Here is a 57671-nt window from a genome sequence, read left to right as displayed (position 1 = left end):
AAATATATATGAATTTTCGGCTAAATTTCTATAGAATTTTTACAAACGCGATTCATGAATCATCAATTCATATTATGTCTGCTGATTTCTGTGAAAGCCCATACTATGTAACATTACTCATATTATTAAATACTAATTTTTTCAATATGACTCACAGCTAGATCATTCATGAGTAAATTTTTAGAAAAAACTCCGTACATACAAAAAAGCCACAAGGTGTTAACCTTGTGGCCATTGGAGCTGATAATAGGATTCGAACCTACGACCTACTCATTACGAATGAGCCGCTCTACCAACTGAGCTATACCAGCATGTGTATAATAACATCCTACTCCTATTGCAGTAAGATGTCAAATACACCTATTTTACGCCTTTTACAGATACGAGTTCACCTGTGAAAGCATCTACATGTACCTCAATTTCTTGATGATTCGCGGCACCAAATTCTACATCATATACAAAACGACCTTTTTCATTTTTTACGGACCAGCTATTGAGGCTTGTTGCTTGGCCTTTTGTTTGAGCAAAGGCAAAGTTTACAACTGCGTCTGGTGTTAAGATACGAGTTGGATCAAAGGCTTTTTTCTCTAAAGAAACCTTATAAGCACCATCTTTTGTTTCACCAATTTGATTTGTATTGTAGTTGTATTTCAACTCATATTTACCTGTTGAATCAAAACCTTCAACTTCATACTTAATTTGACCATCTTCACCATCAAACGCGATTTCTGTAATCGCTGCTTTAGGATGTTGTTGAATGAAAGCATTAAGCAATGTATTAGCACCTACAATGGCTGCATGATTAGCATCAACGACTGCTACTGTTGGTTGTACCGGTACAATACTAGCCGCATCAACAACTGGTGCATTTACCCCAAATGCCGCTACTAGCGCTAATGCAATACCGCCTTTTACGAACATAGATTTCATAAGTTCCTCCTACATAATAAGATTAGTAAATATTCCATATATTAATATTATACACAATAATTAGGACTTTCACGAACAAAATCATAACCTAAATAACACCCACAAATAGATAGCATATGTTACAATCTAATTATCAAAACAGTAGTTAATAATATATACAAGTGAGTACTATGATTTCTTTATATCCAACCTTTTACCATATATTTCAATGCAAAGCCAATCAATGTCATCATACATGTTGCCAAAAATGGACCATCGATGTCGATGAGGAGACGGCTAAACTATATCAAACGTTGCCTACACCATTAGGCGAAGATCTACGGAAATTTATGACCGTCGATGATGAAGGCTATTATTTTATGTTTAGTGACAAACAACCTACCTGTCCGTTGCTACGAGAAGATGGCTTGTGCCGCGTTGTCCTAGAGCTAGGCGAAGATAGTTTATGTGATACGTGTCATATGCATCCTAGATTCTATAAATACATCAAAGACCTCGAGTTGTGTGGCGTAGGTCTATCCTGCGAAGAATCGGTAGAAAAGTTACTAGCTACCGAAGGCGACCAATTGCAATTCACCATTGAAGATGATGATGGCGAGTTTACCGCAGACGATCGTCCCGTACTAGAAAATATCTTTGACCTTTTAGCATTAGGTATCAATCCTGCTATATGTCAATTTACACCAAATCACTCCATCCGATACTGCCAAGAGTTAATCAACTTATATAAAGAAACGGAACCTATCGATGAAGAGTGGACAAAACAACTAGCTCATTTAGAAGATATGCTATCATCAACAACGGCAATGAATACGACGGATTTGCTCAACCTTGATGCCCAAGAAACGGCCGCACTCAACAAGGTGTATCAATACATCTTATACCGCCAAATTGATATGCTCGCGGAGTACTCGTTAGAAAGTCTTGTACGATATGCCTTTGATGCTACATTATTCATCGCATTATTGACACATCAATTCGGAAATCTGCCAGAGCAAATTAGACGCTGGTCTGAACAAATTGAATATGACGAAGACAATGTATCTTACCTATTCGATGCCTATGAAAATAGCAACCACGACCAATAATGCGTAGTGGCTATATAACAGACCAAAAGACCCATTCCACAAACGGAATGGGTCTTTTTAGAATAGTAGTATGCCTAAAAATTTCATGCCTATCCAGACGATATAAGCACCGCAAATGACGAGAAGCCCTTCAAAGGCATTACCCGAAACAGCGGCCCCTACAATACGTCCTACCACAGTAATTAAGGACATGGTAAGAAGTAAGCAAATAATCGTAAGGAATACGCCCAATAACAACACAAGAACGACAGGAGCTTTAGCCAAAGCAAAAAGTACGCCTAAGCTTAACATATAAATGCCAATGACCACCTGCGCATAGGCAATGCAGTGGAATACGCCCGTTAAAATAGTCATCGTATAACAATGACGGGCACGCCATAGTGCATAACCACTGATGAGTATAGCCATAACTAAGGCTTTCACAATCAGCAATAACCATCTGCTCACATCCCAAAGAGGTGTAGTCGTGCTCAACTTTTGTAATAATCCATTGAGTTCAATGACGTTAACCATAGGAAGTTGTTCAAGCTTCATAAATGTAGCGGGATTCATGATGAAATTTTTCATAGCCTCCGCATACACCGAATCACCTATAGCGGTAAATTGGTAACATATAACGGCGAGCACAATCATCACGATTAATTGAGTTATGCTAGTACGTTGACGATATATGCGCACGCCATCCGTATCGATAGGCCCTACTAATCGATCAAAGAATTCAATCATATGTCCTCTTAATACTTATTAATACAACACAATACCAAGTATGCATCAATGCACACAGACAGTGCGTTTTTCATGAAACGCTCATTTATTATAACATAAAAGCAAGGTATACTCTATACCTTGCTTTTAATTTTATTATATTTTTATGTTATAAATAGTTTAACTTTACTCATAAAAAGTTATTGCAAACTTCCCAAGATTTTAGTCAAATTAGAATCCATTCTTTCAAGATACGTTTTATCGTCTTCCTTGCTTTCGATAGTATAAATAGTTTCTACCTTAGCGCCTACTTCTTGAGCTAATGTTTTGGATACTTCAGGGCTAGCCATTTCTTCTGCAAAGATAGTAGTAATCTTGTTTTCTTTACAATATTCGATAAGTTTAGCCAATTGTGCCGCGTTTGGTTCACCTTCTGCAAACACATCTTCTACGCTATTTTGTTCTAGACCAAAGTCACGGCATAGATATGCAAAGGCTGCATGACCTGTTACAAAATTCTTGTGTGGTGCTTTTGCAAATTGGCCTTCGTATTTTTGAATCATCGCATCTAATTTTGCCACATAATCATTGTAGTTCTTTTCGTAGTAATCCTTATTAGCAGGATCTACCTTTACCAATGCGTCCTTAATATTTTTAACTTCGATTTTTGCATTTTTTAAAGATAACCATGCATGAGGATCTTCGGCGCCATGCTCTTTAATTTCGTCAGGATCTGTATTTTTAATAGCCTCTATACCATCAGAAGCTTTCACAGATACGAGTTTATCATTTTTAGCCGCATCAATCGCTTGTTGTGCCCAAGGTTCCATGCCTAAACCATTGTAAACAAATACTTGAGCCGTTGCCAATTGTTTCATATTTTCTGGTTTTAATTCAAAGTCATGTGGTTCTGTACCATCTGGAATAATCGTAGATACCTCTACCTTATCGCCACCGATGGCCTTCGCAAATTCAGACATAGCATTAAAACTTGTTACCACTTGGATTTTCTTACCTGCTTGTTCCTTTGGCACATCATTACCACAGCCTGCAAATAAAGCAGCCATCAATACGCCGACTACTAACAATACCAGTTTCTTGACCATAGTTGGCCTCCTTTTTTCTGAAATCCTGAGTGCTCATGCTATTATAGTATATATACTATTCTTTAGTTGCAGTTGCGACTCAGTTGCATTTGTAATATAGTTATAGTATAAACGTAGTAATAATTTTGTCAATCAGAAAAGTGGTTTTTATGTTATCAATTCAACATCTTTATTTTTCATACCAAGGTCAACCGCCCTATGTGCTAAATGATTTAAACTTAGAGGTGCATAGCGGCGATTATATTTCCATCGTAGGCGACAATGGTTCTGGTAAAAGCACCCTCTTGCGCCTCATTCTAGGTTTTCTAACGCCTGTAAAAGGTTCCATCACATGCAACACGAACAATATTCGTTATGTATCACAAAAGAATGATTTCTCCCATGCTGGATTTCCTATTACAGTCCACGAAATTCTAGATTCCTATCGCAAGCTATTGAACATCAAAGATAAGCATGAAGTGAATCGCGTTCTTGAGCTCACACATATGACAGAGTTTAAAGACCGCCTCATCAGCAAATTATCCGGCGGTCAAGCACAGCGCGTTTCTATCGCACGGGCCCTTATCGGTAGCCCAGATCTCATCATTCTCGATGAACCATCAACGGGCATCGACCGCAAGAGCCAAGAAGGTATTTATGCCCTCTTGTGCACACTAAATCAGGAACACCATATTACCATTATTTCTGTAGAGCATAATTTGGAAATGGCTCTTGCAAATTCGACAAATATCTATCACATTGCAAATGGTCAAGGTCATCTCTGTTCCCCTGAACAATATGCTAGCGAAATCATGCATAACACGGGACACAATCCTGTAGCCCATGAAAACTGTTCCTGCTTTACAGACGTGACGGCTCAGGCTGATGATACAACAACTAAGGAGGTGCGCCATGTTTAATTATGATTTCATGCAAAATGCCTTCTTCGTAGCAGTCTGCATATCTCTATTATGCCCATGCATCGGTATATTTATGGTACTACGCCGGTCCAGTATGATTGGCGACACCATGAGCCACGCATCCCTCGCCGGAATTACCCTCGGTTTATTGACCAATACGAACCCTATATTAGGGGCTTTCATATTCACCGCTATCTGCGGCGCTCTTATCGAGTTCTTGCGAAAATACTTTTCTCATCATCTTGATTTAATTCTTACCATCATCTTATCTCTCAGCATCGGTACAGCCATTACCCTCATCAGTTCGGGCAAGCTGAAAGCTAACGCTAACGTGTTCTTCTTCGGTAGCATCTTAACCGTAAATACTACAGATATGATTAGCATTGCAGTACTCACCATATTATCTGTGTTAACCTTGTATTTCCTCTACAACTCACTGCTCTACATCGCCTACGATGAAGAGGCAGCACGAGTAGCGGGTGTAAAAGTGGATTTGATTAACTATGTATTTGCTATCTTAATGGCGGCAGCCGTATCCATTTCCATCAAAATCGTCGGCGTTCTCGTATTAAGTGCCATGATCGCCTTACCGGTAGCCTCTGCATTACAATTGGAAAAAGGTTTTAGAACAACCTTACTCTGCTCCATTGGATTTAGTTTAATGGCCATGATTATCGGCCTATTCGGATCCTATTATCTTAACGTAGCACCAGGTGGCTTTGTATCACTTACATCGGTATTCATCCTATTAGTGGTACTCATCATCAAGAACATTAAATCCATAATTCGGAGGATGCAATTTAGTAAATAAATAGTATGTGTACAAGAGTACATACAGTTAATAGTTAACCCATAATAGAAAGCATTATTATGAATACAACACATTGGCCAGAAGGCATAAAAAAGACCAAACAGCGCGAAGCTATTTGGTCCGTATTAAACTCAACGGATAAACCGATTACCGCCATCGAAATTGCTGAACGCTTAGGCGATGGCAGCACCACCTGGATGTCTACCATTTACCGAACCCTTGAGTTATTAGAAACAAAAGATATCGTTACACGTACCACCATCATGGGTAGCGACATGGCGTACTACGAAATTACACCCCATACGCACCGTCACTATGCGGTATGTACGAAATGTGGAACTATGATACCTCTACATACCTGCCCCGTCGTAGAAATGCCACAGGAACTTACAGATGTGGGGTTTACAGTAACAGAGCATCACCTAGAAATTGCGGGGATCTGTAAGGACTGTAAAAACAGATAAAACGCCAAAAGGGCCCCTAGTCTAATGTACTAGGGGCCCTTTCATATGGGATATCTAATATTAATCTATATAGTTTTTAATCGCTTCATTGAACAATGTTACCTTATATTCGCGAATCTCATAGGTTGCCAATTGCTCCGCATAATATGCGTCGAATTGTATAGCCTCTTCTAAGTCCTCAACTGTTCCTTGAGCGATAATAAGGTTTTCACCAGAGTTATCTGGTCTTGTGCCAAACATTAAAAATTTTCCTGCATCAAAATATGTTTTATACCAGATATGATGCTTCTCTCTCAATGCCTCGAATGCTTCCGGCGGGATGCGATTCATATCTAGCTTGATAGAAATCGTATACATAATAGGCTCCTATATACTCTTGCTTAACCACACTATATATATCCCTCTCTTACTTATAGTATAGCATTTTTCCAATAATGTATCCATTGCACAACAATTAACAGGGCCTAGTCGTATGTGACTAGGCCCTGTGTATTATGCATAGTATAGGATTTTATAAGCTTTCACCAATTACAACATCAATGGAGCAACAACGAAACCAAGTGCTACAGAAATAGCAATGGCAAGTACGCCTGGGATGAAGAATGGATGGTTAAATACGAGATGACCGATTCGGGTCGAACCTGTATCATCCATTTGTACAGCCCCCAAAAGTGTTGGGTATGTAGGTAGTACAAAGAGTGCAGATACGGCCGCAAAGGATGCGATAATGATATATACAGATCCCGTATTTTCCGGAGTAATACCTAAAGCAAGGATTACTGCCGGTACAAGTGCTTGTGTAGTCGCTGCTTGGCTATACAAAAGCGTACTAGCAAAGAAGAAGGCAACTGCTAACAAGAACGGATATGCCGTTACCATGCTAGAGGCCATGGCTTTAATTTCAGGAATATGACCTTTTACAAAGGTATCGCCTAACCATGCTACGCCGAGAACACAGACACAGGCGGATAAACCAGATTTGAATGTACTTGTGTTGACAAGTTGTGCTGTATCTAGTTTACAGAAGAATGTAATAGCCGCTGCAATAATCATCATGAATCCGACGATGGCATCGTTTCGACCAAATATAACCGGTTTAATGATACCGATATTCTTGGAAATCGCTGTTGCATAGAATACGATACAAATGATACCAATTAAGAAAATCAAAACAGATTTTTTCGCACCTGGTTTTAGATGGAAATCCACATTCTTTTCACGAGGTGGTGCCACATGGCCTGCTGCCAAACGTTCTTGGTAAACAGGATCAGAAGACAAATCATTGTTCGTAAAGGTCGACATGATAAAGGCAGTAATCATAACCGCAATAAATGTTGTGGAAATACAAATACCAAGCAATGTTGGATAGCTAACACCGAACGGTTCAAGGAATCCGCTCATAGCAACAACCGCTGCGGATACAGGGCTTGCGGTAATACCGATTTGGCTGGCTACAACGGCAATCGATAGTGGTACGGAAGGCTTGATGTTCTCGCTCTTTGCAACCTCTACAATTACAGGAATCATAGAAAATGCCGTATGACCTGTACCAGCCAAGATTGTCAAGAAATACGTAACGGTAGGAGCTAAATAGTTGATGTGTTTAGGATTTTTACGCAAGATATTTTCCGCAATGCGTACTAAATAATCTAAACCACCAGCCAACTGCAATGCGCAAATCGCGGCAATGGCTGACATAATGATTAGGATAACATCCCAAGGGATTTGCCCTGGGAACATCCCCATACCGAGGCTCAGCAATACGACGCCGAGGCCGCCAGCATAGCCGATGCCCATGCCACCGAGGCGTACGCCCAAGAAGATGGCACCGAACAAAATAATGACTTGCATAATTACATAAATGTCCATACGATGACCTCCTTTGAATATATATACTATACATATATAGTATCATAGATATGCAGAATAATCATCGTATTTTGAGAATGTATAGAATATATTTTACATTATGCAAGTAAAATGCTTTTAATTATAGAATGATTGGCTTCAAATCTTCTAATACGCCCTCTTCTTCTGTGGCACGTTTAATGCTTTCACCTACGATGCGAACCATGTCTTCCAATTGTTCCACCGTGGATGCCAATGGTGGCATAAGGATAACCACATCGCCGATTGGACGGCAAATAAGGCCTTGTTCACGAGCTAGAACGGCAACCTTTGCACCTACCGCATCATTTGGGCGATACGCTTCGTGAGTAGCAACGTCCTTTTCAAGTTCAATACCTACAATAAGACCTCGTTGACGCACTTCTTTAACATGTTTTAACTGTTCGATAGGTTTGAGTGCCTTTGTAAAAGCCTCAACCTTCGCAGGTAATCCTTCGATAACCTTTTCATCGCGGAATACTTTCAACGAAGCCAATGCAACAGCACATGCCAAGGCATTACCGGTGTAGGAATGGCCATGATAGAATGTTTTCTTTTCTTCAAATGTGCCAAGAAATGCATCGAATACGCGTTTTGTAGTCAATGTAGCGGCCAACGGCAAATAACCACCCGTAATCCCTTTGGATAAGGTCATAAAATCAGGCGATACGCCTTCATGTTCACAAGCAAAGAATTTACCTGTACGGCCAAAGCCTGTTGCCACTTCATCAACGATGAGGAATACATCATGTTTGGCGGTTAACTCACGAACGCGTTTTAAATAGCCGTGAGGCATAACAAGCATACCGGCCGCAGCTTGCACTAATGGTTCCATAACGAGAGCTGTAATTTCGTCTCCTTCTTCATTGAGGATACGTTCCAATTCTACTAAGGAATCTTCAAATGCTTTATCTCGATCTGCTACATCACGGTATACACCAGGGCTTGGCAAGGTTAAAGGTTTGAACAACAAATTATGGAACACTTGATGGAACAACTGAATTCCACCTACGGATACAGTACCTAATGTATCACCATGATAGCCCGCATTGAGTGCAATAAATTTCGTTTTCTTTGTTTGACCTACTAATTGACGGTATTGGTACGCCATCTTAATAGCGACTTCAATAGCCGTACTACCATCATCGGATAAGAATACCTTTTCCAAACCTTCTGGTGCAAGTTCAACTAATTCTTTACACAACTGCGCTGATGGAGGGCTCACCAATCCGAGCAATGTGCTATGCGCAATCTTATCAACTTGGTCCTTCAACGCTTGATTAAGCACAGGATGATTATGGCCATGAATATTAACCCACAAGGATGATACACCATCATAATACTTTTTACCCTTGTCATCAATCAAATACACGCCTTCACCGCGTTCGATAACTACAGGTTCTTGTGCTAACCAGTCTTGCATTTGTGTAAATGGATGCCATACAAATTCGTGGTCCCATTGTGCAATTTGTGAAAGTTGTTTCTCTGCCATCATAACACCTCATACTTAAGATTTTATATCTATACTATCTACTTAATTCCAGATTCCTTGTATATAGAGCTTTCACTAAATGCCCCATACAGTTTGCCAAATCTTAGCCGAATCTAAGAACGAACGCCCCCAACCAAGTTTGATATGCGCTTGATTAGGTCCTTGATATGGAGGAAGTACACCGAGCACCGGAATACCGGTATACCGTTCCATATCCTCAATATTCGTCTTTAATAAGAATGGATCCACCACAGTCGTATCATTTACAATGATTCCTTTTACATCAATATGATGCTGTTTTGCATACTCATAGGTCAATACCACGCGATTGATAGAACCCAAGCGCCCATCAGCAATCAATATGGCAGGATATGCAATATCCGTCATAAGATTTGTAAACGTAATATCCTTAGTAAGAGGCGTTGTAATTCCACCAGCCCCTTCTACAAATGTAATATCGTGTTGATTTACGACCCTTTTCACATGATTTACAATCTCTGGATAATCGATGTCCACACCGGCCAACTCTGCTGCCAAACGCGGTGAATAATCCCCAGCCAATGCAATGGGATTCACCTCGCGACGACGCGACTCAGGAATACCTACAGACTGCATCAAATAGGTAGCATCCTTACTTTCAAGGCCCATGCATATTTCATCTTCATCCATCGTTCCACATTGAGAAAATGGAACTGCACTAGACGATACAGGCTTAACCATGCCCACATCAAAACCATCGTCCACTGCTAACGCCCCAAGCAAACCTGTGACAAACGTCTTACCTACATCCGTATCCGTACCAATAATAGAAACACCTAACTGTCTCATACGAGCACCTCTTTACCATATCGAATCAATATTAACAACTATGCATATATAATTAGTTGACAATTTAATTACAGTATAAAACTTACAAACAGAACCGTCAACTATATACAATCTATACAGGTTGACAATTTTCACCTATAGCAAGAACCACCCATACCCTCGCGCGACTCTCCCTCGCTTAGGTATGACCCGATGAGGCTTATTTACATCAAATGCAAATAGAAACAGAGATAACCTTCCCGCAGCGACTTTGGCCCTGCGAAGGCCGCAGGCCGGAGTCAGACCCGGCCGGTGCTTCTCTCATTAAATACAGAGGAATTCCGGAGTATTGTGGTTATACGTAAACTCGATGGGACCCAATTATATCTACAGTTATAGCAAGAGCCACTCATACCTTCGCAGCGACTTTGGCCCTGTTCCGTAGGAACAGACCCGGCCGGTGGAGCGAGACGGTGTGAGTGGCTCTTGATAACCTAAATGTAGAATTGTAATGGGGCCCCATCGAGTAGTCGATTAAACCTCAATATAGCGGAATTCTCCTGTATCAGGATCCATCATCCCCCCATAGAATCCCATGCCTCTTGGGAATAGTGGATGATGACGCAAGAATTTTACAGTATATCGTACGTTTTCTTCAGAAATATGGAAACGATCCATCCAATCGATAAGACCTGGTTCAATCATGCGAATGGCATCTTCATTAATACCTTTGGCTTTCATAGATTCCATAAATTGTTCTGCGGAAAAATCAATCATACCACAGTTTTCATGACCGATGACGATTACATCTTCGATGCCCATGCCGTATGTAGACACAAGCAAGCTTTGAACGATGTTATCAATCGGTTGCGTTACGCTGTTGCCGGCCGTCTTAATTGTAATTACCTCGCCGCGATCAAATCCTAAAGATTCTTCGAGCATCCCCACTAAACGCGTATCCATACATGTTACAATAGCTAATTTCTTTGTAGGATGACTAGTTAACCCCTTTTGAGCAAGCTCAGGATGTTTAGCTACATATTCTTTGTTTTTTTCAATGATACCATTAATATCAATCATAATGCACCTCGCATATTCTATGAGACATGTTGATGTTCTCTACGTATTTTACTAGGAATCATATTTCATTAAGTATAATTATCCCGTATAAGATTATATAAAACTTTCACCATAAGATACAATACTATAAGCTATGTATACAAGATACTTAATGAGGAATCCCCCTCGATTAATTCCCCCGATTATGTTACTATTAAGTCGTAGTTTATTTATACATCCTGCGCGATACCACAGCGATGTATGTACCAAGTAGGTACAGTTAGGAGGTTTTATGATGGGTATCAATACAAAAACACTGCCAGGCATATTGCTCTGTGCAATTCTAGCCATTCCATGTTGGCTATTAGGACAGCATTTTCATTTTATCGGCAGTCCAATCTTCGCTATTATCCTCGGTATTATTATTGGTTCTTTATTCACATCTTGGAAACGAGAAAAAACGGGCGCCGGCATTGGATTTACGTCTAAAAAAATCTTACAATGGGCCGTTATCCTTCTCGGCTTTGGTCTTAACATCACCCAAGTATTGCATGTAGGTTGGGTTTCCTTACCAATTATCATCTCAACCATTGCCACATCGCTTATCGTTTCTTTCATCATATTCAAAGCCACGCATATCGATTCTAACACAGCCGTTTTGATTGGCGTTGGTTCTTCCATCTGTGGTGGTAGTGCCATTGCTGCGGCGGCGCCTGTTGTGAAAGCTAGCGATCAAGATATTGCACAAGCTATTTCCGTTGTATTCTTCTTCAACGTAGTCGCTGCATTCATATTCCCACCTCTTGGCGATGCTATTGGGTTGTCTAACATGGGCTTTGGCCTCTTTGCGGGCACAGCCGTTAACGATACATCATCCGTAACAGCTACTGCTGCTGTTTGGGATAGCATGAAGGGCACAGGCACGCAAGTTCTTGAATATGCAACTATCGTTAAGTTGACACGTACATTGGCAATCATCCCTATCTGTTTAGGTCTTGCTAGTTATCAAGTGTACAAAGCCAAACAAGCGGCTAAGGCAAGCGATAACGCTGAATCTGTTAATATTGCAGCTATCTTCCCTAAGTTCGTTCTTTACTTTGTCATTTGTTCTCTTATTACAACTGTATTGTCCTATGCAAATGTAGATATTCACTTCTTAGACATATTCAAAACTATTTCTAAATACTTTATCACCATGGCCATGGTTGCTATTGGGCTTAATACAAATCTTGTTAAGCTTATCAAATCTGGTGGTAGTGCCCTTGCATTAGGCGCTGCATGCTGGATTTGCATCACCCTCGTCAGCCTAGGGATGCAACATGTTATCGGTTTATGGTAAAATAGAATAAAGCTTCGTTTAATACAGAATAGATTTCTATGTAGTACTTTATAATACTACACAGGGGTCTATTCTTTTATTATACGTACCAAATTTACCTAAACGTATCATCCATCAAGAAAGGAGGATTATCTATGTATTTCCTGCAAGGTTTATTAGTAGGTCTCGCCACGTTTGCACCGATTGGGATGCAAAATCTATTTATCATTAATACGGCCCTCGTCCAACCATTGCCACGTATCCTGTTAACCATCACTATTATCGGGCTATTCGATATGACCTTGAGTACGGCGGCCTTTTACGGCATTGGGGCGCTCCTCGAGGCCTGGCCAGTCTTTAACCTGATCATTCTCATTGCAGGCGGCTTGCTCGTAGCCTACATAGGATACAAAACATTTAAAACTACACCTTCGCTCAAAAAGGTTGATACGAATATCCCCATCAAAAATATTCTGTTAATGGCACTTCTCGTTACATGGGGTAATCCACAGGCCGTCATCGATGCCTCCATGATGCTCGGCGCCTTTCGTGCTAATATTCCTGCTGAAAGCATATATCACTTCTTCTTTGGATTCCTCGCGATGACACCGATTTGGTTTGGATTCCTTGCTGGAACCATGTATGTACTAGCTAAGAAAATTAAGATATCCCATCTCGTATGGATCAATCGCGTATGTGGTACCGTATTAATAATATATGGCATAAAACTCGTCTATGATGGCATTCTAATGATGCTGTCCATATAAACACAAAACAGGTATCACCTGAAATCACTACACCATAAAGCTGTGTGGTTTTAGGCGATACCTGTTTTATTCATATATATTGTTATTTAAAATTCATCGAGGACCTGTAGGAAAATATCTTTAAATGCCTCTGCATAGGTATTAGGATTTTGTAAACTCACATAGAAATAGTAATCCTTTTCTATAGGTTTACCATTATTTAATATACATTTTCGCTCAATACCTGGAATGGTATCCACTAGATACTTGAATCGGTCTACCAGTAATATACCTTGTCCAGCACCAACGAGAAAACGAGCTTCTTCAAGATTTTTAACTTGTAGAAATGATCCCATAAATCCCATCGATTTTCGATAGTTTTCCTCTTCATCTAACCGTTGGTCATCATGACATACAAGAATTAACGGCAAATCTAATAATTCTTTCAGCTCTACAGACCCCTCCGTGGTATACCCCTTGGGCACCTCTGCTATAACGGTGGCCTTACTAATAGGATATGCTACATAATCATTATCCGACTTAATTTGCCAATAATCATTAAAAATGATATCCACCAAATTATCATCGAGCATTTGATTCAATTCAGAATGGCTGCCACTATACATACGCACATCGAGGTCACGATATCGTTTTGTAGTACGCATCAAGGCTTGCTGCAATGCAATACCACTATAGCGATTTAAATAGCCAATACGCAAATACTTACGCTCATTTTTACCGACACGCACCGTCTCATGTTGTAAATTTTTAACGCGCGTCATCAGCTGTTTACCATTCCGATATAAATATTCACCAGCCGGTGTTAGATGAAAGCTACGCTTTTCACGTATCATCAATGGAACACCAAGGCTAGCCTCCAAGGATTTAATTTGTTGTGAAATAGCCGACTGAGACACATAGTGCTCATAGGCTGCCTGTGTAAAGCTGTTATGCTCTACAACAGAAATAAAATACTCCAATTGTTTTAATAACATGATGAACTCTCTCAATACACATAATCCCAAACAATAAACCTGTCACTATCCAGACATCTAGATACTCTCACGCAACAAGCTACGCCACACAAATATAGCGGCTATAAAAAAGATACTAGCAGTACTCCAAAATACCATGCCATAACCAAACCAATTAGCGATCATACCACTAATCATAGGGCCCAACACATTGCCCATCATGGCTACACTAGATACAGCGCCAAAGACAATACTTCGCCGCTCTTTGGGAACAGCCTTTGAAATCAAGGTATTCGCTATAGGCGTAATAAAGCCCATAAAGAATCCTGCAATGGTTCTAAATATACCTAAGCCCCACACATTTGGCATAAGATATTGGAGGATAAAAAATCCGCCTACACCACAGGTGGCCGTCAATAATATATTCGGCATAGACATCCATTTAGTAATGCGACCGATTGAAATCGATGCTAGTGCACTAAACAGACCGGCCCCAAAGATAATAACACCTACAATGGTAGCCACAAAATCATCATTTACTTGCATATAGTGTTTAATGTAGAGTGGCAATATAGGGCCTATACCGGTAATACCAAAGTTACATAAAAATTGCATAACCACGAGCAATCGTACACGTGGGATAGCAAGAAATGATTTAATTAATGACCATTGGGACTCATTACTATCTACCTTATGCGTGTGCTGTAGATTAGGCATGAGTAGGTACACACCTAACAAGCACAAGCCTGATAAGATGGAAAACATAAAGAACGGAGCACGATAGCCTAATAAATCGGCAGCAAGACCACCCATAAGAGGGCCAAAAACAAGCCCCATCACCATCGACGCTTGGTACAATCCCATCGCCCATGGTACGCGTTCCTCTGGTGTGATCAATACAATGATACCAAGTCCAATGGGTACAAAACCACCCACTAAGCCTTGTAAGGTACGCAACACTAACAGCTGACTCGGCGTTTGTGCAAAACCGGCAGCCCCTACAGCTAGCATCAGAGTGGCAAGGATGAACATCATCACCCGGCGAGGCCCTAGTTCATTGGCTTTCCTGGACCAAAAGGGAGCACTCAAGGCTACCATACAAGGTGTTACACCAGATACAAGACCGGCCCACATAGCAGCCTCTCCTTGATTGGTCAGCCCTAGATCTACCAAATATAAAGGTATAAATGATAATACGCCGATAATAGTAATGCCCGCACCGACTTGTATAGCGCAAATCAAATAGATGATGCGCTTCCATGAAATATCCATACAACCTTCAAGCAATTAATTAAAATACATTATTTAGAATATATTTAACTAAATATATTAAGATAACTTACCTATATATTGTATCGTAAACACACAAAAAAGACCATCTCTTATGCACTAATAAGTAAAGATAGGCACGAAAAAAGCTCTCATCTCTTAGTAATAGACGAGAGCTTCTATATATAAAAAATATATACTACATTCTTAGTATTGTTTTTGTTTAATCATCCAGTAGATGTAGTAGATTACCAATGCATATGTTAATACATCAAATACAGGTAAGAATGGTACCATTTTGGACAAACGACCAAAACCATGAACATGAATATTGGCTGCAATAAGAGCAATGAGATTTAAACGATGAATCCAAATCGCTTTCTTACGAGATACGGATTTTGCCATATTTCCAATCCAAGGTGTTAAGTATAGTACACCAAAGATAAGAGCAATAAACATGGCTCCAAGGGAGATATAACCGCCCCAAAAACCTAAGAAAGATTTTACGGCCTTTAAGAAGTATACATACCAGTGAGCACAGACTAAAACAACGCTGACAATACCTACTATACGATGCACTTCAAACATTTCTTTAGGATTGTATCGTTTGATAAACCATTTTGGTTTTGTTGCAATATATGTCAACACAAGCCATGCTGCATAAGGGATTAAACCTAAATGAACCTTCCAGTTACCAAATGGTCTGCCGCCAGTCACATACCCATATTCTACCATTCCCATTAAGATGAGTGCTAACACAGCAATCCAAATAAGAATATGGTACTTACTCTTAAATTGTTTCTTCACTACTTCTGCCATTACCGAGACTCCTCACAGTTAAATATATATGATGTTAAATAATTCCACATAAGATAATACCAATTTTCATTCTCATAGTAAAGTGAAAATGTATACCAATCTCACATAAAAACATGAATATTACTCATATAGTCAGAATAATAGAATCTTATATAAAAGAATCTAAAATAACAGATAAAATCACAGCAATAATAAAGGCCCTCATAGTCATAAAAGCGCAAGCTTTCACAACCACGAGGGCCATTCTAAGTAATAGTATATCGGACATAACCGATACGAACTATCAAGTATTCAATTATACACGATCACGTTTGCGATATACGATGAACGGACGTGCTAAGTAGTTGAGTGGAACACTCAAGCAGTGTACCAAACGGCTGAATGGGAAGATAATAGCTACCACCATCCACGCTAACATGTGGAATTTAAACATGAATGGTACGCCTTCCATCAAGGATGGATCCGGCATAAAGGAGATTAGGCTACGGAACCAAGGGCCGATAGATACGCGGTAATCAAAGAAACCAGATGCATTAAGCAATGTACCAGCCATACCGCTGAAAATAGCTAATGTTAAGAACAAGTATAGCCATTTATCAAGGCCAGATGTATTAACTTTCATAGCAGGCACAGTAAAGCGGCGTTTCATCAAGAGCAAGAAGCCTATGATGAAGATAATACCAGCTACAGCACCCATGTATAACGCACCTTGATGGTACATATGGTCATTAATACCGATTGCAGCAGTCCAAGTTTTAGGGATTAACACACCTACTACGTGACCACCGATAACGCATAGCAAGCCAAAGTGGAACAACGGATTGGCAATGCGCAATTGTTTTTTCTCTAAAAATTCACTCGATTTTGTAGTCCAGTTTCTTTCAAAGTAGAAGAAACGAACCAAAGTACCTACGATTAAGAAGGTGAAAGCGATGTAAGGCAATGCGCCCCAAAGGAATAGATTCATCGTGCACCGTCCTCCAATCCATTTGCAACAGACAAGATAATATCAAACAAGAATGCATAAGGCAATTTAGCCTCAATGAAGCGTTCTCTAATGTATTCCAATTTTGGTTTACAATAGTCGTAAATTTCTTTTGCTTTTTCATCATCGATAACGGCACATAATTCAAGAAGTGCTGGAATATAGTCTGGCATTTCTTTTGGCAAATCATAGTCGTTTTCTAGGAAGAACGCTTTAAATTTAACGAGTTCTTCTGCTTGTTCCCCAGTACCTTGTAATTCATAAGTCGACAAATACATCGTTGTATTTTGACTAAAATCAAAGGTACGAACATATTGGTCTTCGAATTCTTTTTTATCAGATTCCTCTACATAGTCGAAGAATTCTAATAAACCTTGGCGAAGTTGAGGATGCCCAACGGATTGCGCGTCCTCTCTCCATTCAGGTAGTTCGTTATACCATTGTTCATCAGGATAGCGTAGAAGAAATGACGCAATAAGAGCGATTTTCTGAGCATCCTTCATTATTGACATCCCCCTGTAGGGCAAGCAAAGCCGCGATTTTGTTGCATTTCTAAGCGACCTTCACGAGATACTTTCACATCAGATGGGATAACAAAGCGATCATTGTATTTGGACAATGCCAACAATTTGTACATACCGTACATTTGATCTTCTGTTAACTCCACATTGTGATCGATAGGACCGTCACCTGTTTCACGACGGCGCATGTATTCACGCATGTCGAGAACACGTTGCAATGTACGAGCTAAGATTTCTGTATTACCTGCTGTAAACAAGTTAGCAAGGTATTGTACAGGTACGCGCATTTCATGTGCATCTGGCAAGTATACATCAGATGTTACACGTTGCAAGATTGGGCTGAGTGGTGGTACATACCAAACCATTGGCAATGTACGATACTCAGGATGCAATGGCAATGCCACGCCCCACTCTTTTACAAGTTTGTATACAGGAGATTTTTGAGCTGCTTTAATCCATGCTTCAGAGATGCCTTCTGCACGAGCCGCTTTGATAACCTCTGGATCATGAGGGTCCAAAATCAAATCTAATGTATTTTCGTAAATATCTTGTTCATTTTTTGTAGCTGCCATAGCTTCTACTTTGTCCATATCGTAGAATACAACGCCAACATAGCGCATACGACCTACACAAGTTTCAGCACAGATTTGAGGCAAACCATTTTCCAAACGTGGGTAACAGAATACGCATTTTTCAGCTTTATTAGTTTCCCAGTTATAGAAGATTTTTTTGTATGGGCAAGATGGAACACAATGTCTCCAACCGCGGCATACATCTTGAGATACGAGAACTACACCATCTTCGTCGCGTTTATAAATCGCGCCGGATGGACATGCAGCTACACACGCAGGGTTCAAGCAGTGGTTACAAAGACGAGGCAAGTAACGCATGAATACTTCTTCGTAGTCAAATACGATATCTTGGCCCATCTTAGTTAAGTTCACATCAGAGCGAGCATGTTGACCACCAGCTAAATCGTCATCCCAGTTAGGACCCCAAGTAACTTCCATTTTTTGTTTCGTTACAAGGGAACGAGGACGAGCAACTGGTTGGTTATTTTTACGACCACCATGAATCAATGTTTCATAGTCGTAAGTCCAAGGTTCGAAGTAATCCTTCAATTCTGGTTGTTCAGGATGGAAGAATAATTTCATCAAACGATTTGTTTTAGAACCTGTAGAAAGAGCTAATTTACCGGAGTTATCTAATGTCCAGCCGCCTTTCCATTTTTCTTGGTCTTCCCAATGACGTGGGTAACCTACGCCTGGGCGAGTTTCCACGTTATTGAAGTACATATATTCCGCGCCTTCGCGGTTCGTCCATGTATTTTTACAAGTGATAGAGCATGTGTGACAACCCAAACACTTATCCAAATTTAGGACCATAGATACTTGAGCCTTAATCTTCAAGCCAATCTACCTCCTTCATTTTACGAGCCACAATTGTCATATCACGTTGGTTACCAGTTGGGCCATAGTAGTTAAAGCCATAGCTCAATTGGCCATAACCGCCGATCATGTGTGTCGGTTTCATGTGAATATGAGTTGGTGCATTATGCGTACCACCGCGTTGTTTCTTAACTTTCGCGCCAGGAACGTTGATGTGACGATCTTGGGAATGGTGCATATAGGAAATACCGCGAGGAATACGTGGGGAAACTACAGCACGAGCTGCAACGATACCGTTTTTATTGAAAGCTTCTACCCAATCATTATCCTTAACGTCGATTTCTGCTGCATCGTCTTCGTTGAGCCAAATAGTTTGACCACCGCGGAACAATGTCAACATTTGTTGGCTATCGAAATACATACTATGTGTAGACCACTTGTGATGTGGTGTTAAGTATTTCAATGTGATTTCAGGAACACCTTCTTGTTTGTAGTCACCTTGTACTGGTTTATAGGACAATACCGGTTTGTACAATGCCATAGCTTCACCGTAATCGCGCATCATTTCATGGTCGCAATAGAAGGATTGACGACCTGTTACGGTACGGAATGGTACCTTATCTTCTGTAGATGTAGTAAATGGAGAATAACGACGGTTTTTATCGTTCTTACCAGTACTTGTTACAGAGCTAATGATGAAGCGTGGTTGGCGAACCATGTCATCGAAGGTAATTTTTTCTTGTTCACGACCTTTTGCGTTCTTTTCAAGACCAGAAAGGCCTGTTTTTTCTTCCATTGCTTTCCAAGAGCGAACAGCCAATTTACCATTTGTACAAGAGGACAATGTCAATACAGCATTACAAGCTTCCTTACATTCGTAAATGCTAGGGCGGCCATGAGAAATGAATTCTGGATTATCGATGACACCATTTTGATCATATAATGTCTTATATTCATCAGATACATCCCAAGCCATGCCATGAGCACCCATTTTGTTTTCAATATTAGGTCCCAATGCAATGTATTTTTCAAAGATTTTACTGTAGTCGCGTTTTACATGAACGAGGTTCGGCATTGTTTTACCAGGAATTGGTTCACATTCGCCTTTGCTCCAGTCGAGAACCTTACCTTCTGGTTGAGCCACTTCACCTGGGCTATCATGACCAAGAGGCAATGCTACGATATCTTCGTATTCTGTGAAGCCAGACTCTTTCGCTACGCGAGATACTGTTTCTGCAAGGGTACGGAATGTATCCCAGTCAGATTTAGTTTCCCATGCGCAATCAACAGCCGCTTGGAATACGTGTACATATGGATGCATATCTGTAGAAGACAAGTCTTCTTTTTCATACCATGTAGCCGCTGGGAATACGATATCAGAATACAAGCCGGTAGAAGCCATACGGAAGTCGATGTCGATTAAGAGGTCAAGCTTACCAGCTTCATCTGCTTCGCGCCATTTGATTTCTTCTGGTTTTACTGGTGCGTCATCATCTTCGAGAACACCATGTTTTGTACCAAGTAAATGTTTCAAGAAATATTCGTGGCCTTTAGAGGAAGAACCGATAAGGTTCGCACGCCATACAAACAAGTTGCGTGGATGGTTTTCTTTAGCCGCTGGATCTTCTACGCAGAATTGTAATTCTTTGTTTTTCAACGCTTGCGCCACATATTGGTTAATCTCTGCTTCTGTACCAGCACCCGCTGCACGAGCGTCGTTAATCAATTCTTGACTGCCTTTATTGAAAGTAGGGTAAGATGGCAACCAGCCTAAACGTGCAGCCAATACGTTGTAATCACCAGGGTGACGGTAACGAGGCTTAGCTAATTTAGATACGCGGTCTGCCAAATCGATGCAATCAGAACGATATTGTTCTGTAGCAAAGTAGAACCAAGATGTACCATTTTGCAAACGAGGCGCTTTACTCCAGTCGTTAGCTGTCATGATACCGCCCCAACCTTCAACAGGACGAAGTTTTTCTTGACCTACGTAGTGAGCCCAACCACCACCGTTAACACCTTCTGTACCACAGAACATGATGAGGTTCAAGATTGTACGGTAAATGATATCCGCATGGTACCAGTGGTTGATACCACCACCCATGATAATCATGGAACGACCTTTAGTTTTTTCTGCATTATCTGCAAATTCACGAGCTGTGGCAATAGCGATATCTGCTTTTACGCCAGTGATTTTTTCTTGCCATGTAGGTGTGTAAGGAGTGTCATCAGTATAAGATGTTGCCACTTCACCACCGATACCACGATCGATACCATAGTTAGCAAGAATAAGGTCATATACAGTAGTTACTTTTACAGGACCATCTACAGTTTGTACTGTAATAGTTGGAATAGCACGTTCAATAACGCCTTCGTGCTCTTCATCACCAAAGTATGGCAACTTAACAACAGTCACATCTTGACGTTGGTCAAATACGGATAAACGAGGGTCAATTTTAGCCCCTGTATTGCGGTTTTCAAGGCGTAAGTTCCATTTTTGTGGATTTGTGTGACGGTCGCCCATTGTACCATTTGGAACAACGATTTCATTTGTTGTTTCATCAATTAATACAGTTTGGAAATCAGCACCGTCTTCTTTGCTTCCTAAATCCTTAGCATTTAAGAAACGACCTGGTTGTACTGCACCGTTGATGTCTTCAACGCGTACAAGGAATGGCATATCGGTAAACTCTTTAGCATACTCTTTGAAGTATGGAGTTTCCTTATCGATGTAATATTCTTTTAAGATAACATGACCCATTGCCATAGCAAGAGCCGCATCAGTGCCGGCTTTCACATTAAGCCAAGCATCAGAAGAAGTTGTAGATTCCGCATAGTCAGGAGATACGGATACAACCTTAGTACCTTTGTAACGAACCTCTGTCAAGAAGTGAGCATCAGGTGTACGTGTCAACGGTACATTGGAACCCCAAGTCATGATGTAGCCAGCATTATACCAGTCACCAGATTCAGGTGTATCCGTTTGTTCACCCCAAACTTGAGGGCTGGATGGTGGTAAATCGGCATACCAGTCATAGAAGGACAATGGTGAACCACCCATTAAGTTAAGGAAACGAGCACCTGCTGCATAGGACAACATGGACATCGCTGGAATTACAGAGAAGCCTGCATTGCGGTCAGGGCCGTATGTTTTTGCTGTATATAGTAAAGATGCTGCAGTGATTTCTGTCGCTTCGTCCCAAGTGGAGCGCACAAAGCCACCCATACCACGGGCAGATTTATATTTTTTCGCCTTTTCAGGGTCTTCTACGATAGATTTCCATGCTTCGATAGGATTTTTAGCTGTTTTCTTTGCTTCTCTCCAAAGCTCAGCCAATTCGCCGCGTACATATGGATATTTTACGCGCAATGGACTGTACAAATACCAAGAGAAGGTCGCACCACGAGGGCACCCACGTGGTTCATAGTCCGGCATATCATCAGGTGTTTCCGGATAATCTGTAGCTTGGTTTTCCCATGCTACGACGCCATTTTTAACGTAAATGTTCCAGCTACAAGAACCAGTACAGTTTACGCCATGTGTTGTGCGGACTACTTTATCGTAGGACCAACGGTCACGATAAAAATTTTCCCATTCGCGACCGCCTTCTTCTGTGATTTGGTGACCGCTTGGAGATACGTCCTTCTTGCGAAGAAACTTGAATTTCTGAGACAATAAACTCATCTCGTGTCCTCCTTAAAACTACAAAAAAGCCCTTGCGTTAGCAATGCCAACAACAAGGGCGAATATCCACAATTATTCGATATTACTGATATTAGGATCGATCGTGTCGCTATCTAAATCGAGTAATCCGATTAATGCATCTAAGTCACAGATTACCAGATGGTGTTTATCATAGGCTACATAGCCTAATTTTCGTAACTCACTGAGCATGCGGTTTAAACTTTCCCGAGATGTGGCAGCAAATTCAGCTAACTCTTGATTTGTTAACGCGATGTCTATATAGATACCGTCATCACGTTGAATACCATAGCTATTAGCTAAACGCAATAGTGTCGAATAGAATGCACCTTTTTTGCCATACAACAACAAATCTCTGTATTTGGCTTGTTGTCGCCGCATATGAAGTGTATAGATTTTCATCATTGCAATGGCCAGTGAATGGTCCTTTGCAATGGCTGGTTCTAAAACATCATAACGGATGGAATATACCGAGCATTTTTCACGTGCAATCGCATTGAACACGTAAGTCCGGGTGTTCGTCTCGTACAAAGGAATTTCACCAAGCACATTATTTGGCCCCACCAACCGATGAGCAAAAATATGACCACTTGCCTCAAATTTCTTAATACTAAGTCGCCCTTCACGGACAATAAAAAAATGATCTGCTATATCACCTTCGTGAAACAAAAACTCGCCTTTTTCAAGGTGAACTGTTTCTCCTGGCAATGCAAGTAACTGGTTAATTAACTCCTGTTCCATACTATCACCGTGCATCTTTCAGTGTCATTTGTCCACATTGATTGTGAAAGTTGCTTTCACAAACAGCCATGCACAAAAGGCACATATACTATATACTTTACGTATATTATCCCTATTATAACCGATTAATTCTCATATAAGTGTGTTTTTCGTCACATTCACATTATATTCTGTCCTATATAATAATGGTGTGATTTTAGGCACACTCTCTATTATTATAGTACCACATTTTTCAAGGCTTTTAAACGAGATGTGCCACATATTCGTGTGAAAAGATCTACCCTTTATCACATGTGTTTTAGTTAAAGGAGAGCTCTCATGTCAGAACTAAAAATGCCTCAAGTAGGGGCAAGCCGTAGCGAAATTGTGGCTAATTGGCAACCAGAAAATCCAGAATTTTGGGAAAAGTTTGGTAAAAAAATCGCTAAACAAAACTTGGTTATATCCACAATTGCATTAACCCTTTCATTCTGTGTATGGTATTTATGGGCAACCATTGCAGCACAACTAAATGGCGCTGGCTTTAACTTTACAACAGATCAATTATTTACATTAGCCGCATTACCAGGTCTTGTAGGTGCTACATTACGTTTTGTATATACCTACATGCCAGCCTTAATCGGTGGTAAGAACTGGACATTTATTTCCACACTTATTTTATTAGTTCCTGTTGTATGGCTTGGCTTTGCTGTTCAAGATACAACAACTTCTTATACGACATTCATGATCTTAACAGCCCTTATCGGTTTAGCGGGCGCCAACTTCTCGTCCTCCATGGCGTACATTGGCAACTTCTTCCCTAAATCCGAAAAAGGTACAGCCCTTGGTATCAACGGCGGCGTTGGTAACCTTGGTATCTCCGTAATCTACTTCTTAGCTCCATTCGCTATGGGTTCCGCTGCATTAGGTAGCGTATTTGGTGTAACACCAGCTATCATCAAAGGTAATGCAGTATACCTTGCCAATGCGGCTTTCATGTGGATTGTACCACTTGTTGTTATCCTTGCACTTATGACACGTTTCATGGATAACTTACCACTAGAAAAACCAAATCCTAAAAATCTTGTACAAATCTTTGGGAACAAACACACTTGGGCATTTACATTGCTATACACATGTTCCTTCGGTGCCTTCTCTGGTTATGCGGCAGCACTCGGCCTACTAGTAGGCAAGGAATTCCCTGAAATTCCATTTGCATCCATTGCATTTGTTGGTCCCCTTGTTGCAGGTGCCCTTCGTCCTGTAGGCGGTTGGTTATCCGACAAAATCAACAGCGGTACAAAAGTTACCTTTGTTAGCCTCATCGGCTTATGTGCTACCACTGCATTGATTGCAGTTGGTGTAGATATGCACAACTTCCCATTCTTCTTTGCTATGTCCGTATTGACATTCGTATGCTGTGGCTTTGCAACAGGTGCAACATTCCGTATGATTCCTCACGTATTTGGCAATCCGTTGTTATCCTCTTTAATCACAGGTTTCGTAGCTGCTGTAGCTGCATACGGTGCATTCATTACACCTAAAATCTTCGGTTTCGTATACTCCACATTCGGCAACATTCACCCTGCATTCGCAGTACTACTAGCATTCAACATCGTAACAGTTGCGGTTTGCTTCTGGTTCTATGTGAGAAAAGGGGCAAACATGAACGTATAAATTCATGTTCTACCTTATAACTGCGGAATAGAAAATATAATTTACTATCTAAACTTGGTAATAAAAGACACCCACAATTATCCTCCAGCTACTTTAACGGTCTGCGGCCTAGGGCCTTGACCTAGTAAAGTCGGATAATTGTGGGTGTTCTTTTATTGAAATTTAGATCTGTATTAGAACATCACATAGTAAATTATATTTTCTGCCACAGCAATTACGGTCGCCCATGAATTTATGCGTTCTAAATAGACAGAACGGCCTGCGGCGTAGGGCCTTGGCCTAGCAAAGTCGGATAATTGTGGGTGTTCTTTTATTGGAATTTAGATGTGAATTAAAGCATCTACATAGTAAATTATATTTTCTACCACAGCAGTTTCGGTCGTCCATGAATTTATGCGTTCTAAACAAACACAACGATCTGCGGCCTAAGGCCTCGACCTCGTCCATATACCTCTTCTAAAAATTAGAACAGGCCTGTTCTAATTTTTAGAAGAGGTATATGATAGCTTGTATAACACTATAGTGCTATACTCCTTATGTTGTTTTTATATTGTTATTGAGGTATACTATAAATATCAAGAGAGCCATTGACGTGTGCAAGCGTTAGGCTCATCTAAAAATCAGTAAAACGAGATGCGCCTAACGTGTAAGTATTACCAGTACTTATTACGTTAGGCGTTTCTTAAGTTTATTTGAATAAACTTAAGATAGAAATTACAATGAAGCGTCAGGCAGGCCTGACGCTTTTATTCTTTCATAAATAATTATTAGTTAATTAGGCTAAAACGTAGAAAATAAAACTCATCATTTAGATTTACTAATTTAGAGTTTACTTCTAATGAAATAACCCTCTCAGTACGTCCGACTTTGCTAGGTCAAGGCCATGCCGCAGACCGTTAAAGCGGTGGAGGACGCACGAGAGGGTATTTCATTACCTCGTAAAGAAGATGAGTTTTATTTTCGGTTAAATAGTCTAATCAATTAATAATTATTTTACTTCTGCCCAACCTAAAGCAGCACGTTTTTCATCGATATCAGCTAAGATTTTTTCAGCAACTTTAGCTGGATCTGTATTTACATACATAACAGAGCCTAGGATGTCTTTAGTGTCTTCTTTCAACCATTTTGTAACAGCATCAGAGCCTTGTGTAGGTGGCTCAACGCAGTGGTAAGAGTTGATACCCATCAAGCGGAAGCCAAGGGATGCATCGATACCTTTTTCGTTAGACCATTCAGGGCTAGACATAGCAAATGGTAATTGAGGCAAGTTAAGGCCTAATTCTGCTGCGATACCACCGAAGATACCGGAGGAACGTGCATTATCTACACATTCGCCAACATGCCATACTGGTGGTTGATCATCGCCCAAGAACTCTTGCAATGCAGGGCTACATTTCTTAATAGCATCTGTATTACAGTAACCAAGTTTCATCAATGGGAAGGACGCACAACCATTTGTTAAGATAATACAACCATTTTTGATAAGTGTATCAACGATATCTACAGTTGCTTTTTCGTAGATAACGCGAGGGTTGGAACAACCTACTACGTTAACGATACCACGAACTTTACCAGATTTTAAAGCCTCTGCCAATGGTTTGAAGGAACCATAATGTTTAACAGTGGATTCTGGAGAGAAACCAACCTCTGCAGTGATTTCGTATGGCGGAATGAATACAGGCATGCCTTTACGCAATTCATGAGCTTCAAGAGCTCGATCCAAGATTTTGCGAGCCAATGCTTTTGTTTCAGACAAGTTAGTATGATGGTGATCGTAACCAATGTGTTCTGCACCTGGTAAACGCGCTGCATCAGATGTAGTGATAACCTTTGTATTGAAGCAACGTGCTACGTCCATGATAGCAGGGTAAACGTCTTGAACGTCGGCTACCCAGCAGTCAAGAGCACCTGTACCAAGTACAAGCTCAGCACCGATAGCATTACACAATGGAATAACATTTTCATAACGGTACATGCTGGACAAACCAGAGCAACAAATACCGTAGAATTGGATGCCTTTGGCACCGATAGCTTTCGCTTTTTCTAAATACTCTTCAGAGGCACCAATTGTACAAATTTGGGATACTAATGTTGGCAAGTGACCATGAACAGCAATGTTAACATAACCTTTTTTCAAAGCACCGATGTTAACTTTGGATGTACGGCGACCGCCTTGTCCGAACAATGCATCTGTAGCGATATCTGCCGCTACTACGCCAGTGAATGTGAAAGCAAGACCACAACGCAAGAATTGTTTCATATTGCTTTCCCAATCGCCATCTGTACCTACGCAAGTACGATGATATGCATCAAATGCTTCATTGTACGCGGAAATAGGCAAAATATCCAAGTTTTTCCAAACTTCGCGACGTTCAGCAGGAGCCATTGCTGTAATGGTTTTATATTCGCCAGGCAATGCACGACTTAAATCTTCTAATAGAACGTCTGCCAAATCATTAGCTACTTCTTTCAAAGAACGACCTTCTTCAGGGATGTTGAAAGCCTTACATACAGTACGGATTTTTTCTTCGCCCAAAATTGGAATATCCAATTGATCATTAGCGGCAGCTTTCAAAGAAATCAAAATTTCACGAGCATGTGCACCATGTTGAGTCAAACCACCCGCAGCAGCACGTGTCATGTTACGAGCTACGATAAGGTCAGCATCGGCACCGCAAACGCCACGAGGGCTCTTAGGCGTAATTTTACATGGACCCATGAAACAAATACGACAACATACGCCAGCAATACCGAACGCACATTGAGGTTGTTGTTTATCGAAACGGTCGAATACAGTGTCGCAACCGATTTGTTCCATACGAAGAATCATCTCACGCACGGCAGGGTCAGGAGTTTGCTCGATAACATCTTGCTTAGTAGGCCATGTTTTACGATACTCAGCAACAGCCTTAAGATAATCATTTACGCCATGTTCATGAGGCACACCTGGTTCATGAGTGTGTGGCACCCATTTATCTGTAGGCAAAGCCTTTTCATGGCTATGATCGTGACCATGGTCATGATCATGGTGGTGGTCATGGTTGTGATCATGATGGTGATGATGACCGCCGCAATGGCAATGATGATGTTCACCATGGCTATGGTCATGGGTATTTTTATTTTCCACGTCTTTACTCATTTTAAACCTCCTAGGGGCCTACGTAGGCCAACCGCTAATAACAAGAAAACATATTCTTCTTCTATCTAAGTTAAATCCACCTTAATTGTGGGTTTTAAATCCTATCTTATAAATATGTTTTAAACTATCATAAGTATATTTGTTGAGAGGACAATTGTCAATCGAATTTTATACACATTATAAAAAATATCAGCTCTCATTCCCCATTATAACAATGTTTTTCAATTATAAAACTCATAATAATTTCATGAAACAAACTCATTTTTAATCCCTATTTATTACAGGAATTAAAAGCACTCATGAGAAATAAACACCTCATAACACTACTTCTATATACACCAACGATCCTCCTGCATCATTTTCACAAAAGCTTACTGCACCATCTAAAATATTTAAAACATTAGCTCCCCCTACACCGATGCACTAAAAACCTTAATGTAAACAGATACAGAAAAGAAATAGCCCCTCTGGAAAAAACTTCGGGCTCCGCTTTAGCGCAGTAGCGTATCGCTCTTAACGCAGATGTGATAAAAACTTTAGTGTACTTACTGAATAAGTAAGGATAAAAAAATCCTCCTCAAACGACTTCTCCCTCTGCTGTGGATTTTCCTACGGAAAATCTTACGCAGCGGGATTAGCGATGTGTGGCTCCCATCCGTCGCTACGCTCCTCTGTTAGCTCACACCCTGCGTTGGGCACCGCGTAGTGCAGTAGCTTCCCCCTACATCGATGCACTAAAAACCTTAATGTAAATAGCTACAGAAAAGAAATAGCCCCTCTGGAAAAAACTTCGGGCTCCGCTTTAGCGTAGTAGCTTCTCTAACGCAAATGTGCTAAAAACTTTAATGTATAAGCATAAAGGATAAAGTAAAAACAGCCCGTCACAAATGACTTCGGGCTCCGCTTTAGCGCAGTAGCGTGTCATTTGTGACGGGCTGTTTTGTATTTAACTATAGTGTTACATTAAAGTTTTTAGTACATCAAGTACTTCGTGTGGTAATTCATTTTTACCGTCTTTGAGTTTTTCCACGTATTCAGAGCGGAATTCAAAGGCTTGGTGCAGTTGGTGATGGTATTCACGCACATCAAATGGTGGTTCGAATCCTGGCACTTCTACGTAGGATAGGTTTTCATAGGCACCGAATGGTTCGAATTGTAGGTCTCCTTCTACTAGGCGTTCTAATAAATCAAGGGTCACTTCTTTAGGGATTTTCTTTTCAAGGAAGAATCCGGTGTTCATGATATAACAATCTACGCCACATTCTTTGAAGAGTTTTTTGTAGCTTTCATAATCACGAACTAACGGATAGGTACGGAATGGGTTTGCATATGGCTCAATAACGAGTGCATTTGGATCGACGTTGGCATCGAGTTTTTCCGCAGTAGAGCGGCGTGTTGCAAGGGTTGCGCCCATAGTGGAAGCCAACACAGGGTCGTCGATTTTAAGGATTGGTGGCAATGTTTTATCTTTCATCAGCCACACAATGGCATTAACCGGTTCGTCCACGTGGTTTACGCGATTGTCTGTCCAGAATTGGGATTTAATAGCACGGCCATTATTGTTGCGCACGTCCTCAGCCAATACGACCTTATTACCATTTTCATCGAGGGTAACGCCCACGTTTTGTAATGTTAACAAATATTTGTTAGCAGGGTGTTCCACAGGATAATCCTGCATTTTATCAAAGTATGTTGGTTCCATCGCAATGGAGGATAAATCATTTGTATTGATGATATATGCATCGTCATGCAAGATAGAAATATCATAGCGACCATTGTGTTTTTCGTGAGTCAATGTAGATTTACCGGAACCGGATAGACCAAATACGCCGATTGTGAAAGACTTACCAGTTTTAAGGTTATAGCGTTTCATACCGCCGTGGCAGGCTACGTAGCCATAACGGTTTGCTAAGGACCAAGCCAATGTTAATGTGCCTTTTTTATGTTCCCCAAAGTAACGCATGCCAAGAATCATAGCGCAGTTATGAGCAGGGTCAAAAATAGCAAGACCACCTGGATGACCTGGTACTACATAGTCAGGGTCAGAGTAGATATAAATATCCCCTTCCGGGATGTCCTTACTGTTGTTATAGAACTCTTTCACTGCATCGTCAAAGAATTTAAAGTTCATAATCCAAGAATACATGATGGATGCATGATCCTTTGGAATCATAAGATGAGCACGAGCCGTGAATTTTTGATCAAGACCAACCACAACTTGTGTAGAAATCCATTCTTTATTGCGACTATCATATACAGCATCACGAGCGATACCGGCTAATTCGACTTCATCAATACCTTCATCACCAATGATACGGCGAGCCTTCGCATAGCGGCCAGTCGTTTTACCATCATTAGTTACGAGAATTTTAGCGTCAGCTGGTAAACCTTGTTCTTCTGGTTTAAATACAGGCATATCAAGAAGAATGACACCTGGTTCTTGCGTTGCCAATGTATACGCTTCTGCTACAGATGTAACAGGTTTTACGTTATTGCCATAAAACGCAGTTTCAATGGTGCTGCGTAATTTAGAAAATAACGGATTTGTCTTGATTTCACTTTGATTCCAAATGCGACGTGTTGCCATTCTAATCCTCACCTTTATCGTATAACTTTATAAAAACCTATCGGTACGTGTATTGAAAATACTTCTAATAATTTCTATTTTACCTGTTTTTAACAAATTTGTATACACGAAAGAGATGAATAAAAGTAAATTATTGTATGTTTATTTTAAATTAGTGCAACACATTTTGTAATAATAAAATGAGGCAAGGTCACGCGACCTCGCCTCTTATTTACCTAAGAGAGTTACTTTTTATTAATAAATGCGTTGATTATCGCCTACAAAGTCAGTTTTATCCCAAGTCAACAATGTACGGGAGCCTTCTAATTCACGGATATGTGTACAATCTTGCATCATTTCTAGTACGCCTCGGAATTTACCATTTTCATCACGCACGGCCGTGTAGATAACATAGATAAACAAGCCCGGTTTATTGATCCAGAATTCAGCTTGGTTTTGCTCACCAGAACGAAATTTCTCTACGATTTCTTCTACTACATGAACAGACTTCGCAGGATGGCAATTCTTCACTTCACGACCAATAACATTGGCACTGCGAGGGAATATACGATGTGGCGTATCACTGTAAAACTTAACGAGTTCATTTTCATCAACATAAGACAAATCTACTGGAAGATGACGGAACAGCAAATTAATTTGCTCTAAGGTCAATTTGCCAGTGGCCACATCTAGGACAGCATCCTTACTAACGGCTGCACCTCCTACAGGGCCAACATATTTGGATAATAGACCTGCCAAATCGTTTAGGAACTCGTTAGATACAGCACCGTTTTGACCGGAGTTATTTGTATTTAGTTGTGCCGCAGAATCATTGATGCCTGTCACTACATATAAACCTGGTGCGTTAATAATAGCATAACCGATTTCATGGTCATTTTTGCTCATGCGCACAAACTCTTCATCGCTTAATAATTTAAAGGATGTTGGCAATAAAACCTCTAACTCCTTAGAGTTCAAATCACGTAACTTTGCCAGTGTTTCTGGAACAGATGCTAAAAACTCCTCATATTTATCTTCACGAAGCAATGCGTAGGATGAAGAGATAGAATCGCGCACGCCATCATCAAAGGTCCACATAATCCGCGTTGGACGATCAAACCCATGATTTTCTAACATTGGATATAATTGATTTTGCTTACGAGATAGATGGATACGCCATTCTGCTAAGGAATCAAAAACACCAAGCCAAGGATTTTTAATAAACTTATCTTGTTTTAACAGTTCATCCGCTTCAAGAGCTGCCTTTTCAACCGCATTAATTTCTTCTAAATAAGCCCATAACGGATGATTCTCTGGGTACTCATTTTCGGCACGCACTAATACACCGTCAAATAAATTCAACAAATCATCCATCTTGTCTAGTATTTCTTCATCCTTATAGACACCTTTCAAACTTTGCTCTGCATAAGCAAATTCGTCAGGCGTACAAGTACCTAACTTTTCTTTTAAAATACGGTTACCCTCTTCCAAGGATAATTTACCGTCTAAATAATCCTCTTTAATAGATATAATAATTCTGTACCGTTCGTTATTAATATCTAGCTTTTGCTGTAATGGATTCATATGCTTATACCTCCAGGGGTCAAAGACTATTAGTATATACAATATATTATTACTATATTAAATATACTTTTATTATATTCATTTTGAAAGTAATTTTCAGTTGCCATAGATACATTTTACAAGATAATTGAGCCACAAAATACTTTCACCCAATATAATTAAACCCTAAGTACTTTCACCAGCACATAAAAAGGCACCCATACAATGTATGAGTGCCTTCTATTAATTTCTCAAATCAATATATTCAGTTTTAGATGCCTCTACAGGATTGCCATTGCTATCCGTAGCCGGTGTAAATTTCCATGTAGAAATCGTGTTCACAATAGATGCATCCGCATCACTACTACCAGTGGTTCCCTGTAATTCTACATGAGAAACGGATCCATCTGTATTAATAGTAAAGTTTACATTAACAACAGTTGTATCACCGACATAACGATGTAGCACACCAGAATCAAAGCCTGGTGTAGATATTGCTTTTGGCGCTTCATAAGGTGTGGACGCCATGGAAACAGCGGTAGACATGGACATAATTAATGCCGTTAAGGCAACACAACGCAATACATTACTCATCATCTTTCTCCTCATTTAGTCTTATGACTACTCTCATCATTGAGTCCTAGACTGTTTCACTCCTTATTTTGCCTTAGGACCATTCGCTTTCGCATTCACATCAGATGCATGATTATCGTTAGACTGTGATTTGTCTACCGTCAATTTACCATTGCCGGACTTAGCGGGAGCATTACCCTTTGGCAATGTAATTGTCATGCCGATGATGGATGCATGGGCTTTTTGATCTGTGCCAATAGCCGGCGTAAATTCCCATTGTCTAATAGCAGCTTTCACAGCCTCATCAACAGGACCATAACCAGAGGATTGTTCTACAAAGACATTTTCAACCTTGCCTTGTTTGTTAATCAGGAATCGTACACGCATATGATCTGCTACGGTAATTCCATTTGGAATAGCTGGCATCGTAGGTTTAACGATGGATACCTCGCGAGGTGCTTCTGTAAATCTACCCGCAGCCGCATCAGCATGAGCAGGCAGCATAGCACCTACCGCAAATGTAAGAACAGCAGCACACGCAAATCGAGTTAATATATTCATGGTTTGATCCCCCTCGAAATTAATATAATAAATATACATATATAATACTCGATAAAGATGAAGAAAAAAATACTTAACTGCAAAATGTAGTCTATTAGTAAAAAATATATGTATAGAATAATTTTTATTGATAATTTTTCTCATCTATGTTATATTCATATTGACTAAATTGATCGGATTACACATCAAGTTGATGTAACAAAATTACAAAAGGAGGTTCATCATGAGACGTAGAAAGCGTATTCAAATGAAGGTCATGATGGTACTTGGTATCGTTGCCCTCGTTGGGCCTAACCATCTACAAGCTCTTATTCACTAAATGATCATGACCCTAGCAGAAGACTGTATAACTGCCAATAGCCGCTACGTTAGTAGCGGCTATTTTTCTGTTTAAATTTAGGGAAATATTCTCCACCTTCAAATGATTTCATCATTAAGACAGTACAGTTCACTCAAACAAGATTATTAAAGTTTTTAAAATTAGTATCTATAAAAAGGAGGTTTATTATGAAGTTCAACCGAGTCGTATTAGTCGTCGTATCATTAGCACTTATGTTACTAGCCCTTGCAGGCTGTGGTAAGGATGCAGGACAGGACAGTCAAAAGAAACTAAACGTCGTTGCTACAACAACAATGTTAACGGATTTAGTAAAAGAAATCGGCGGTGACCATGTGTCCGTCCAAGGTCTTATGGGACCTGGCGTAGACCCTCACCTCTACCAAGCGAGCGCCGGCGATGTAACTGCTATGTCTAAAGCAGATGTAGTGGTGTACAACGGTGTTCACTTAGAAGGTAAAATGGGTTCTATTTTCGACAATTTAACAAAACAAAATAAAGCTACTATCCGCGTATCCGACGCCATTGATCCAGCTACTCTACTCGACTTTGACGAAGAAGATGGCGTGAAAACTAAAGACCCTCATATTTGGTTCGATGTAGCTAACTGGAAACTAGCTGCCAAAGCGGTTTACGAAGGTCTTGCTAAAGCAGATCCAGCTCACAAAGAGGATTTCAAAAAACGCTATGATGCGTACCTCACTAAATTAGATGAAACAGATGCATACATTAAAACTCAAGCAGAATCAATTCCTAAAGAATCTCGCGTCCTCGTAACAGCACACGACGCCTTCCAATACTTTGCTCGCGCTTATGGCTTTGAAGTAAAAGGTTTACAAGGCGTTAGTACTGCTACAGAAGCAGGCACACAAGATGTGAATGAACTTGTGCAATTCATCGTAGATCACAAAATTAAAGCGATCTTCGTAGAATCTTCTGTACCACACAAAACAATTGAAGCCGTTCAAGAAGCAGCTAAGGCTAAAGGTTGGAACGTTGCCATCGGTGGCGAATTATACTCCGACTCCCTCGGTTCTGAAGGCACTGAAGGCGGCACATATATCGGCATGGTAAAAGCCAATATCGATACCATCGCTAAAGCACTTAAATAAAGGAGGTCTCTATGGAATGGGCCGTTGAAGTTGAAGATATGACCGTAGCTTATACGACAAAACCCGTATTATGGGACGTAGATATGAAGGTGCCCATCGGTTCCTTAGCGGCTATCGTCGGCCCTAATGGGGCTGGTAAATCTACATTATTAAAGGCCATGTTAGGCCTATTAACAGTTATCTCAGGTAGTGTTAAGTTTTATATCGACCACCACCTTGCGATGGACAAAAAGGATTACAAAAAAATCGCCTATGTCCCTCAAAGCGGTAGCGTAGACTGGGACTTTCCTACTACCGTATTAGATGTCGTACTTATGGGCCGCTATGGTCATCTAGGTTGGTTCAAACGACCAAGTAAAAAGGATAAGGAGCTGGCCCTCTCCATGATTGAAAAAATGGGCATGAGCGACTATGTAAATAGACAAATTCGTCAACTTTCAGGTGGCCAACAACAGCGTGTATTCCTCGCGAGAGCCCTCGTACAAGAGGCAGATATTTACCTCATGGACGAGCCTTTCAAGGGCGTCGACAAAACGACGGAGCACGCCATTATCTCTCTTTTACAAGAAATGAAAGCGCGCGGCAAAACAGTCATCGTCGTACACCACGATTTAAATACAGTGCCTCAATATTTCGACTGGGTAACGATGGTCAATAAGCAAACTGTTGCCTATGGACCTGTGTCAGAGACCTTTACTGATGAGGCCATCGAGCGCACCTACGGCAAGGGGAGGATTGTATGACCATACTCCAATCCTATACGACGCAGATGGTATTGCTCGGCACGGCTCTCTTGGGCCTTGCCAGTGGTATTGCAGGCACCTTCGCTGTACTGCGCAAGGAAAGCCTCATCGGTGACGGCCTCTCCCACGCGGCACTGCCTGGTGTAGTCATCGCATTCTTGCTGACCGGTATAAAAGACATTGAGGTACTCATTATAGGTGCCGCCCTGTCCTCTATCACTGCGGCGTGGCTCATTACCATCACCGTAGAAAACAGTAAAATCAAATTCGATGGTGCTCTAGCTACTATACTATCTGCTTTCTTTGGTCTTGGTATGGTTTTACTCACCTACCTTCAAAGTCTGAACAATGCAGGTCAGGCGGGGCTTTCAAAATTTATATTTGGACAGGCCGCCACCATATTAGCCCGCGATGTGTACATTACATCGGCGGCAGCACTCATCATTATCGTTTTAACAGCCTTATTTTGGAAAGAGCTAAAGCTCATATCTTTCGACGTAGAATACGCAAAAACTTTGCAAATTCCCGTCACCTTTACACTCATTTTATATCGTTCCCTATTGATCATGACCATCATCATCGGCATTCAATCAGTAGGTGCTATCTTGATTAGTTCTCTACTCATTGCACCGGCCGTAGGGGCCCGTCAGTGGACGAACAAGCTAGGTACCATGTGTATACTAGCTGGATGTTTCGGCATGGTATCTGCTATGGGCGGTACCATTTGGAGTACAACAGTACAAAAACTGCCTACAGGTCCTGCGATCATCGTCATCCTGTCGGTTATCGTACTGTTGAGCCTCATATTTGCACCTAATAGAGGCATCTTGTGGCAATTCCGGAAAAGAGGTGCCCCATGACAGTACATACAGAGATTTTACTCATCGCCATCGCAGTATCCATCGCGTGCGCTATCCCTGGTGTATTCCTCGTGCTGCACCGCATGTCCATGATGGCCGACGCCATTACGCACACCGTATTCCTCGGCATCGTACTCGCTTTCTTTGTGACGGAAGATTTAAATTCACCCTTGCTTTTAGTAGGGGCAACCGTAGTCGGCGTAGGAACGGTATGGCTTACAGAGATGATTCATAACACGGGCCTCGTCAACGAAGACGCGTCCATTGGTATCATCTTCCCCCTTCTCTTCTCCATCGCCATCATCCTCGTCAGTCTCTATAGCGGTAACGCACACCTTGACGTAGATACGGCACTTCTAGGGGAAATCGCGTTCGCTCCATTCGACAGATGGATTGTAAACGGTACCGACTTAGGTCCTGTATCACTATGGATTTCCCTTGGGGTAGCGGTCATCAACCTCGTATTAGTTATGCTCTTCTACAAGGAATTGCAACTATCCACCTTCGATCCACTATTAGCAGGGCTTTTCGGCTTCATGCCTGCCCTCATCCACTACGTGCTGATGACCCTGGTATCCCTTACCGTTGTGGCCTCCTTCCAAGCGGTAGGTGCCATCCTCGTTATCGGCCTCATGATCGGACCTGCGGTTATCGCTTATTTATGGACAGACTCTGTGAAAGCCATGCTCACTAGCAGTATCATCATCGGCATTATCTGTGCCGTCATCGGTACAGAAGTCGCTTTCACCCTAGACGTATCCATTGCAGGCGCTATCGCAACGACCATAGGTCTCGCCTTATTAATCGCCGTTATTTGCACGCCAAAGACAGGTTATATCGCCACCTATCGTCGCCAGCGCCACTTGCGCCGTCACTATCGAGAAACGATGATGCTCTGCCACATCTATACCCATATGAATACACCTGTGGCGGCCATTGAAAATGGTATCGGTACCATTCATGAACACTTGAACTGGAAGCCAGACTATACACACCAAGCCGCAACACACCTTAAGAAGCAAGGCTTGTTGTATGTAACAAATGGATACTATATGCTGACCGATAAAGGCGTGGCGCAAGTAAAAGAAATTATTTAAATACAATACCAATACTTTTCCCAACAAAAAAGAAGCTGAAACCAATGCTAATCTGCAAGATTTCAGCTTCTTCTTTTATATTTAATTATATGGCTAGAATACAACACGCATCTGATACCACTTAGCACCGCCGTGATCAGATACAGACTCGCCTTCATTTACAAAGCCAAACTTGGCGTAATAATGAATCTTTTCTTCCTTACATGTTAAAATAACGCCTTTTCGATTTTCTTCTTTGGCCAATTCTATGAAAGCCTCAATCAACTGCCCCCCTACACCGCGATTGCGATACGCTGGCATTGTATTTAGGCCAAATATCATCTGCCATGCGCCATGGGGATTATGTAAGGAAGCATCAGCGAACATCTCATCTGTTAAAACTTCATCATCCGTTACAAAACCATCGATAAAACCAATAGGTGTATCACCATCAAAAATTATAAGAAAATGGTCTGCATAATGAGCAAGGCGCTCTTTAAACGCTTCACGAGGGGCTGCTTCGGCATGTGGGAAACAGGTGGATTCTATATTTGTAACAATGTCTAAATCATTAGTAGTGGCTTTTCGTATATTCATATTAATCAACTAATTCCTTTCTCATATAGGATACTTTCAATATTACTATAATTTTCTCATCTCACGCACGAATGCCTCAGCCTCTTGTAAGTTCTTTGGAAACTCGAAATACATATATCTCTCAGTTCCATAAATAGGATTTCTAAAATCATAGCCACTCAATAACAAATACTCTATGATTTTCCACTCTTTATCATTAGATTTTTTAGGAGCTTTGAACTTCTCATTTACAAAGTACATTTTACCTTTACATATAGGACAGGTTTTATTTGTATCAAATAACTCATAATTCGTACCCTCCGATAAGGAGATTCGGCAGTTAGTACATACATTTTTATAGCCCATGATTATTTTCTCCCATTGGTTCATGTTGAAAAATTCTTTTACAAGGCCCTCTCCAACAATAGTACTGCCTTCCATGATAAGGAACTCTGTACCAACTTATAAAGTAGAATAATCTATACCTGCATTTACTGCAACGCATTGGCTTGTATTAGCTTATCAAAGATAACATCTTCACCATCAATAAAGTTAATCCCAAGCTACTCATCATTACTCAACTAGTCCTATTAACATAAACTACATAAACTACTTAACCTACTAAACAGTATCAATAGATTTTAAAACTATAAACGTTATCATTTCCCACTAAGTTTTATCTCCATACTTACTAACAAAACCTTTCTTTAATATTCTATTTGTAGTATTAAGCGCAAAACAAAAATTATTATCTTTTAATAAAAATTCAAAGCAAATTTGTAACGTACTAATACAAGAATCTCTATCTTATAATGCAGTCATATAATATTCTTTCAATATTTGTTTAAACTTCTTTGATTCAATCTCTTTTGATTTTTCCAACATTTTTTCAGAGTCAATAAAGTCTAATTTGTATTTTTTAGGTTGTAATTTACATATATATTCAATAGCTTCATCTGTATACCCACCTGTAGACCAGTGTTCAAAAACAAACTCTTTCTGAGCATAAACATCAATAGAATTTAGCCATTGCCTTATTAAATTTATTTTTTCACTTACCCATTTTTCTATTTCTTCTTTACTTATTTTACTTTTATATCCTTTGCATTCCGCAATTATAATCTTGCTCTCATATACGGCTAAAACATCGATTTCCCTCTGTTCACCTTGAAAATTAATAATTTTCCCAACATTTAAGCCCTTACATTTTTGACCATGATAATATCCTACCGCTAACTCAAACAGATCTCCTTTTAAATTGTTAGTTTTCCCAATAGCCAATTTATTTATTGAATCTATAAGCTTTAAATAGGCTTCAGGGTCATTCTTCAAAATAGCGCCCGCATTAGTAATAGAATTTATCAAAGCCTCTATTAATTCTTTATAACCACGACCGAACATCCTATCAACTAATGCAATAATAACCCCTCTTTCCTTTAACTTTTTAAATATATTCAAATCTAAGTAGTCCGTAACAAAAAAAGGGAGAAATGTGGGCATTGTTGTAATACTTCTTAATACTTCAATTTTCTTTAAGAAAAAATCAATATCAACTTCATTCTTTTTATTACCAATTAAAAAATCTGCTACAACAAATGCAGGGACTAGCTTTCCTTTATTATATTTTACAAGTGTTGATACATATGAAGGCGATACATAAGCCCATGAAAATTTTCCAAATTCGTAATAATATTTTGCTGAGCCGTAGGATGTTAATCCTATACCTCTAGCCCAATCATTAAATTGATTAATAAGAAAATCCTCAACTATTTCTAATGATTTAGAATGTTGATAATTTTCTTTTGAGCATATTTTAGAATTAAGCTTATAGTTCGTTCCATCTTCACAAATCACTTCTAAATCAATTAATTCTCTTATCATAGTATCGATCCGCTTATGCCCCTTTAAATCCTTGATTGGACTAAATGAAAAAGCTGCCAATCTATCTTTATTAATAAAACCATAATGATATTGAACAGAGTTAATTATTGCAAAATATTTTTTACCCGATAATTCAAATGCTTCAATTAAGGCATCATAAAATTCAGGTTTTTTATAAATTTTTTTATGATAAAAAAAGATTTGATTATCTGAAAACAACCCTTTTATTTTACTTATTGGGTCCTTTAATCTAGATAAACGTTTACGTGCAGTATCTTTGCTCACCTTATCATTTTCTACAATTAACTCTATTAACTCGCTTGAAAGTTTGGGCCCTTCTTTTTCTATTATTTTCTTTAAATCATACATATGTCACGACTCACTATTTATAATAAAAAACTAATAAGAGTGTTGTATAATAAAATTTAGCAATAAAGTATATCAACACTACTCGAGATTCTAGTGTTTAAACATTACTTCATAAACATGGAAGAAAACGCTTACTGATACAATCTTCCAAAATAACTTATTTTTTTCTATTATATTTTCAAAAAGGCTATAAACCCAAGTTTATAGCCTTTTATTATAAGATATTTTATTCCCACTCAATTGTAGCAGGTGGTTTAGATGTAATATCGTACACGATACGGTTGATGTGTTGTACTTCGTTTACGATACGACGGGAGATTGTGTCCAATACGTCGTAAGGGATGCGTGCCCAGTCAGCAGTCATGAAGTCTGTTGTTGTTACGCCACGCAATGCCAATGTGTAATCGTATGTACGGAAGTCACCCATAACGCCTACAGTACGTGTAGATGTTAATACTGCAAAGTATTGGTTGATGCTGCGATCAAGGCCAGCTTTTGCAATTTCGTCACGGAAGATGTAGTCCGCATCACGCAAGATGTCGAGTTTGTCTTTCGTGATTTCGCCCATTACACGGATAGCAAGACCAGGACCTGGGAATGGTTGACGCCATACGAGGTAGTCAGCCAAGCCTAATTCAGAACCAAGTTCACGCACTTCGTCTTTGAAGAGGTTGCGCAATGGTTCAATAAGGCCTTTGAAGTCTACCACTGCAGGTAAGCCGCCTACGTTGTGGTGAGATTTGATAACTTCTGCTTCGCCAGTACCGGACTCGATAACGTCAGGGTAGATGGTACCTTGCGCCAAGAAGTCAACGGAGCCGATTTTACGGCCTTCATCTTCGAATACGCGGATGAATTCTTCGCCGATAGCTTTACGTTTAGCTTCTGGATCTTCAAGACCAGCCAATTTATCTAAGAAACGTTTTTCTGCATCGACGCGGATGAAATGCATGCCAGAATCTTTGAAAGCTGCTTCAACTTCGTCGCCTTCGTTCTTACGCATTAAACCATGGTCAACGAAGATACAAGTCAATTGGTCACCAACAGCTTTAGAAATAAGAGCTGCTGCAACGGAGCTATCTACACCGCCAGACAATGCTAACAATACTTTCCCATCGCCTACAGTGTTACGGATTTCTTCAATAGCAGTTTTTGCATAGTTTGCCATTGTCCATGTGCCTGTGAAACCACATACTTCATACAAGAAGTTGTGAAGCATTTCTTTACCATGTTCAGTGTGCAATACTTCTGCATGATATTGCATAGCGTATAATTTGCGTTCTTTATTTTGCATAGATGCAACAGGGCAGTCTTTTGTATGCGCAATAATTTCGAACCCTTCAGGAACTTTTGCTACATAGTCAACGTGGGACATCCAAACAACTTGGTCTTCGTCCAAGCCTTTGAACAATGGGGATGTAGTGTCCACTTTAGTAGGTGTTTTACCAAACTCACGGTTATCAGCAGATTTAACTTCGCCACCCAATGTATGCGCCATAAATTGCATACCATAGCACATGCCAAGAACTGGAATGCCAAGTTCAAAGATTTCCTTTTCAATTTTAGGGGAATTCTCTTCGTACACACTGTTAGGACCACCAGTGAAGATGATACCTTGTGGCTTCAATTCCTTAATTTTTTCTAATGCTTTGTTGTATGGATATACTTCGCAGTATACATGATTTTCACGAACGCGGCGTGCAATCAACTGATTATATTGACCGCCGAAATCGACAACAATAACAAATTCCTTGTTTTCCATAGTTCCTCCGTATGCATCTATTTGTGAAAGTATATTCACCAATTTATAATGTCCATACATTCCTGTACTGGGGGTGCGTTTTAACAAGCAAAACGCTAAATTTCATTACATTTTATTATACCATACGAAGTATATGGACTCCATATATTCCGTATGAAAGTTATGAATTACTTTTTAACGTTCGGATTTCTTATGCATTTGTACGGCTCCAACAGGACAAATTGAATAACAATCACCACAACTTATGCAGCCGCTACCAATAATAAATTTTGTGGTTCCTTCGGTGATGCATTGTACAGGGCAATCCTCAGCACAGGCACCGCATTTAACGCAGGTATCGTCTATATCAAATTTTAGATTGCCCATACTACATCACCTCTCTATCAATTATGGGGATTATCATCAACTCGCTATCAAATTTTATTTCTATTTAGTTTCTAATTCACGATTATGTGCAATAGCAGAATATAGTGCACGAGCTACGCCATAGTGATTATTATCCGTTGTCGCATAACGGGCGGCAGCTTTCACATTGTCTCGTGCATTACCCATAGCCACGCTAGCACTGGCAAATCGAATCATGGATAGATCATTTTCGCTGTCGCCAATGGTCATCACCTCGTCAGGTGTATAGCCCCAATGGTTCGCCAAGGCCTCTACAGCCGTGCCTTTTGTCGTATGAGGTAACACAAATTCTAAATTGCCTTCACTCGATTCAAGAACATCATAAAAGCGTTCGCGCCCTTTGCCATCTATAGCTGCACCTTGGAACTCATCCCGCAAATCAGCTAGGATGCGTTCGCGTATACGCTCATCGCCGTAAAAGATTTGGATTTTCTCCGGTCCTTCTGGTAACGATTCTAAATGGGCTATTAAATCGGGCACCATGGTGCGTGTTTTTAAAATGAAAGGTCTAATATTCGGTCTAAAGAAATGTTCTGCTTGCGCTATCTCATTACCAACAACAGGATATTGACCGAAAATCTCGGCTTTCACATAAGCCTCTACAAACACACCGTAGGTCATTAGTTTTCGCACTAAATCTACGGCGCGAGTTTTATCAAGAGTAATGTGAACGAGTTCCTTTTGCTCTTCTTTATCCATGACATAGGCGCCATTGGTGCACACAAAGTATCGCAAGCACGGCATGGCCTCGATGACATCGTCCATCTCATGCCACGCACGGCCCGACGCAATAGCCACGCGGATACCGCTTTCACGAGCAGCGCGGACAGCAGCCACCACCTCAGGGTCCACAGATTTCGCATCATTCACCAATGTGCCATCCACGTCGGATGCAATGAATCGAATTGGTGTATCACCAGTAAGGCCTATATAATTTTTAATGTCTAACGATTTAGATGAGGACATGAAACCTCCTTTAATACAATATAAATTTAGTTGATGTACAATAAGGATAAGCATATAAATTTATAGAATTATCGGTTCAAAGGATGTGAAATCATATGCGTATAATAATCGATCGAGATGCCGTTTGTGCGGCCGATGATATGAGTCATCATCGCGAAGAATTTACCGTACCCGATGATATAACTATAACTGGTTTATTTGAATTTCTTGAGTTTAAATACATTCCTGTCATCGCTGGAAATAACGTGGTATGGGCACTCTATCACCACGATGTTGAAGTAGGAACCTATTTTACCAAAATTCAAAGTTTTATAAATGGCAATGTGCCATTATCATCTATTATCAGTAAATCTGAAAGAGACAATGAATTCTATCTAAGATATTACAGCCATCCTGATAGATATAGAAAATACTTTATTTAGTTGCATTAAATTCGGCTACAATCTCTTGTAAAATATCTGGATTTTCAACCAAGTTCAACAATGTACGGCCAATAATATTGGCACCGTCCACAATTGTTTGTTCAATGGTTGGTTCGAGCATGGCATCCGCAAATTCTTTGGAATGGCACACCTTATCTGGGCCAGCCAAGCGCAATTTAGGATGGAATGCGGCACATTGATAGCTAACATTACCGATATCGGAACTGCCTCCAAGGTCCGCTGGACCTGGTTCAAAATCAAGGCCCATATCGGTCATCACGTCCTCGATGAGGTGTGTGCCGCGATGGTTTTGGTTCATATCGTCATAAGGATTCCCGTAAAACTCAACGTCTACAGTCGTACCAGTACAAAGGGCAGCACCTTCAAAAATCTTTTTAATTTGCGTGGATAAGCCGTTCAAATACTCCCGTTCTGTATGACGAACGGTCACTTCTAGTTCGCCAGTCGCAGGAATGACGTTGGACGCGGTACCGCCGTTAATGATCCACGTGCCTATGCGCGACTCTGGTCGCACTTGTTGGCGCAGCATATCCATGGCATGGATGGCAAGTTGCACGCCGTTTACCGCATTGACTCCATTCCACGGCTCACCTGCTGCATGAGCTGATTTACCATGGTACTTGGCGCGGAAACAGTCGAGTGCCAAGAACTGTGAATTAGGACGCGTCTCTTCACCATCGAGATGGACCATAATGGCAAAATCATAGTCCTTAAATACGCCAGCATTACACATATCCACCTTGCAGCCCATCGCTTCCTCATCAGGGGTACCGATGATGTCGATATCCATGTTGAAAGCTACGCCATCTTGCTGCATCTTATGTAATGCAAGGGCTGCCAACGTGCTCATAGAACCACTAGCACAGTGTCCGCACGCATGGCCCACATCTGGCAACGCATCGTACTCACATAAAATCACCAAACGTCCTTTAGGATGATCTACTTTCACAGCAGACGCCTTAAACGCCGTTGGCAAATTGCAGAACTCATAGGTCACAGGGATGCCGTGCTTTTCAAGAACAGCACCGATTGTCTTAACAGATTTAAATTCATGACTAGACAGTTCAGGATTCTTCGCCAATGTATAATTAATGGTGAAAGCCTCTTGGGCGAAGCTTTCACAAACACTGGAAAATTGTTCAGTAAGAGACATAGGTCCTCCTAAATATGTGTATAAATAATCGACCTTATTTAGTAAAAGGTACATTTCGTGTACTTAATTTGTTTACGTACCTTTAATTATACAATGTTATTGCCTATTGGTTCAAAATTCCGTACAATAGAAACAGATTAATATGTTTGTATCGTGTTTGAGGAGGATACTATGTTTAAATTCAAAAAATTAACAGCCATCGCACTCGTAGCTGTTGCTGCTATGGGTTTATTGGCTGGTTGTGGCAGTGAAAAAAGCAAAATGACACAAGAGGCTGGTGTGTTACGTGTAGGTTCTGAAACTACATTCCCACCATTCGAATTTACTGAAGGCGATAAATACGTTGGTTTCGACGTTGATTTGTCCGAAGCAATCGCTAAAAAATTGGGTCTAAAAATGGAATTCAAATCCATGGGCTTCGACGCTTTGATTCCAGCAGTTCAATCTGGCGACATCGACATGATCGCAGCCGGTATCAACGCTACTCCTGAACGTGAAAAAGCATTGGACTTCTCCGATGTTTACTTTGACCAAGGCGGTTTCATCACAGTTGTTCGTAAAGACAACACGTCTATCCATAACATGGACGAACTCGCTGGCAAAACTGTAGGCGTTCAAATCGGTACTGTTCCTGCAGACATGGCTAAAAAAATTCCTAACACAACAGTAAAAGAAATGGACTCCAATGCCAATATCTTTATGGAATTGAAAGCTGGTACAATCGATGGCGCAATCATCGACAACGCAGTTGCTATGTACTACCTAAAACAAGGTGCTGACAAAGACCTTAAACTCGTAGGCGAACCTACAAAAGCACCTGGTACAGTACTTGGTGTTAAAAAAGGCAACACAGAATTACAACAAGCTGTTAACAAAGCTCTTAAAGAACTTAAAGAAGACGGCACATACCAAAAAATTTACGATAAATGGTTTGGTGACTATAACAAAAAATAATTTCTATTACGTATCATACGTTTAGAAAAAAGAACCGGTCCTGAAAGCCGACACGCTACTGCGCTACGCGGAGCCCGAAGTCGTTTTCAGAACCGGTTCTTTTTACTATCCTATCATCGTAAATAGAAATTATTTTTCCGTTATACGTAGGAGAAAGAGGCCGTAGGCCCTCCTTCCTAACGGCTAGGTTGGCAATAACGGGTTTTACCAATTTCACTACTATTATATTCCGCGTGTCGGCTATGGGTTGAGAGATAGAACCGATGGGCCCCAAAATCCGACTTTGGCCCTGTGAGCCCGTAGGGCGAATCAGACCCGGCCGGTGGAGGATTTTTGGGCCCATCGGTTCTTTTCCTCTTCTACCATTTCCTACCGCGGTATATAATAGTAGTGTATTGTATAAAAACGAAAGGAGGGCCTATGGCTCAATATTTCACAGACCGCCTTCAACGGGTCTTCCACTTAATTTTTATGTCTTATGATCCGCAGTCCGCTCAAGAGGGTCTGCGCATGTTAGAGTCAATTGTTAATAATCAATCGAATGTAACAAAGCCAATTCAGCATGAGTTACGCAACACGGCTACATCGCAAGGTAGTACGGGCGAATCGGATGCTGAGGAAGTTTACAATAAAGCTTTGTCTCCTGAGGAACGTGAATTAGGCGATGCGTATGCCCTATTGGCACGCGTGTACGCTGGTCCGCGATTTACGTGGGCCGAGTCGGGTTTTCCAGAGGATAATATGCGTACCTATCAATGTTTGCATGATAGTATCCGCCACAATAGTCCGATTGGCACATTACAAGCACTGCGCATTGCTGGGTCGATTACGCCTACGGTGAGGCGCGATATGCAGTTGACCTTTGATGATGCATTCCGCATCATCTATGATTACGCAAAGCAAGACGATGCATACTGTCAATATATTATAGGCAATGTATTTTTCTGGGGCGATTACCACGTTATTAACCAAGCTAAACAATTATTAGGTCCGGAAAAGGCTAGCTTTAGTCAACGATTACAACAAGCGACGCGCAGCAAAAGTTTACGCGAAGGTATCGCTACCTTGCGCGGCATGGTAGACGAAGAAACGCTACAAGCAAAATCCCGCGAGCATGCGAAACACTGGTTTAACAAAGCCCTCGATCAAGGGCTCGCCATGTTCCAGGGGAACTTGCGCAATATTTATATCGACGAAGGCGATTATGACAATGCACGCCGTGTGGCACGTAGGGCCGCTGAATTAGGCAACCCAACCATGATGCTTTATACGGGCCTCGACCATCACGAAAAGGGCGAATTTACAGAGGCTTTCACATGGTTTACAAAGGGTGCTGACCTAGGCCAACCAGAATGTATCGCAGAACTTGCGGACTATTACTATCATTTTTACGAGCAACCTGCGTTGCGTGCAGCCATTCCGTACGATCCAATCAAGGCGACTGAACTATATCAACGAGCGGCCACAAAGGACTTTAATGATGCCGGTTATGCCGCGTTGCAGGCTGCATTTAACTATATCTTTCACATTGGCGGCCTCCCTCTCGACTGGGGGCTCATCGCCGATTTGACGCATATGGCGGCGACGAAGGATAGATTTCTGTTCTCCTTGCCGTATATCAGTTACATGCGCATTCACGGCATCGGTGTGACCAAGAACATTCGATTTGCCGTTCAGTCCTTGACTCGCGTGTTAGAGGAGGAGAAACGGGCGCTTCAAGAGGAGGACCGCGTTCTCTTCTATGATATTACCCGCGCACTTACACGCGTTGCCTTGGGCTATGCCTATGAAAAAGGATATGTGACGGGAACACCGGACCTCGACAGTGCGGTTCATTATTATAAAAGCTCCCATCAATATATCGTGTCACACCTCGCCAATCGCAGCGAAGAAATTAAGGATATTCCTGTAGATGACGAAGCGGCAGAACGATTAGAAGCCTTCGAAAAGATAGACGGTCATTGGCATTATAAAGAGGGCATTACTGAATCCTCTACGACCGTGCGCCCGGCCCCTACCACGTGGCCTCACAACGCGGCTCGATTAGCTGTCAACATGAATGGCTTTCAGTGGGATACCACATTATATGACCTAGAAACTATCGACCATGCCCTATCTACACAAGATACGGTGATGCTTAGCTTTTACAATCATTTCCTAACCATTCCGGACAAATTGCGGAATATCTATAAGCTAGAGACAAAACGTATGCCGCGCAACACCTATCAGGTGCGGTTCTACGGCTACGACCCAGCTGAAGGGCATGAGATTATCTATAAATCGCTGCTCAATGCAGAGGACACCCACAATTTGTGGCATGATCTATATGAAAGCCACCGTTTACCGGAGCTTTCAGATGCATGGGCCATCGAAACAGACGAGGAAAAACCGACATGGCACTATGTGCTCGACGTCGATCAAGAGCCATTCTTACTCGAAGAATATGACGATGCCAACGCCATGATACAAGCATCCTTGGAGGGCCTCAAGAGCAATCGCTACGAGCAAATCAACGTTCGTACTCACGATTTCATTGGGCCATCCTATTTCATATTTAAAGGCAAGCGGTCTACCCCATTTAGAGTGCAACTATACCTCAAGGAATCGATGCGCCACATCGTTGACGAACATGGTAAGCAAAAGGACATCCCAGGTAATACATACCTATTTGAACAATACTTTGGCAACGAAGTATCCTTGAACTACTGGATACAACGAACCATTACGACCTTGGACATTCCTGAGCTAGATAACTGGAAACCGCTCAGCGTGCCTAAGGATTTGCAATAGCAAGAATACATACAAAAAGGAGCTAGTACACAGCGTACTAGCTCCTTTGTTATAACCTAAAACAGGCTACATATATTATAAATGATCATGAGGGTAATGAACTTGAAAATCCCCCTTTAGATTGAGGGCTTGCATATCTTGACGTTCAACCTTATCGAGCATTTTAGAACGAGCAGTAGTCATGCTATCATCACTATGCTTTCCACCAAAGAGAGCAAACTTAGATTTACCAAGCGTATACATAGTTTGTACATAAAACTCGCCAGAATGACCAAATGGTTTATCATAGCCTAGACCTACAGAAATATGAGGGGTCACATTCACATTAACACCTGTCTTAAGGCCATTATTAAAGATACTATTTACAGGAAATGCAATATTATATATATCATCACTAAACCATTCTATATCTCTAATCTCACCATTCATATGATTCCAATGATAACGGTCAATGTAGGCTCGAACATAACGGGCATTTTTGAAAGTTCGTGCGTATCCAATATCATATCCAGAGGCAATACGTTTTTCATGACTTTCACCAACATTAACGTCTGTATCCATCACATTATAAGGTGCAGGAATCATTTCGTCACGTGTAGTCAAACTATGAGATGATGTCGTATGTCCTAATGGTTTATAGAAATTAGCATAAAATTCATTCTCACCAGTTACATATTCTACACCCAAACTGGCACGCTTATAATGTTCTTTGAAAGTATAGTCATAAAAAGCATTAATACCTACGTAGCTATGCTCTCCTCTACTTAGTCGTCGATAGCCGAGTCCTACGCTACCAGTCGTGCCTATAGATTGTACTGATTGATTAAAGTCATATTCATATACAATTCCGCCCGCATTACGAGTAGCATGATTCGCATATCCATTGGCAATTTGACTTACACCGCCATGAGAACTAACTTTACCTTGCACAAACACTACGCTCTTAGAGTTGTTATCATAATGACCTATAGGTTGTAAGGTCTCTATGCTATATATTGGCTTGTGATTGGTTTGAAACTTCGCAGAGACATCAGTTCTATCAGCCCAACTTTGATGAATACCTGCATCCACTGGTGTAGCATTTTCTCTATCAGCACTATCCGCTAATGCAATAGTCCAACACGTCGTACAAGCTGCTACACAAAGTAGTAGTCGTATATTAAACTTTGTTTTACAATACATATAAAAATAATCCTTCACTTACATAATTATTGCTACAACACCCAATTACAATTTTCTAGGTAAATTTAATTAGTTAAAAATTATAAACCTACGTCGACAACGCCATGATCATAAGCTTCTTCTACAGTTTCTTGTACAACCATATCACTGCGATGTACCTTATCAAGCATCTTAGACCGAGCCGTTGTAATGGCACTTTCACTATGTTTACCACCACGCCAAGCAAACTTAGATGTACCAATTGTATATTTCAAGGTTGCATAAGGACCACTCAAATGATGAGATGCTGTTTTGTAACCTGCATCGAGAGTAAGATGTGGTGTAATATGAAATTCTGCACCCACTTTAAAACCTTTGATAGCATCGCGCTTATTTAGTTTTTCATAGCCTACTCTTACAGCCTCTCTACCACGCCAATTATAATAGTCCGCATAGACACGAGCCCAGCGAGCATTTTTGAAGGTCCGTGAGTACCCTACATCAAATCCACTGGCCGCAACCTTTTCTGATAACATCCAATGATTTTCGTAATCAACTATAGCATAATCATAGAGACTAGTATCAGGATCTCTACCGTATGGATACAATCCTGTAGGATCACCTAACACAATACTTCGCCCATGGAGCCCTATATATTTTCTATCATCAGTCCCCAAGTTTCGGTACAGATTAGCATGGATTTCATTAAGGCCTGCCACATATTCTACACCGCCACTAACGCGCTTATAACCACCTTTAAACACGTGGTCATAGAATGCATTAACACCTACATAAGCATGTTCACCTTTACTAAGGCGACGATAACCAATACCAATATTTGCATTCATACCTAAGGATTCTTCCTTATCTGTTTGCCTGTTATGTACCGTAAACGTCCCTGCAGGTCTGGCTGGAACCCAATAATCATTTAATTTATAAGATGAAATCTTTTCTCCACTACGACCAATGCGACCTTGTACAAAGACAACGCTTTTAGCGTTTTCATCATAATGGGTTATAGGTTGTAATGTCTCAATATACAATTTATTGATTTCAGTAGATTTTGAACTTTTCGAAGTTACAGTAATCGGCTGATTATCCAATGATGTAAAGTTATGGAATTGCTCGGTTTCCTTTTCTCTCGAGTCTTTCATACCAACGCCAACTACCACATCTGTACGGTCCATCCAGCTAGAACGAACAGCTTCATGTTTAGCTCCATTCACTTCTGTAGTAGAATCTGCTATACCTTGCCCATACCCATTTTGTACATCTGCTGCAAAACCTGTAGCACTAAACGCACATACTACAACACCTAAAGCCATTGCTTTTATCATTAATGTCTTGCTCATTAAAATTACTCTCCTATTATTACATGTCTTATTTAATATCTATAATCTAAACTACAGTGGTATTATAGATGATCAATAGGTGCTAAATAATCGTATTCAATATCATCAAAGGATTCTACAATCATGTCTTGACGACGTACCTTATTTAGCATTTTAGAACGAGCTGTAGTAATCGTATCATCACTATGCTTGCCACCCCAGAAGGCAAATTTAGATGTACCTAATGTATATTTCACAGTACCATACATGCCTTTCGACATATTGTTTGCATGGTTATACCCAATATCTAAGGATATATGTGGCGTTAACTGTAATTCAGCACCGATTTTAATTCCCTTATAGTGATTTGCATTTCGCACAGAAAACCATGGAACAGACCAATGGCCTGGACGACCCCAATTATAATATTGTTTATGGCCAAACCCCTGCCCCTTCCAGCGATATCCATTCACATAAGCACGAGCCCAACGAGCATTCTTGAAGGATCTAGCGAAACCGATTTCATAGCCGCCTAGTGCTCTACCGCCTTTATAGGTATAATAATTCTCTGATGGAATAACACCGTATGGACTATCAGGTAAACTAAACCCTTCTGGATAACCATTAGGATACAAGCGTTTAGGATATGGATTACCACCACCACCTTTTACAAGCTCCTTATTACCAAGCCCCCTGTACACATTAGCATATACTTCGTTGAGTCCATTTACATACTCTACTCCACCGCTGATACGATTGTAATTGTCTGTAAAAGCTCGATCTACGAATGCATTGACACCTACATAAGCATGTTCATTTCGACTAAGGCGTCGATAGCCAATACCAACAGTACCGATAATCCCTAATGTTTCTGATGATTTTTCATCCGTATTGATTTTAGTGTAACTAGATTGCCCATGCCGATTGATTACTGTTTCAGGGAGAAGATAGCCCCGCAGCTCTTTTGAAGCTATTTTCTCACCGCCACGTCCAATGCGCCCCTGTACAAATAGAACACTTCTACTGTTCTCATCATAATGAGAAATAGGCTGCAATGTTTCTATATAAGCTTTCGTTAGATTACCGTAATCAGATTTCTTATTATAAATGGTATTCAAATCATCCGTTAAAAAGTGCCCTTTATCTAATTTGGACTGACCTCCGGTCTGTACACCTACAGCAATATCCGTGCGGTCTAACCAATTGGAACGAACAGCTTCATGTTTAGCCCCATTCACTTCTGTAGTAGAATCTGCAATACCTTGTCCATGTCCATTTTGTACGTCTGCTGCAAAACCTGTAGCACTAAATACACATGCTACAGCACCTAACACCATGGCTCTAAATACTAACTTACTTTTCAAGTCTTACTTTCTCCTCTCTAACCTTTACAAAATATCCCAAGGTACTACAGCCCAATACTCTTCATACGACTTGCCTATAGTCATAGGACTACGGTCTACCTTGTCTAACATTCTAGCACGAGCATTCGTAATAGTATCATCACTATGTTTACCACCATACCAAGCAAACTTAGATGTACCCAATGTGTATTTAACAAAACCATAGGCACCACTAGAATGATTATTATCTGATGTATACCCTAAATCTAGTGAGACATGTGGTGTCACTTGTAATGTAGTACCCACTTGCCAACCAGAACTATTATTAAGATCCGAAATCGGAGAGGTCCCTCCACTATAGGATGAAATACCGAGCCCCTTCCAGTGATAAGCCCCTATGTGCACCCGAGCCCAGCGAGCATTCTTAAAGGTACGAGCATAACTTACATCATAACCAGATAATACTTTTTGAGACTTATATACCGTGTAATTAGCAGTTCCTCCATTCAAAGGAATTGGAAGATGCGATTCAGGCACTCCCACCATATAAGATTGAGATTTTATATTTCCCAAACCTCTATATACATTAACACGAACTTCGTTAAGTCCGGCCACATATTCTAAGCCTCCACTAACTCGATTAGCATTCTCAGAGAAGGCGCGATCTGCAAATACATTAACACCTACATAAGCATGTTCATGGTTACTGAGCTGACGATACCCTAAACCAATATTACCCACAGTACCTAAAGATTTTGCCTCATCATGTCGTTCTGGTTTAGTCTTTGTCTCCACAGTACCTGTAGCCGAGTCGTATGGATACCAAATGCCACCACTACCATCAAAATAATTAACCTTATGCTCTTGCCCACCTTTACCGACACCGCCTTGTACAAACAATACGGACTTGGAGTTTTCATCATAGTGAGTTAAGGGTTGCAATGTTTCTACAGATACTTGCTTACCCAGTTTCGATTGTGTGCCTAACTTAATATCCGTACGGTCCATCCAGTTAGATTTCACTGCATCATGCTTTCCTATATTACTCATTTGTTCTTCATTAGAGGAAGATTGTATATGTTGATTCTCTACATCTACCGCAATGCCCGTAGCACTAATAGAACAAGCTATGGTTCCAAGAACCATAGCTTTCATAATTACATTTAATTTCATATCTAATACTCTCCCTCTTACATTAATTCACAAATACTTATTTTCATGCTTATTTCATTTTCATTATATGCATATATTTAGATGTAGTCAACGAAAGCTCATATATTTAAATAAATAATAAATATCCTTTTAATTCAATTTATGCGTGTATTCTTATTTAATTATGCAGACAAATATACATAAAGAAAAAACCCTCAAAGCTGAGTATATATACTCAAGCTTTGAGGGTTTATGAGGGTTTTGGGAACTTTATTATTTAAATAAAGGCAATAATGCGTTTACCAAACCAGTAAGAGCAGTCATAACAGCTTTAATGATTGTTACTACCATTGCATATTCCTCCTTCTCATACACTCATTTACTAAACTAACTATAAATATCATAAACGAGTATTTTAACTATAATATGAAACGAGTAGATTTTTACACATAAAGCTTTCATGAGGAAAATCGGACGATAACAATTATCATCATATGTTTGAGGAGAATGGTAGCATACAATGAATTCATAAATCTAAAAAGTTTTTAAGTGAACTACCAAAATATCCCCTTTAGAAGGCGACTTTTGGCTGCTCTCCTCCGAAAGGGCTCTAATAGCGACACAGTTTTAATGCCAATAAAAATATCCCCTTCGAGAAGCGACTATCTCTCCCCCTAGTGCCATAATCCCACAAATCGAATGAAATACAGAAAAATAGCCCCTTTAGAAGGCGACTTTTGGCCCTGTTCCAAAGGAACAGACCCGGCCGATGGAGCCTTCTGAAGAGGCTATTTTGACAACTGTATTTAAATCGATTGTGGAATTATAGTGCTTTCACTACTTCTGCACAACGGTGGCAAAGTGTAGGGTGTTCGCTATCTTGGCCTACTGTATCGCGGTGGATCCAGCAGCGTTCACATTTTTCAAGTTCAGATGGAGCAACTACTGTTGCAACGCCTGTTTCTTCGTCTTTTACAGCGTCTGCTGGTGCAGCGCCATTGACGATGTGAGCTTCAGATACGATAACGAGTTTAGCTAAGCCTTCTTCACCAAGAGCGTTCAATGCGTCGAATGCAGCACCTTCAGCGTATACTGTAACGGATGCATCCAATGGGTGACCGATTGTTTTGTTTTGACGAGCAAGTTCCAATGCCTTTTGTACGGATGTACGCAAGTCTAACAATTGGTTCCATTTATCAGCCAATTCTTGGTTGAAGTGTTCAGGATGACCTTGTGGCCAATCTTGAAGCATAACGGATTCAGGCATGCCATCTTCTTTAGGCATGTATTTCCAAACTTCTTCTGCTGTAAATGAAAGTACAGGAGATACCATAGCTACCAATGTTTTCAAGATTTCGTACATTGCTGTTTGAGCAGAACGACGTGCTACGTTATTTTTGCTTTCAGCATACATAGTATCTTTCATTACATCAAGGTAGATGGAGCTCAAGTCTACTGTGCAGAAGTTATGAATTGCATGGTACAACATGTGGAATTCATAGTTTTCGTACGCTTCAGTAACCTTTTGACGTACTTCTTCTAAGCGCAACAAAGCCCATTTATCGAATTCGGACATATCTGCGTAAGCCACTTTGTCAGTGTTTGGATTGAAGTCATCCAAGTTGCCTAATAAGAAGCGGAATGTGTTGCGGATCTTACGGTATACTTCAGATAATTGTTTTACGATGTCTTTGGACAAACGTACGTCTGCTTGGTAATCCGCGGAGGATACCCACAAACGCATAACGTCAGCGCCGTATACGTCGATGATGTCGCTAGGAGCCACTGTATTACCTACAGATTTAGACATTTTGCGACCTTCGCCGTCCACAACGAAGCCATGAGTCAATACGGAGTTGTATGGTGCTTTACCAGTTGTTGCTACTGCAGTTAACAAGGAAGAGTTGAACCAACCACGATGTTGGTCAGAACCTTCAAGGTACATAGCACATGGTACATCTAAGCCGTTAACTTCAAGTACGCCAGCCCAGGAGGAGCCAGAGTCGAACCATACGTCCATGATGTCTGTTTCTTTTTTGAACTCATCATGACCGCAATGAGGACATTTGAAGCCTTCTGGTAACAATTCTTTTGCACTGTGAGCCCACCAAGCATCAGAGCCTTCTACAGCTACTTTTTCTTGTAATGCTTTGATAGTATCATCGTTGATGATATGCTCGCCGCAGCTTTCACAATAGTAAATAGGAATTGGCACGCCCCAAATACGTTGACGGGAAATTACCCAGTCACCACGGTCGCGAACCATGTTGAAGATGCGGTCGTGGCCCCATTTAGGAATCCATTGTACTTGGTTATCAATAGCATCAAGCGCTTGTTGACGGTACCCATCTACAGAAGAGAACCATTGTTCTGTAGCACGGTAGATTACCGGGTTTTTACAACGCCAGCAGTGAGCGTATTGGTGACGCAAGCTAGATTTGTGAAGTAATGCATTGTTGTGCGCCAAGATTTTAATAACAGGCACTTCTGCATCGTGAATTTCTACACCAGCCAATGGGAATTCAGTATCACCATAACGGTTGTCGTCCACTTGTTTAGTGTAGTTACCAGTTTCATTTACAAGGGATACGATAGGAAGTTCAGTTTTGCCTTCCTTGTTATAACGCATAACGATGTTAAAGTCGTCTTCACCGTGTGCAGGAGCTGTATGTACGCAACCAGTACCTGCTTCAAGTGTTACATGGTCGCCACACAATACAGTAGCATTACGTTCAACGAATGGATGTTTAAATTCAGCCAATTCTAAGTCTGCGCCAGAGAAGCGATTTACGATTTCATAGTCTTCGATACCGATATCTTTCATAGCCGCATCAACGAGTTCAGTAGCCATCAAGTAGTATTCGTCGCCTACTTTTACCCAGCCATATTCTAGGTCAGGGTTAACGGAAATAGCTACGTTCGCAGGCATTGTCCAAGGAGTAGTTGTCCAGATAACAGAGTATGCTTGTTTTGGATCTACGCCAGCTGGCAATGTTACCTTTTTCTCGGATACGTAAGGGAATTTTACGTAGATAGAGAAGGATTTTTTCTCAGCGTATTCGATTTCTGCTTCTGCCAATGCAGTTTCGCAGTGAGTACACCAGTATACAGTTTTAAGACCTTTGTAGATATGGCCGCGTTTTGCCATTTCGCCAAAGATACCAAGTTGTTTTACTTCGAATTCAGGGCGTAATGTCAAATAAGGGCGATCCCATTCACCTAATACACCAAAGCGAATGAAGTCTTGTTTTTGAGTTTCTACGCATTCCAATGCATATTCCTTACATTTGTTGCGCAAGTCCAATGGCGCCATTTCATGACGGTTAAGACCAGTGTTTTTAATAACCGCATGCTCGATTGGCAAACCATGTGTATCCCAACCAGGGATGTAACGTGTATAGTGACCAGTCATAGTCTTGTATTTCATGATGATGTCCTTCAACGTTTTGTTGAGGGCATGACCGATATGCAATTTACCGTTCGCATA

47 protein-coding genes and 1 tRNA gene (1 of these 48 only partly in view) are annotated in these 57671 nt (G+C 40.7%); 14 read left to right on the top strand and 34 right to left on the bottom strand.

The window, feature by feature from the left end:
• Positions 1-235 precede the first annotated feature (235 nt).
• Together RYP29_RS01160 and RYP29_RS01155 are read right to left on the bottom strand one after the other, a co-directional pair.
• Positions 236-311, bottom strand: a tRNA-Thr gene (locus RYP29_RS01160).
• Positions 312-360: 49 nt separating this feature from the next.
• Positions 361-930: a PepSY domain-containing protein gene (locus RYP29_RS01155; protein ID WP_287524673.1), complete on the bottom strand. Its 570-nt coding sequence runs from the start codon at positions 928-930 to the stop codon at positions 361-363.
• 170 nt (positions 931-1100) lie between these two features.
• Between RYP29_RS01155 and fliB the strand changes: the two genes are divergently transcribed.
• Positions 1101-2018, top strand: a complete 918-nt coding sequence (gene fliB, locus RYP29_RS01150) for a flagellin lysine-N-methylase (RefSeq protein ID WP_311531667.1) — start codon at positions 1101-1103, stop codon at positions 2016-2018.
• Positions 2019-2075: 57 nt separating this feature from the next.
• Here fliB and RYP29_RS01145 read toward each other — a convergent pair whose 3' ends face one another.
• On the bottom strand, positions 2076-2744 hold the full coding sequence (locus RYP29_RS01145) for a hypothetical protein (protein WP_311531666.1): 669 nt from the start codon (positions 2742-2744) through the stop codon (positions 2076-2078).
• Between the two features lie 179 nt (positions 2745-2923).
• Positions 2924-3829, bottom strand: coding sequence for a metal ABC transporter substrate-binding protein (locus tag RYP29_RS01140; RefSeq protein ID WP_311531665.1), 906 nt, complete (start codon positions 3827-3829; stop codon positions 2924-2926).
• A gap of 149 nt (positions 3830-3978) precedes the next feature.
• Between RYP29_RS01140 and RYP29_RS01135 the strand changes: the two genes are divergently transcribed.
• Genes RYP29_RS01135 through RYP29_RS01125 form a run of 3 tightly spaced genes read left to right on the top strand, consistent with a single transcriptional unit; the run spans position 3979 to position 6003 of the window.
• Positions 3979-4728 (top strand): metal ABC transporter ATP-binding protein, encoded by a 750-nt coding sequence (locus RYP29_RS01135; protein WP_311531663.1) that lies wholly within the window; start codon positions 3979-3981, stop codon positions 4726-4728.
• Positions 4721-5539, top strand: coding sequence for a metal ABC transporter permease (locus RYP29_RS01130; RefSeq protein WP_311531661.1), 819 nt, complete (start codon positions 4721-4723; stop codon positions 5537-5539). Before RYP29_RS01135 ends, RYP29_RS01130 begins: the two co-directional genes overlap by 8 nt.
• A 59-nt stretch (positions 5540-5598) precedes the next feature.
• Entirely contained in the window at positions 5599-6003 is a 405-nt protein-coding gene (locus RYP29_RS01125; RefSeq protein ID WP_005381542.1) for a Fur family transcriptional regulator, read from the top strand.
• A gap of 60 nt (positions 6004-6063) precedes the next feature.
• Here the strand turns inward: RYP29_RS01125 and RYP29_RS01120 are convergent, their stop codons facing one another.
• The 5 genes from RYP29_RS01120 to RYP29_RS01100 all read right to left on the bottom strand — a co-directional run bounded on the left by RYP29_RS01120 (position 6064) and on the right by RYP29_RS01100 (position 11269).
• On the bottom strand, positions 6064-6360 hold the full coding sequence (locus RYP29_RS01120; RefSeq protein WP_311531659.1) for a hypothetical protein: 297 nt from the start codon (positions 6358-6360) through the stop codon (positions 6064-6066).
• A gap of 171 nt (positions 6361-6531) precedes the next feature.
• Entirely contained in the window at positions 6532-7872 is a 1341-nt protein-coding gene (locus RYP29_RS01115; RefSeq protein WP_005376674.1) for an anaerobic C4-dicarboxylate transporter, read from the bottom strand.
• Positions 7873-7993: 121 nt separating this feature from the next.
• Entirely contained in the window at positions 7994-9382 is a 1389-nt protein-coding gene (gene bioA, locus RYP29_RS01110) for an adenosylmethionine--8-amino-7-oxononanoate transaminase (protein WP_311531675.1), read from the bottom strand.
• A 75-nt stretch (positions 9383-9457) separates the two neighbouring features.
• Positions 9458-10210, bottom strand: a complete 753-nt coding sequence (gene bioD, locus RYP29_RS01105) for a dethiobiotin synthase (RefSeq protein ID WP_311531658.1) — start codon at positions 10208-10210, stop codon at positions 9458-9460.
• A 513-nt stretch (positions 10211-10723) separates the two neighbouring features.
• The gene (locus tag RYP29_RS01100; RefSeq protein ID WP_005376646.1) at positions 10724-11269 is read right to left on the bottom strand and encodes a carbonic anhydrase; all 546 of its coding nucleotides are present in this window, start codon (positions 11267-11269) and stop codon (positions 10724-10726) included.
• Between the two features lie 274 nt (positions 11270-11543).
• On the opposite strand from RYP29_RS01100, the gene RYP29_RS01095 reads away from it, so the two are divergent.
• Both RYP29_RS01095 and RYP29_RS01090 read left to right on the top strand, forming a co-directional pair.
• Positions 11544-12587 carry a YeiH family protein gene (locus tag RYP29_RS01095; protein ID WP_311531673.1) on the top strand — a complete coding sequence of 348 codons (1044 nt, stop codon included), beginning with the start codon at positions 11544-11546 and terminating at the stop codon, positions 12585-12587.
• Between the two features lie 134 nt (positions 12588-12721).
• The gene (locus RYP29_RS01090; protein ID WP_311531656.1) at positions 12722-13333 is read left to right on the top strand and encodes a LysE family transporter; all 612 of its coding nucleotides are present in this window, start codon (positions 12722-12724) and stop codon (positions 13331-13333) included.
• Between the two features lie 86 nt (positions 13334-13419).
• On the opposite strand, the gene RYP29_RS01085 is transcribed toward RYP29_RS01090, so the two are convergent.
• From RYP29_RS01085 to RYP29_RS01050, 8 genes are all read right to left on the bottom strand, one after another.
• Positions 13420-14307, bottom strand: coding sequence for a LysR family transcriptional regulator (locus tag RYP29_RS01085; RefSeq protein WP_311531655.1), 888 nt, complete (start codon positions 14305-14307; stop codon positions 13420-13422).
• 57 nt (positions 14308-14364) lie between these two features.
• Positions 14365-15558, bottom strand: a complete 1194-nt coding sequence (locus RYP29_RS01080; RefSeq protein ID WP_005376656.1) for an MFS transporter — start codon at positions 15556-15558, stop codon at positions 14365-14367.
• A 204-nt stretch (positions 15559-15762) separates the two neighbouring features.
• Complete coding sequence (locus RYP29_RS01075; protein WP_311531651.1) at positions 15763-16374, bottom strand: hypothetical protein; 612 nt, start codon at positions 16372-16374, stop codon at positions 15763-15765.
• Positions 16375-16669: 295 nt separating this feature from the next.
• The gene (gene narI / locus RYP29_RS01070; protein WP_311531649.1) at positions 16670-17341 is read right to left on the bottom strand and encodes a respiratory nitrate reductase subunit gamma; all 672 of its coding nucleotides are present in this window, start codon (positions 17339-17341) and stop codon (positions 16670-16672) included.
• Positions 17338-17862, bottom strand: a complete 525-nt coding sequence (gene narJ, locus RYP29_RS01065) for a nitrate reductase molybdenum cofactor assembly chaperone (RefSeq protein ID WP_005381454.1) — start codon at positions 17860-17862, stop codon at positions 17338-17340. Before narJ ends, narI begins: the two co-directional genes overlap by 4 nt.
• Complete coding sequence (gene narH / locus RYP29_RS01060; RefSeq protein WP_005376657.1) at positions 17862-19289, bottom strand: nitrate reductase subunit beta; 1428 nt, start codon at positions 19287-19289, stop codon at positions 17862-17864. The genes narJ and narH overlap by 1 nt, the downstream gene beginning before the upstream one ends.
• Positions 19279-22953, bottom strand: a complete 3675-nt coding sequence (locus tag RYP29_RS01055) for a nitrate reductase subunit alpha (protein ID WP_156930888.1) — start codon at positions 22951-22953, stop codon at positions 19279-19281. Before RYP29_RS01055 ends, narH begins: the two co-directional genes overlap by 11 nt.
• Positions 22954-23025: 72 nt before the next feature.
• The gene (locus tag RYP29_RS01050) at positions 23026-23727 is read right to left on the bottom strand and encodes a Crp/Fnr family transcriptional regulator (protein WP_156717941.1); all 702 of its coding nucleotides are present in this window, start codon (positions 23725-23727) and stop codon (positions 23026-23028) included.
• A 303-nt stretch (positions 23728-24030) separates the two neighbouring features.
• Here RYP29_RS01050 and RYP29_RS01045 point away from each other — a divergent pair, with 303 nt between their 5' ends.
• Positions 24031-25368: an MFS transporter gene (locus RYP29_RS01045; RefSeq protein WP_311531646.1), complete on the top strand. Its 1338-nt coding sequence runs from the start codon at positions 24031-24033 to the stop codon at positions 25366-25368.
• A 988-nt stretch (positions 25369-26356) separates the two neighbouring features.
• Here RYP29_RS01045 and cooS read toward each other — a convergent pair.
• The 5 genes from cooS to RYP29_RS01020 form a co-directional block, all read right to left on the bottom strand.
• Positions 26357-28507 (bottom strand): anaerobic carbon-monoxide dehydrogenase catalytic subunit, encoded by a 2151-nt coding sequence (gene cooS, locus RYP29_RS01040; protein WP_311531644.1) that lies wholly within the window; start codon positions 28505-28507, stop codon positions 26357-26359.
• Positions 28508-29465: 958 nt separating this feature from the next.
• On the bottom strand, positions 29466-31094 hold the full coding sequence (locus tag RYP29_RS01035; protein ID WP_302944601.1) for a phosphoenolpyruvate carboxykinase (ATP): 1629 nt from the start codon (positions 31092-31094) through the stop codon (positions 29466-29468).
• Positions 31095-31328: 234 nt separating this feature from the next.
• A complete protein-coding gene (locus tag RYP29_RS01030; RefSeq protein WP_311531640.1) occupies positions 31329-32657 on the bottom strand; it encodes a DUF438 domain-containing protein in 1329 nt (442 codons plus the stop codon).
• 222 nt (positions 32658-32879) lie between these two features.
• Entirely contained in the window at positions 32880-33230 is a 351-nt protein-coding gene (locus RYP29_RS01025) for a TonB family protein (protein ID WP_311531671.1), read from the bottom strand.
• Between the two features lie 63 nt (positions 33231-33293).
• Positions 33294-33770 (bottom strand): energy transducer TonB, encoded by a 477-nt coding sequence (locus tag RYP29_RS01020; protein WP_311531638.1) that lies wholly within the window; start codon positions 33768-33770, stop codon positions 33294-33296.
• A gap of 507 nt (positions 33771-34277) precedes the next feature.
• Here RYP29_RS01020 and RYP29_RS01015 point away from each other — a divergent pair.
• From RYP29_RS01015 to RYP29_RS01000, 4 genes are read left to right on the top strand one after another with little or no spacing between them, the layout of a single operon-like run.
• Positions 34278-35219, top strand: coding sequence for a metal ABC transporter solute-binding protein, Zn/Mn family (locus RYP29_RS01015; protein ID WP_311531636.1), 942 nt, complete (start codon positions 34278-34280; stop codon positions 35217-35219).
• Between the two features lie 11 nt (positions 35220-35230).
• On the top strand, positions 35231-35962 hold the full coding sequence (locus RYP29_RS01010; RefSeq protein WP_311531634.1) for a metal ABC transporter ATP-binding protein: 732 nt from the start codon (positions 35231-35233) through the stop codon (positions 35960-35962).
• Entirely contained in the window at positions 35959-36822 is an 864-nt protein-coding gene (locus RYP29_RS01005; RefSeq protein WP_311531633.1) for a metal ABC transporter permease, read from the top strand. The genes RYP29_RS01010 and RYP29_RS01005 overlap by 4 nt, the downstream gene beginning before the upstream one ends.
• The gene (locus tag RYP29_RS01000; protein WP_314985502.1) at positions 36819-37919 is read left to right on the top strand and encodes a metal ABC transporter permease; all 1101 of its coding nucleotides are present in this window, start codon (positions 36819-36821) and stop codon (positions 37917-37919) included. The genes RYP29_RS01005 and RYP29_RS01000 overlap by 4 nt, the downstream gene beginning before the upstream one ends.
• A 93-nt stretch (positions 37920-38012) precedes the next feature.
• Here RYP29_RS01000 and RYP29_RS00995 read toward each other — a convergent pair whose 3' ends face one another.
• The 6 genes from RYP29_RS00995 to RYP29_RS00970 all read right to left on the bottom strand — a co-directional run bounded on the left by RYP29_RS00995 (position 38013) and on the right by RYP29_RS00970 (position 43857).
• On the bottom strand, positions 38013-38495 hold the full coding sequence (locus RYP29_RS00995; protein ID WP_311531629.1) for a GNAT family N-acetyltransferase: 483 nt from the start codon (positions 38493-38495) through the stop codon (positions 38013-38015).
• 45 nt (positions 38496-38540) lie between these two features.
• Positions 38541-38915 carry a hypothetical protein gene (locus RYP29_RS00990; protein WP_311531628.1) on the bottom strand — a complete coding sequence of 125 codons (375 nt, stop codon included), beginning with the start codon at positions 38913-38915 and terminating at the stop codon, positions 38541-38543.
• A gap of 366 nt (positions 38916-39281) precedes the next feature.
• Positions 39282-40724: an NERD domain-containing protein gene (locus tag RYP29_RS00985; protein ID WP_311531627.1), complete on the bottom strand. Its 1443-nt coding sequence runs from the start codon at positions 40722-40724 to the stop codon at positions 39282-39284.
• Between the two features lie 226 nt (positions 40725-40950).
• Positions 40951-42486: a glutamine-hydrolyzing GMP synthase gene (guaA, locus tag RYP29_RS00980; RefSeq protein WP_005381404.1), complete on the bottom strand. Its 1536-nt coding sequence runs from the start codon at positions 42484-42486 to the stop codon at positions 40951-40953.
• 174 nt (positions 42487-42660) lie between these two features.
• Positions 42661-42852: a 4Fe-4S binding protein gene (locus RYP29_RS00975; RefSeq protein WP_005384339.1), complete on the bottom strand. Its 192-nt coding sequence runs from the start codon at positions 42850-42852 to the stop codon at positions 42661-42663.
• A 60-nt stretch (positions 42853-42912) separates the two neighbouring features.
• Positions 42913-43857, bottom strand: coding sequence for a Cof-type HAD-IIB family hydrolase (locus RYP29_RS00970; RefSeq protein WP_311531624.1), 945 nt, complete (start codon positions 43855-43857; stop codon positions 42913-42915).
• Positions 43858-43952: 95 nt separating this feature from the next.
• On the opposite strand from RYP29_RS00970, the gene RYP29_RS00965 reads away from it, so the two are divergent.
• Complete coding sequence (locus RYP29_RS00965) at positions 43953-44279, top strand: hypothetical protein (protein ID WP_311531621.1); 327 nt, start codon at positions 43953-43955, stop codon at positions 44277-44279.
• On the opposite strand, the gene RYP29_RS00960 is transcribed toward RYP29_RS00965, so the two are convergent.
• Entirely contained in the window at positions 44272-45453 is a 1182-nt protein-coding gene (locus RYP29_RS00960; RefSeq protein ID WP_311531619.1) for an amidohydrolase, read from the bottom strand. The genes RYP29_RS00965 and RYP29_RS00960 overlap by 8 nt on opposite strands.
• A 171-nt stretch (positions 45454-45624) precedes the next feature.
• Between RYP29_RS00960 and RYP29_RS00955 the strand changes: the two genes are divergently transcribed.
• Both RYP29_RS00955 and RYP29_RS00950 read left to right on the top strand, forming a co-directional pair.
• Positions 45625-46407 carry a basic amino acid ABC transporter substrate-binding protein gene (locus RYP29_RS00955; RefSeq protein ID WP_137660390.1) on the top strand — a complete coding sequence of 261 codons (783 nt, stop codon included), beginning with the start codon at positions 45625-45627 and terminating at the stop codon, positions 46405-46407.
• Between the two features lie 420 nt (positions 46408-46827).
• The gene (locus RYP29_RS00950) at positions 46828-49197 is read left to right on the top strand and encodes a sel1 repeat family protein (protein WP_311531616.1); all 2370 of its coding nucleotides are present in this window, start codon (positions 46828-46830) and stop codon (positions 49195-49197) included.
• A gap of 75 nt (positions 49198-49272) precedes the next feature.
• Here RYP29_RS00950 and RYP29_RS00945 read toward each other — a convergent pair whose 3' ends face one another.
• From RYP29_RS00945 to ileS, 5 genes are all read right to left on the bottom strand, one after another.
• Positions 49273-50379, bottom strand: coding sequence for an inverse autotransporter beta domain-containing protein (locus RYP29_RS00945; protein WP_311531614.1), 1107 nt, complete (start codon positions 50377-50379; stop codon positions 49273-49275).
• A gap of 80 nt (positions 50380-50459) precedes the next feature.
• Positions 50460-51710: an inverse autotransporter beta domain-containing protein gene (locus RYP29_RS00940; protein WP_311531612.1), complete on the bottom strand. Its 1251-nt coding sequence runs from the start codon at positions 51708-51710 to the stop codon at positions 50460-50462.
• Between the two features lie 62 nt (positions 51711-51772).
• Positions 51773-53053 carry an inverse autotransporter beta domain-containing protein gene (locus tag RYP29_RS00935; protein WP_311531610.1) on the bottom strand — a complete coding sequence of 427 codons (1281 nt, stop codon included), beginning with the start codon at positions 53051-53053 and terminating at the stop codon, positions 51773-51775.
• Between the two features lie 24 nt (positions 53054-53077).
• Positions 53078-54205 (bottom strand): inverse autotransporter beta domain-containing protein, encoded by a 1128-nt coding sequence (locus RYP29_RS00930; RefSeq protein ID WP_311531609.1) that lies wholly within the window; start codon positions 54203-54205, stop codon positions 53078-53080.
• A gap of 802 nt (positions 54206-55007) precedes the next feature.
• A protein-coding gene (ileS, locus tag RYP29_RS00925) for an isoleucine--tRNA ligase (protein WP_311531607.1) crosses the window boundary here: on the bottom strand, positions 55008-57671 show its 3' portion. 171 nt of this gene lie beyond the right edge of the window; only the last 2664 of its 2835 coding nucleotides appear in the window; the start codon falls outside the window, past its right edge — the gene reads right to left on this strand; it ends in the stop codon at positions 55008-55010.

Source organism: uncultured Veillonella sp. (assembly GCF_963534045.1).
In the GTDB taxonomy this organism is placed as follows: domain Bacteria; phylum Bacillota; class Negativicutes; order Veillonellales; family Veillonellaceae; genus Veillonella.
The sequence above is the reverse complement of the archived record's forward strand: the minus strand, read 5'-3'. Positions and strand labels throughout refer to the sequence as shown.

What these genes read in the sequence shown, in the direction of transcription:
- RYP29_RS01155 (WP_287524673.1), bottom strand. Translation starts at nt 930, where the DNA reads ATGAAATCTATGTTCGTAAAAGGCGGTATTGCATTAGCGCTAGTAGCG.
- fliB (WP_311531667.1), top strand. Translation starts at nt 1,101, where the DNA reads ATGATTTCTTTATATCCAACCTTTTACCATATATTTCAATGCAAAGCC.
- RYP29_RS01145 (WP_311531666.1), bottom strand. Translation starts at nt 2,744, where the DNA reads ATGATTGAATTCTTTGATCGATTAGTAGGGCCTATCGATACGGATGGC.
- RYP29_RS01140 (WP_311531665.1), bottom strand. Translation starts at nt 3,829, where the DNA reads ATGGTCAAGAAACTGGTATTGTTAGTAGTCGGCGTATTGATGGCTGCT.
- RYP29_RS01135 (WP_311531663.1), top strand. Translation starts at nt 3,979, where the DNA reads ATGTTATCAATTCAACATCTTTATTTTTCATACCAAGGTCAACCGCCC.
- RYP29_RS01130 (WP_311531661.1), top strand. Translation starts at nt 4,721, where the DNA reads ATGTTTAATTATGATTTCATGCAAAATGCCTTCTTCGTAGCAGTCTGC.
- RYP29_RS01125 (WP_005381542.1), top strand. Translation starts at nt 5,599, where the DNA reads ATGAATACAACACATTGGCCAGAAGGCATAAAAAAGACCAAACAGCGC.
- RYP29_RS01120 (WP_311531659.1), bottom strand. Translation starts at nt 6,360, where the DNA reads ATGTATACGATTTCTATCAAGCTAGATATGAATCGCATCCCGCCGGAA.
- RYP29_RS01115 (WP_005376674.1), bottom strand. Translation starts at nt 7,872, where the DNA reads ATGGACATTTATGTAATTATGCAAGTCATTATTTTGTTCGGTGCCATC.
- bioA (WP_311531675.1), bottom strand. Translation starts at nt 9,382, where the DNA reads ATGGCAGAGAAACAACTTTCACAAATTGCACAATGGGACCACGAATTT.
- bioD (WP_311531658.1), bottom strand. Translation starts at nt 10,210, where the DNA reads ATGAGACAGTTAGGTGTTTCTATTATTGGTACGGATACGGATGTAGGT.
- RYP29_RS01100 (WP_005376646.1), bottom strand. Translation starts at nt 11,269, where the DNA reads ATGATTGATATTAATGGTATCATTGAAAAAAACAAAGAATATGTAGCT.
- RYP29_RS01095 (WP_311531673.1), top strand. Translation starts at nt 11,544, where the DNA reads ATGGGTATCAATACAAAAACACTGCCAGGCATATTGCTCTGTGCAATT.
- RYP29_RS01090 (WP_311531656.1), top strand. Translation starts at nt 12,722, where the DNA reads ATGTATTTCCTGCAAGGTTTATTAGTAGGTCTCGCCACGTTTGCACCG.
- RYP29_RS01085 (WP_311531655.1), bottom strand. Translation starts at nt 14,307, where the DNA reads ATGTTATTAAAACAATTGGAGTATTTTATTTCTGTTGTAGAGCATAAC.
- RYP29_RS01080 (WP_005376656.1), bottom strand. Translation starts at nt 15,558, where the DNA reads ATGGATATTTCATGGAAGCGCATCATCTATTTGATTTGCGCTATACAA.
- RYP29_RS01075 (WP_311531651.1), bottom strand. Translation starts at nt 16,374, where the DNA reads ATGGCAGAAGTAGTGAAGAAACAATTTAAGAGTAAGTACCATATTCTT.
- narI (WP_311531649.1), bottom strand. Translation starts at nt 17,341, where the DNA reads ATGAATCTATTCCTTTGGGGCGCATTGCCTTACATCGCTTTCACCTTC.
- narJ (WP_005381454.1), bottom strand. Translation starts at nt 17,862, where the DNA reads ATGAAGGATGCTCAGAAAATCGCTCTTATTGCGTCATTTCTTCTACGC.
- RYP29_RS01055 (WP_156930888.1), bottom strand. Translation starts at nt 22,953, where the DNA reads ATGAGTTTATTGTCTCAGAAATTCAAGTTTCTTCGCAAGAAGGACGTA.
- RYP29_RS01050 (WP_156717941.1), bottom strand. Translation starts at nt 23,727, where the DNA reads ATGCACGGTGATAGTATGGAACAGGAGTTAATTAACCAGTTACTTGCA.
- RYP29_RS01045 (WP_311531646.1), top strand. Translation starts at nt 24,031, where the DNA reads ATGTCAGAACTAAAAATGCCTCAAGTAGGGGCAAGCCGTAGCGAAATT.
- cooS (WP_311531644.1), bottom strand. Translation starts at nt 28,507, where the DNA reads ATGAGTAAAGACGTGGAAAATAAAAATACCCATGACCATAGCCATGGT.
- RYP29_RS01035 (WP_302944601.1), bottom strand. Translation starts at nt 31,094, where the DNA reads ATGGCAACACGTCGCATTTGGAATCAAAGTGAAATCAAGACAAATCCG.
- RYP29_RS01030 (WP_311531640.1), bottom strand. Translation starts at nt 32,657, where the DNA reads ATGAATCCATTACAGCAAAAGCTAGATATTAATAACGAACGGTACAGA.
- RYP29_RS01025 (WP_311531671.1), bottom strand. Translation starts at nt 33,230, where the DNA reads ATGAGTAATGTATTGCGTTGTGTTGCCTTAACGGCATTAATTATGTCC.
- RYP29_RS01020 (WP_311531638.1), bottom strand. Translation starts at nt 33,770, where the DNA reads ATGAATATATTAACTCGATTTGCGTGTGCTGCTGTTCTTACATTTGCG.
- RYP29_RS01015 (WP_311531636.1), top strand. Translation starts at nt 34,278, where the DNA reads ATGAAGTTCAACCGAGTCGTATTAGTCGTCGTATCATTAGCACTTATG.
- RYP29_RS01010 (WP_311531634.1), top strand. Translation starts at nt 35,231, where the DNA reads ATGGAATGGGCCGTTGAAGTTGAAGATATGACCGTAGCTTATACGACA.
- RYP29_RS01005 (WP_311531633.1), top strand. Translation starts at nt 35,959, where the DNA reads ATGACCATACTCCAATCCTATACGACGCAGATGGTATTGCTCGGCACG.
- RYP29_RS01000 (WP_314985502.1), top strand. Translation starts at nt 36,819, where the DNA reads ATGACAGTACATACAGAGATTTTACTCATCGCCATCGCAGTATCCATC.
- RYP29_RS00995 (WP_311531629.1), bottom strand. Translation starts at nt 38,495, where the DNA reads ATGAATATACGAAAAGCCACTACTAATGATTTAGACATTGTTACAAAT.
- RYP29_RS00990 (WP_311531628.1), bottom strand. Translation starts at nt 38,915, where the DNA reads ATGGAAGGCAGTACTATTGTTGGAGAGGGCCTTGTAAAAGAATTTTTC.
- RYP29_RS00985 (WP_311531627.1), bottom strand. Translation starts at nt 40,724, where the DNA reads ATGTATGATTTAAAGAAAATAATAGAAAAAGAAGGGCCCAAACTTTCA.
- guaA (WP_005381404.1), bottom strand. Translation starts at nt 42,486, where the DNA reads ATGGAAAACAAGGAATTTGTTATTGTTGTCGATTTCGGCGGTCAATAT.
- RYP29_RS00975 (WP_005384339.1), bottom strand. Translation starts at nt 42,852, where the DNA reads ATGGGCAATCTAAAATTTGATATAGACGATACCTGCGTTAAATGCGGT.
- RYP29_RS00970 (WP_311531624.1), bottom strand. Translation starts at nt 43,857, where the DNA reads ATGTCCTCATCTAAATCGTTAGACATTAAAAATTATATAGGCCTTACT.
- RYP29_RS00965 (WP_311531621.1), top strand. Translation starts at nt 43,953, where the DNA reads ATGCGTATAATAATCGATCGAGATGCCGTTTGTGCGGCCGATGATATG.
- RYP29_RS00960 (WP_311531619.1), bottom strand. Translation starts at nt 45,453, where the DNA reads ATGTCTCTTACTGAACAATTTTCCAGTGTTTGTGAAAGCTTCGCCCAA.
- RYP29_RS00955 (WP_137660390.1), top strand. Translation starts at nt 45,625, where the DNA reads ATGTTTAAATTCAAAAAATTAACAGCCATCGCACTCGTAGCTGTTGCT.
- RYP29_RS00950 (WP_311531616.1), top strand. Translation starts at nt 46,828, where the DNA reads ATGGCTCAATATTTCACAGACCGCCTTCAACGGGTCTTCCACTTAATT.
- RYP29_RS00945 (WP_311531614.1), bottom strand. Translation starts at nt 50,379, where the DNA reads ATGTATTGTAAAACAAAGTTTAATATACGACTACTACTTTGTGTAGCA.
- RYP29_RS00940 (WP_311531612.1), bottom strand. Translation starts at nt 51,710, where the DNA reads ATGAGCAAGACATTAATGATAAAAGCAATGGCTTTAGGTGTTGTAGTA.
- RYP29_RS00930 (WP_311531609.1), bottom strand. Translation starts at nt 54,205, where the DNA reads ATGAAATTAAATGTAATTATGAAAGCTATGGTTCTTGGAACCATAGCT.